Origin of the sequence: Lysobacter sp. CFH 32150 (genome assembly GCF_022758295.1) — a bacterium.
Lineage (GTDB): Bacteria > Pseudomonadota > Gammaproteobacteria > Xanthomonadales > Xanthomonadaceae > CFH-32150.
The window spans coordinates 516852-572438 of the sequence record NZ_JALDWJ010000002.1 but is presented as its reverse complement, the minus strand read 5'-3'; the positions used below and the strand labels follow the sequence as shown (position 1 = coordinate 572438).

At 64.7% G+C, this 55587-nt stretch carries 54 protein-coding genes, 9 tRNA genes, 1 other RNA gene and 1 pseudogene (2 of these 65 running past the window's edge); 44 read left to right on the top strand and 21 right to left on the bottom strand.

Annotation, left to right across the window (positions count from 1 at the left end):
- Nucleotides 1–25: the final stretch of a MarR family transcriptional regulator gene (locus MO486_RS06175; RefSeq protein ID WP_242905319.1), read on the top strand. Its footprint begins 425 nt before the window's first position; the window shows 25 of its 450 coding nt (coding positions 426–450); the start codon falls outside the window, past its left edge; its stop codon occupies nt 23–25.
- 87 nt (nt 26–112) lie between these two features.
- Nucleotides 113–538, top strand: coding sequence for an organic hydroperoxide resistance protein (locus tag MO486_RS06170; RefSeq protein ID WP_242905318.1), 426 nt, complete (start codon nt 113–115; stop codon nt 536–538).
- 77 nt (nt 539–615) lie between these two features.
- Here the strand turns inward: MO486_RS06170 and MO486_RS06165 are convergent, their stop codons facing one another.
- Together MO486_RS06165 and MO486_RS06160 are read right to left on the bottom strand one after the other, a co-directional pair.
- A complete protein-coding gene (locus MO486_RS06165) occupies nt 616–888 on the bottom strand; it encodes a DUF4242 domain-containing protein (protein ID WP_242905317.1) in 273 nt (90 codons plus the stop codon).
- An 86-nt stretch (nt 889–974) separates the two neighbouring features.
- The gene (locus MO486_RS06160; RefSeq protein WP_242905315.1) at nt 975–1541 is read right to left on the bottom strand and encodes a GNAT family protein; all 567 of its coding nucleotides are present in this window, start codon (nt 1539–1541) and stop codon (nt 975–977) included.
- A gap of 42 nt (nt 1542–1583) precedes the next feature.
- On the opposite strand from MO486_RS06160, the gene MO486_RS06155 reads away from it, so the two are divergent.
- Both MO486_RS06155 and MO486_RS06150 read left to right on the top strand, forming a co-directional pair.
- Nucleotides 1584–1934, top strand: coding sequence for an MmcQ/YjbR family DNA-binding protein (locus tag MO486_RS06155; RefSeq protein WP_242905313.1), 351 nt, complete (start codon nt 1584–1586; stop codon nt 1932–1934).
- 93 nt (nt 1935–2027) lie between these two features.
- Nucleotides 2028–2987, top strand: a complete 960-nt coding sequence (locus tag MO486_RS06150) for a cation diffusion facilitator family transporter (protein WP_242905312.1) — start codon at nt 2028–2030, stop codon at nt 2985–2987.
- A 71-nt stretch (nt 2988–3058) separates the two neighbouring features.
- Here MO486_RS06150 and rlmJ read toward each other — a convergent pair whose 3' ends face one another.
- A complete protein-coding gene (gene rlmJ / locus MO486_RS06145) occupies nt 3059–3916 on the bottom strand; it encodes a 23S rRNA (adenine(2030)-N(6))-methyltransferase RlmJ (RefSeq protein ID WP_242905311.1) in 858 nt (285 codons plus the stop codon).
- Nucleotides 3917–3959: 43 nt separating this feature from the next.
- Between rlmJ and creB the strand changes: the two genes are divergently transcribed.
- From creB to MO486_RS06125, 4 genes are all read left to right on the top strand, one after another.
- Entirely contained in the window at nt 3960–4658 is a 699-nt protein-coding gene (gene creB / locus MO486_RS06140; RefSeq protein WP_242905362.1) for a two-component system response regulator CreB, read from the top strand.
- Nucleotide 4659: 1 nt separating this feature from the next.
- Complete coding sequence (creC, locus tag MO486_RS06135) at nt 4660–6090, top strand: two-component system sensor histidine kinase CreC (RefSeq protein WP_242905310.1); 1431 nt, start codon at nt 4660–4662, stop codon at nt 6088–6090.
- Nucleotides 6091–6174: 84 nt separating this feature from the next.
- Complete coding sequence (gene creD, locus MO486_RS06130; RefSeq protein ID WP_242905309.1) at nt 6175–7560, top strand: cell envelope integrity protein CreD; 1386 nt, start codon at nt 6175–6177, stop codon at nt 7558–7560.
- Nucleotides 7561–7697: 137 nt separating this feature from the next.
- Nucleotides 7698–9287, top strand: a complete 1590-nt coding sequence (locus MO486_RS06125) for a M20/M25/M40 family metallo-hydrolase (RefSeq protein WP_242905308.1) — start codon at nt 7698–7700, stop codon at nt 9285–9287.
- A gap of 42 nt (nt 9288–9329) precedes the next feature.
- On the opposite strand, the gene MO486_RS06120 is transcribed toward MO486_RS06125, so the two are convergent.
- Together MO486_RS06120 and MO486_RS06115 are read right to left on the bottom strand one after the other, a co-directional pair.
- Nucleotides 9330–9863, bottom strand: a complete 534-nt coding sequence (locus MO486_RS06120) for a phosphatase PAP2 family protein (protein WP_242905360.1) — start codon at nt 9861–9863, stop codon at nt 9330–9332.
- 7 nt (nt 9864–9870) lie between these two features.
- A complete protein-coding gene (locus tag MO486_RS06115) occupies nt 9871–11019 on the bottom strand; it encodes a glycosyltransferase family 1 protein (RefSeq protein WP_242905307.1) in 1149 nt (382 codons plus the stop codon).
- Nucleotides 11020–11327: 308 nt separating this feature from the next.
- Between MO486_RS06115 and MO486_RS06110 the strand changes: the two genes are divergently transcribed.
- The 5 genes from MO486_RS06110 to MO486_RS06090 all read left to right on the top strand — a co-directional run bounded on the left by MO486_RS06110 (nt 11328) and on the right by MO486_RS06090 (nt 18450).
- On the top strand, nt 11328–12932 hold the full coding sequence (locus MO486_RS06110) for a PKD domain-containing protein (RefSeq protein ID WP_242905306.1): 1605 nt from the start codon (nt 11328–11330) through the stop codon (nt 12930–12932).
- 123 nt (nt 12933–13055) lie between these two features.
- Nucleotides 13056–13466 (top strand): GntR family transcriptional regulator, encoded by a 411-nt coding sequence (locus MO486_RS06105; protein WP_242905302.1) that lies wholly within the window; start codon nt 13056–13058, stop codon nt 13464–13466.
- Between the two features lie 33 nt (nt 13467–13499).
- Complete coding sequence (locus MO486_RS06100) at nt 13500–14444, top strand: ATP-binding cassette domain-containing protein (protein WP_242905300.1); 945 nt, start codon at nt 13500–13502, stop codon at nt 14442–14444.
- A gap of 30 nt (nt 14445–14474) precedes the next feature.
- Nucleotides 14475–16292, top strand: coding sequence for a hypothetical protein (locus MO486_RS06095; RefSeq protein ID WP_242905299.1), 1818 nt, complete (start codon nt 14475–14477; stop codon nt 16290–16292).
- Nucleotides 16293–16353: 61 nt separating this feature from the next.
- Complete coding sequence (locus tag MO486_RS06090; RefSeq protein WP_242905298.1) at nt 16354–18450, top strand: prolyl oligopeptidase family serine peptidase; 2097 nt, start codon at nt 16354–16356, stop codon at nt 18448–18450.
- Nucleotides 18451–18457: 7 nt separating this feature from the next.
- On the opposite strand, the gene MO486_RS06085 is transcribed toward MO486_RS06090, so the two are convergent.
- The 7 genes from MO486_RS06085 to MO486_RS06055 form a co-directional block, all read right to left on the bottom strand.
- Nucleotides 18458–18919 (bottom strand): MaoC family dehydratase, encoded by a 462-nt coding sequence (locus MO486_RS06085; protein WP_242905297.1) that lies wholly within the window; start codon nt 18917–18919, stop codon nt 18458–18460.
- On the bottom strand, nt 18916–20589 hold the full coding sequence (locus tag MO486_RS06080) for a fatty acid--CoA ligase (RefSeq protein WP_242905296.1): 1674 nt from the start codon (nt 20587–20589) through the stop codon (nt 18916–18918). The genes MO486_RS06085 and MO486_RS06080 overlap by 4 nt, the downstream gene beginning before the upstream one ends.
- Nucleotides 20590–20650: 61 nt before the next feature.
- Entirely contained in the window at nt 20651–22189 is a 1539-nt protein-coding gene (ppx, locus tag MO486_RS06075; protein WP_242905295.1) for an exopolyphosphatase, read from the bottom strand.
- Between the two features lie 26 nt (nt 22190–22215).
- Nucleotides 22216–24300, bottom strand: a complete 2085-nt coding sequence (gene ppk1 / locus MO486_RS06070; RefSeq protein ID WP_242905294.1) for a polyphosphate kinase 1 — start codon at nt 24298–24300, stop codon at nt 22216–22218.
- Nucleotides 24297–25631: a phosphate regulon sensor histidine kinase PhoR gene (gene phoR, locus MO486_RS06065; RefSeq protein WP_242905293.1), complete on the bottom strand. Its 1335-nt coding sequence runs from the start codon at nt 25629–25631 to the stop codon at nt 24297–24299. The genes ppk1 and phoR overlap by 4 nt, the downstream gene beginning before the upstream one ends.
- Before the next feature lie 116 nt (nt 25632–25747).
- Entirely contained in the window at nt 25748–26437 is a 690-nt protein-coding gene (gene phoB, locus MO486_RS06060) for a phosphate regulon transcriptional regulator PhoB (protein ID WP_242905292.1), read from the bottom strand.
- 94 nt (nt 26438–26531) lie between these two features.
- Nucleotides 26532–28109 carry a M48 family metalloprotease gene (locus MO486_RS06055; RefSeq protein ID WP_242905290.1) on the bottom strand — a complete coding sequence of 526 codons (1578 nt, stop codon included), beginning with the start codon at nt 28107–28109 and terminating at the stop codon, nt 26532–26534.
- Between the two features lie 198 nt (nt 28110–28307).
- On the opposite strand from MO486_RS06055, the gene grxC reads away from it, so the two are divergent.
- The 16 genes and pseudogenes from grxC (at nt 28308) to MO486_RS05975 (ending at nt 39915) form a co-directional block, all read left to right on the top strand.
- Nucleotides 28308–28583, top strand: a complete 276-nt coding sequence (grxC, locus tag MO486_RS06050) for a glutaredoxin 3 (RefSeq protein ID WP_242905289.1) — start codon at nt 28308–28310, stop codon at nt 28581–28583.
- Nucleotides 28580–28993 carry a carboxymuconolactone decarboxylase family protein gene (locus MO486_RS06045; RefSeq protein ID WP_242905288.1) on the top strand — a complete coding sequence of 138 codons (414 nt, stop codon included), beginning with the start codon at nt 28580–28582 and terminating at the stop codon, nt 28991–28993. The genes grxC and MO486_RS06045 overlap by 4 nt, the downstream gene beginning before the upstream one ends.
- 116 nt (nt 28994–29109) lie before the next feature.
- Nucleotides 29110–30117 (top strand): isocitrate dehydrogenase, encoded by a 1008-nt coding sequence (locus tag MO486_RS06040; protein WP_242905287.1) that lies wholly within the window; start codon nt 29110–29112, stop codon nt 30115–30117.
- 96 nt (nt 30118–30213) lie between these two features.
- Nucleotides 30214–30290, top strand: a tRNA-Pro gene (locus MO486_RS06035).
- A 47-nt stretch (nt 30291–30337) separates the two neighbouring features.
- Nucleotides 30338–30414, top strand: a tRNA-Arg gene (locus MO486_RS06030).
- A gap of 25 nt (nt 30415–30439) precedes the next feature.
- A tRNA-His gene (locus MO486_RS06025) sits at nt 30440–30516 on the top strand.
- 33 nt (nt 30517–30549) lie between these two features.
- Nucleotides 30550–30625: transfer RNA gene (locus tag MO486_RS06020), tRNA-Lys, on the top strand.
- 82 nt (nt 30626–30707) lie between these two features.
- Nucleotides 30708–30792 (top strand) — tRNA-Leu (locus MO486_RS06015).
- A 217-nt stretch (nt 30793–31009) separates the two neighbouring features.
- Nucleotides 31010–32305, top strand: coding sequence for a trigger factor (gene tig / locus MO486_RS06010; RefSeq protein ID WP_242905278.1), 1296 nt, complete (start codon nt 31010–31012; stop codon nt 32303–32305).
- A 32-nt stretch (nt 32306–32337) separates the two neighbouring features.
- Nucleotides 32338–32964: an ATP-dependent Clp endopeptidase proteolytic subunit ClpP gene (gene clpP, locus MO486_RS06005; RefSeq protein WP_242905277.1), complete on the top strand. Its 627-nt coding sequence runs from the start codon at nt 32338–32340 to the stop codon at nt 32962–32964.
- A gap of 105 nt (nt 32965–33069) precedes the next feature.
- Complete coding sequence (clpX, locus tag MO486_RS06000) at nt 33070–34356, top strand: ATP-dependent Clp protease ATP-binding subunit ClpX (protein WP_242905276.1); 1287 nt, start codon at nt 33070–33072, stop codon at nt 34354–34356.
- Between the two features lie 212 nt (nt 34357–34568).
- Nucleotides 34569–36992, top strand: coding sequence for an endopeptidase La (gene lon, locus MO486_RS05995; RefSeq protein ID WP_242905275.1), 2424 nt, complete (start codon nt 34569–34571; stop codon nt 36990–36992).
- Nucleotides 36993–37286: 294 nt separating this feature from the next.
- Nucleotides 37287–37565 (top strand): annotated as a pseudogene (locus MO486_RS05990) (HU family DNA-binding protein); the annotation flags it as partial.
- Nucleotides 37566–37625: 60 nt separating this feature from the next.
- Nucleotides 37626–37700 (top strand) — tRNA-Val (locus tag MO486_RS05985).
- A 35-nt stretch (nt 37701–37735) separates the two neighbouring features.
- Nucleotides 37736–37812: transfer RNA gene (locus tag MO486_RS05980), tRNA-Asp, on the top strand.
- A gap of 126 nt (nt 37813–37938) precedes the next feature.
- Nucleotides 37939–39915: a SurA N-terminal domain-containing protein gene (locus tag MO486_RS05975; RefSeq protein ID WP_242905272.1), complete on the top strand. Its 1977-nt coding sequence runs from the start codon at nt 37939–37941 to the stop codon at nt 39913–39915.
- Nucleotides 39916–39991: 76 nt separating this feature from the next.
- On the opposite strand, the gene MO486_RS05970 is transcribed toward MO486_RS05975, so the two are convergent.
- The 3 genes from MO486_RS05970 to gloB all read right to left on the bottom strand — a co-directional run bounded on the left by MO486_RS05970 (nt 39992) and on the right by gloB (nt 42661).
- Nucleotides 39992–40786 carry an enoyl-ACP reductase gene (locus tag MO486_RS05970; RefSeq protein ID WP_242905270.1) on the bottom strand — a complete coding sequence of 265 codons (795 nt, stop codon included), beginning with the start codon at nt 40784–40786 and terminating at the stop codon, nt 39992–39994.
- A 118-nt stretch (nt 40787–40904) separates the two neighbouring features.
- On the bottom strand, nt 40905–41900 hold the full coding sequence (locus tag MO486_RS05965; protein WP_242905268.1) for a lytic transglycosylase domain-containing protein: 996 nt from the start codon (nt 41898–41900) through the stop codon (nt 40905–40907).
- Nucleotides 41897–42661, bottom strand: a complete 765-nt coding sequence (gene gloB, locus MO486_RS05960) for a hydroxyacylglutathione hydrolase (protein ID WP_242905266.1) — start codon at nt 42659–42661, stop codon at nt 41897–41899. The genes MO486_RS05965 and gloB overlap by 4 nt, the downstream gene beginning before the upstream one ends.
- A gap of 38 nt (nt 42662–42699) precedes the next feature.
- Here gloB and MO486_RS05955 point away from each other — a divergent pair, with 38 nt between their 5' ends.
- The 3 genes from MO486_RS05955 to dnaQ are packed head-to-tail and all read left to right on the top strand — an operon-like array spanning nt 42700 to nt 44545.
- Nucleotides 42700–43365: a methyltransferase domain-containing protein gene (locus MO486_RS05955; RefSeq protein WP_242905264.1), complete on the top strand. Its 666-nt coding sequence runs from the start codon at nt 42700–42702 to the stop codon at nt 43363–43365.
- A 14-nt stretch (nt 43366–43379) separates the two neighbouring features.
- Nucleotides 43380–43829 (top strand): ribonuclease HI, encoded by a 450-nt coding sequence (gene rnhA / locus MO486_RS05950; protein WP_242905359.1) that lies wholly within the window; start codon nt 43380–43382, stop codon nt 43827–43829.
- Nucleotides 43829–44545 carry a DNA polymerase III subunit epsilon gene (gene dnaQ, locus MO486_RS05945; protein WP_242905263.1) on the top strand — a complete coding sequence of 239 codons (717 nt, stop codon included), beginning with the start codon at nt 43829–43831 and terminating at the stop codon, nt 44543–44545. Before rnhA ends, dnaQ begins: the two co-directional genes overlap by 1 nt.
- 14 nt (nt 44546–44559) lie before the next feature.
- Here the strand turns inward: dnaQ and MO486_RS05940 are convergent, their stop codons facing one another.
- Nucleotides 44560–45264: a Stp1/IreP family PP2C-type Ser/Thr phosphatase gene (locus MO486_RS05940; RefSeq protein ID WP_242905262.1), complete on the bottom strand. Its 705-nt coding sequence runs from the start codon at nt 45262–45264 to the stop codon at nt 44560–44562.
- Between the two features lie 156 nt (nt 45265–45420).
- Here MO486_RS05940 and MO486_RS05935 point away from each other — a divergent pair.
- Both MO486_RS05935 and MO486_RS05930 read left to right on the top strand, forming a co-directional pair.
- Nucleotides 45421–45511: transfer RNA gene (locus tag MO486_RS05935), tRNA-Ser, on the top strand.
- 237 nt (nt 45512–45748) lie between these two features.
- Nucleotides 45749–46156, top strand: coding sequence for a DUF6165 family protein (locus tag MO486_RS05930; RefSeq protein WP_242905261.1), 408 nt, complete (start codon nt 45749–45751; stop codon nt 46154–46156).
- A 24-nt stretch (nt 46157–46180) separates the two neighbouring features.
- On the opposite strand, the gene MO486_RS05925 is transcribed toward MO486_RS05930, so the two are convergent.
- On the bottom strand, nt 46181–46819 hold the full coding sequence (locus MO486_RS05925) for a CmcI family methyltransferase (protein WP_242905260.1): 639 nt from the start codon (nt 46817–46819) through the stop codon (nt 46181–46183).
- A gap of 78 nt (nt 46820–46897) precedes the next feature.
- Nucleotides 46898–47968 (bottom strand): glycosyltransferase family 9 protein, encoded by a 1071-nt coding sequence (locus MO486_RS05920; protein ID WP_242905259.1) that lies wholly within the window; start codon nt 47966–47968, stop codon nt 46898–46900.
- 22 nt (nt 47969–47990) lie between these two features.
- Here MO486_RS05920 and MO486_RS05915 point away from each other — a divergent pair, with 22 nt between their 5' ends.
- Genes MO486_RS05915 through MO486_RS05890 form a run of 6 tightly spaced genes read left to right on the top strand, consistent with a single transcriptional unit; the run spans nt 47991 to nt 51672 of the window.
- The gene (locus MO486_RS05915; protein ID WP_242905258.1) at nt 47991–48740 is read left to right on the top strand and encodes a 3-deoxy-D-manno-octulosonic acid kinase; all 750 of its coding nucleotides are present in this window, start codon (nt 47991–47993) and stop codon (nt 48738–48740) included.
- Nucleotides 48740–49498, top strand: coding sequence for an MBL fold metallo-hydrolase (locus MO486_RS05910; RefSeq protein WP_242905257.1), 759 nt, complete (start codon nt 48740–48742; stop codon nt 49496–49498). Before MO486_RS05915 ends, MO486_RS05910 begins: the two co-directional genes overlap by 1 nt.
- On the top strand, nt 49495–50520 hold the full coding sequence (gene moaA / locus MO486_RS05905; protein ID WP_242905255.1) for a GTP 3',8-cyclase MoaA: 1026 nt from the start codon (nt 49495–49497) through the stop codon (nt 50518–50520). Before MO486_RS05910 ends, moaA begins: the two co-directional genes overlap by 4 nt.
- Nucleotides 50521–51012: a cyclic pyranopterin monophosphate synthase MoaC gene (moaC, locus tag MO486_RS05900; RefSeq protein ID WP_345779198.1), complete on the top strand. Its 492-nt coding sequence runs from the start codon at nt 50521–50523 to the stop codon at nt 51010–51012. It begins immediately after the preceding gene.
- Complete coding sequence (locus tag MO486_RS05895; protein ID WP_242905253.1) at nt 51009–51254, top strand: MoaD/ThiS family protein; 246 nt, start codon at nt 51009–51011, stop codon at nt 51252–51254. Before moaC ends, MO486_RS05895 begins: the two co-directional genes overlap by 4 nt.
- Nucleotides 51247–51672, top strand: coding sequence for a molybdenum cofactor biosynthesis protein MoaE (locus MO486_RS05890; RefSeq protein WP_242905251.1), 426 nt, complete (start codon nt 51247–51249; stop codon nt 51670–51672). The genes MO486_RS05895 and MO486_RS05890 overlap by 8 nt, the downstream gene beginning before the upstream one ends.
- A 152-nt stretch (nt 51673–51824) precedes the next feature.
- Here the strand turns inward: MO486_RS05890 and ffs are convergent.
- Nucleotides 51825–51921, bottom strand: an RNA gene (ffs, locus tag MO486_RS05885) — signal recognition particle sRNA small type.
- Between the two features lie 60 nt (nt 51922–51981).
- Nucleotides 51982–52074 (bottom strand) — tRNA-Ser (locus tag MO486_RS05880).
- A gap of 123 nt (nt 52075–52197) precedes the next feature.
- Between MO486_RS05880 and dnaX the strand changes: the two genes are divergently transcribed.
- From dnaX to MO486_RS05860, 4 genes are read left to right on the top strand one after another with little or no spacing between them, the layout of a single operon-like run.
- Nucleotides 52198–53850: a DNA polymerase III subunit gamma/tau gene (gene dnaX / locus MO486_RS05875; protein ID WP_242905249.1), complete on the top strand. Its 1653-nt coding sequence runs from the start codon at nt 52198–52200 to the stop codon at nt 53848–53850.
- Between the two features lie 6 nt (nt 53851–53856).
- Nucleotides 53857–54186: a YbaB/EbfC family nucleoid-associated protein gene (locus tag MO486_RS05870; protein WP_242905247.1), complete on the top strand. Its 330-nt coding sequence runs from the start codon at nt 53857–53859 to the stop codon at nt 54184–54186.
- Nucleotides 54187–54205: 19 nt separating this feature from the next.
- On the top strand, nt 54206–54808 hold the full coding sequence (gene recR / locus MO486_RS05865) for a recombination mediator RecR (RefSeq protein ID WP_242905246.1): 603 nt from the start codon (nt 54206–54208) through the stop codon (nt 54806–54808).
- Nucleotides 54809–54827: 19 nt separating this feature from the next.
- Nucleotides 54828–55178, top strand: coding sequence for a histidine triad nucleotide-binding protein (locus tag MO486_RS05860; protein ID WP_242905245.1), 351 nt, complete (start codon nt 54828–54830; stop codon nt 55176–55178).
- A 49-nt stretch (nt 55179–55227) separates the two neighbouring features.
- On the opposite strand, the gene MO486_RS05855 is transcribed toward MO486_RS05860, so the two are convergent.
- On the bottom strand, nt 55228–55587 hold the 3' portion of the coding sequence (locus tag MO486_RS05855; protein ID WP_242905244.1) for a Slp family lipoprotein. It continues 126 nt past the right edge of the window; only the last 360 of its 486 coding nucleotides appear in the window; the start codon falls outside the window, past its right edge; the stop codon is at nt 55228–55230.

Here is a 55587-nt window from a genome sequence, read left to right as displayed (position 1 = left end):
TACAAGTCTGTTGAAGCACGCGTGAGCTACGAAACCCACTAATGCGTACTGGAACGCCGATCGCGGCACTCGGTCGTTCTCCCCCCTTAGCCGCATAAAATTCGGAATATCCATGTCCATCGAAAAAGTTCTTTATCGTGCCCAAGCCACCGCAACCGGGGGTCGCGAAGGTCGTGCCGTCTCAGCCGATGGTGCCCTCGATCTCACGCTGAACACGCCGCGTGAACTCGGCGGTTCAGGCGGCGCAGGTACCAATCCGGAGCAGCTGTTCGCCGCGGGCTATTCGGCTTGTTTTATCGGCGCACTGAAAGTCGTCGCCGCCCGCGAGAAGATCGCGCTGCCGGCCGATACGTCGATCGAAGGCAATGTCGGCATTGGTCCGAGCGCCACCGGTTTTGGCATTGAAGTCGAACTGAAAATCTCGTTGCCGGGCGTGCCGCGCGAGCAGGCCGAGGCGCTGGTGCAGAAGGCGCACGTCGTCTGTCCGTACTCCAACGCCACGCGCAACAACATCGATGTCACGCTGACGGTGGTGTGATCCCGCTGAGGCGATCAAGATATTGTTCCAGACGAAGGCCCAGCTCGTTACGTGCTGGGCTTTCGCTTTTATCCGCGCTACTCGGCGGTTACCGGATCGATGAGGGTTGCGACTTCGGAGACCCGGTTGGCCGGGAAACCACCCTGTTTGGCATGCTCACGGACCATGTCCTCGTTGGGTGCGATATAGACGCAATAGATCTTGTCGCCGGTGACGTAGCTGTGGTCCCACTGGATTTGCGGCCCGAGGCCTTCGAGCACGCTGCAGGACTTCTGCGAGATCGCCTTCAGTTCCTGCGGCGACAGTTTGCCGGCACCGGGGATGTCACGTTCGATCACATATCTGGGCATGACGGGCTCCTCTTGGGCTCAGGGCCGCGCCCCAAGTAACGTACTGAACGGCGTTTCCACGGCACGACGGCCGACGCCACGACCTGTTACGGAGTGGAGGATGGACGCAGGTCCAGCACCACGCGCACCAGACCCGGTGCATCCGAAGCTTCACGGCGGAACCCCAGCGACGTGGCCAGGGCCAGCATCGCCTGGTTGTGTTCGAGCACATCGCCATACAGGCGATCGAGTTTCTTGCCCCGCGCCCAGCGCACCAGCCGTCGCATCAGGTGCCTGCCCAGGCCCATGCCGTTGATATAGCGGCTGACCAGGATCGCGAACTCGGCATCGCGACTGCCGTCGCCAGACGCACTGTCGGCGATGACCACCCGCGCGACCGCACCGACCAGCGCTTCGCCCGGAGGGAGCGGCTCGGCCGCAACCAGCGCGAATTCACGCTTGCTGTCCGGCCGGGTCAGGCGCTCGGCCATCTCCGGCGTCAATTCCTTCAATGCATAGAGGAAACGCTGACGGATCTCGTCCGGCTGCAGCAGGGCGAAACCGGCGCGCAGGGTTTCGGCGTCGTCCGGCCGGATCGGGCGGATCAGCACCTCGCGGCCATTGGTCAGGCGCAGATGCTCGTGCCATGGGGGAAGGCGGTTACGGGCAGCCATTCAGGAAGCTTGCCACGGGGAAGGTGAAGCTATGCTCTACAAATGAATGAGGCGGCGCTTCGGGATATCGTCGATCGCTGGCCCGGCGTCGGCAGCGACATCAAATGGGACGACGACTTGGTGTTCTCCGTCGTTGGCAAGATGTTCTGCGTGCTCTGCGTCCGTGGGCCGCTGGCGGGCAGGTTGAGCTTCAAGGTCGAGGACGAACGCTTCCTCGAATTGACCGAGCGCCCGGGTTTCATCCCGGCGCCGTACCTGGCCCGCGCGCATTGGGTCCTCGTCGCCGAGCCCAAACGCCTGCCGGATGTGGAGCTGGCCGGATTGCTGCGACGCAGTTACGAGCTGGTGCGCGCGAAGCTGCCGAAGAAGACCCAGCGCGAACTTGCCGATTAAGGGCTTGCTACTGATTCAAGAGCTTGCCGATGTTAATAGCCGGAGGTGGGCGCTTGTTAAACTTCGCCTTCCCCCGATTCAGACGAGCACCCCATGGCAGGCAGCGGCGACTCCACCCGCGCGATCCTCTTCGCACTCGGCGCCAATTTCGCCATCGCCGTCAGCAAGGGCGTGGCTGCCTTCTTCACCGGTTCCAGCGCGATGCTGGCCGAGACCGTGCACTCGTTGGCCGACTGCGGCAACCAGCTGTTGCTATTGCTGGGCATGAAGCAGGCGAAGCGGCCGCCGTCTCCGGACTATCCGCTCGGTTACGGCAAGGCGATCTATTTCTGGTCGTTCCTGGTCGCGCTGATGCTGTTCTCGGTGGGCGGCATGTTCTCGGTCTACGAGGGCTTCCACAAGCTGCATGACCCGGAACCGTTGAAGCAGTGGTGGTGGGCAGTTGGCGTCCTGGTGTTCGGCATCGTCGCCGAGGCCGCATCGATGCGCGCCTGCATGCAGGAAGTGAACAAGGCGCGCGGCGGCCGTTCACTGTGGCGATGGTTCCGCGAGAGCCGCCAGGCGGAACTGGTGGTGATCTTCGGCGAGGACCTGGCCGCGCTGCTGGGCCTGGTGTTCGCGCTGTTCGCGGTGGTGCTGTCGGTGGTCACCGGCAATCCGGTCTGGGATGCGATCGGCACACTGGCGATCGGCGTATTGCTGATCGTGGTTGCGGTGTTCGTGGCGATCGAGGTCAAGGCGTTGCTGATCGGACAGAGCGTGGATGGCGACCTGCAGGCTGAAATCCGCAGCTTCATCGAAGGCCAGCCGCAGGTGGAGAAGGTGCTCAGCCTGATCACCCTGCAGCTCGGCAACGACGTGATGGTGTCGGTGCAGGCGGTCATGCAGGAACGGCCGTCGATGCGTGCGCTGGTCGAGGACATCAACCGGATCGAGACGGCGATGAAGGCAAAGTTTTCGAATGTGCGCTGGAGCTTCTTCGAGCCGGAGATCGAAGATCGCCACCGGCCCGATCAGGACTACATTTCAGCGGAAGCCCCGAGCGTCGGATAGGCGTAGGGTGGGCTTCAGCCCACCGGTTCAATCATGCAAGCGATGGTGGGCTGAAGCCCACCCTACGAGAGTCATGCGGGCGCCCGGAGCCATTCCACGCGTGAACTGGCTCCCGCTTCGCCCATCGCATCGCGCAGCATCGCCAGGGCCGGCGCCAGCGTCCCGTCGAATTGCCAGGGCGCATTGAGGATCAACAGGCCGCTGCCGTTCATGCGCAGCGGGGAATCGTCGGGGCGTACCAGCAGTTCCGCGACCAGCGTGGATTTGGCCGGCAACTTCGTCGCCTCGCGATAGAACGAGTGCAGCACGCGACGTAGCTTGATCGGATACCACAGCGCGTACATGGCCTCCGGCCAGCGCGACAGGCCTTCGCGCAATGCTGTAAGCGCGGTATCGAATTCGTCGAGTTGCGCTTCGTACGGCGGATCGATCAGCACCAGGCCGCGGCCGAATTTGGTCGTGCCGAGCTTCGGCGGCAGCAGCGCCTTCAATGCGGCGTACCCGTCGCGCTGGTGCACCGCGATCCGCGCGTCCCTGGCGAAGTTGGTCTTCAGCGCCGCCGCTTCTTCCGGCTGCAATTCGCAGGCGGCGATGCGGTCTTCAGGGCGCAGTGCGTGCGCCAGCAACCACGGCGAGCCGGGGTAGGTGGCGGCACCATGAGCCGCACGACAGGCCTTGATCGCAGCCAGATAGCGGGCAATCACCGGGTGCTTCGGCGCCTCGGCCAGCAGCCGCCCGATGCCATCCCTGGCCTCGCTGGTACGTTGGGCGGAGTTGCCGTCGAGGGCGTACAGCCCGCGCCCGGCGTGGGTGTCGAGGGCGAAACAGGGCGACGACTTGACGGTGAGCGCCTCGCACAATGCGAGCAGGGCGACGTGTTTGAGCACGTCGGCGTGGTTGCCGGCATGGAAGGCGTGGCGGTAGTTCATGCGGGCATTGTGGGTGCGCTCGGCAGGTTCGCGCCAGCCCGCTATGCTGCGGCGCATGCCGAAGGTGCTGATCGCCGAAGACGAAGCCGCCATCGCCGACGCAGTGTTGTACGCGCTGCGCAGCGAGGGCCTGGAAGCCGAGCACTGCCTGCTCGGGCGCGAGGTGCTGCCGCGGGTGCGCGCCGGCGGCATCGACGTGGTGGTGCTCGACGTCGGCCTGCCCGATACGAATGGCTTCGATGTATGCCGCGAGTTGCGCGGCTTCAGCGACGTGCCGGTGATCTTCCTGACCGCGCGCAATGACGAGATCGACCGCGTGCTTGGCCTCGAGCTGGGTGCCGACGACTACATGGCCAAGCCATTCTCGCCACGCGAGCTGGTCGCGCGCGTGCGCGCGCGGCTGCGGCGACCGCGCAGTGCCGAACCTGCATGGAGCGAGCGCGGCGCCTTCGCGATCGATCGTGATGGCCACCGCATCCGTTACCACGGCCATGCACTGGATCTCACGCGCTACGAATACGCCTTGCTGGCCGCCCTGCTGCAACGGCCCGGCGCGATCCTGACCCGCGCGCAGCTGATGGACCGTGGCTGGGACGATGCCGCCGACAGCGGCGATCGCACCATCGACACGCACATCAAGACCCTGCGCGCCAAGTTGCGCGCGGCGGGCATGGCGGTTGGGAAGGATAACGCCGACCCGATCCGCACCCATCGCGGGCTCGGTTACTCGCTGGAGGCGTGAAGTGCGACTGGGTCTGCGACTGTTCCTCGGCGTATTCCTGATCATCGGCCTCGCCGCGTTCTTCGTCATGCGGGTGTTCGTCAATGAAGTGAAGCCGGGCGTGCGCCAGGCGATGGAAGCCACGCTTGCCGACACCGCCACCGTGTTGGCCGCACTCGCCGCCGAGGACATGCGCAGCGGCCATATCGCCGATGGCGCTTTCGCGCGCGAAGTCGAAACCGCCGAGCGGCGCCGGCTCGACGCCGCGATCTGGAAATTCCACAAGGATCGTTTCGACTACCGCATCTACGTGACCGACGCGCAAGGCATCGTCCGCTACGACTCACGCGGCGAGGCGGTCGGCAAGGATTACTCGCGCTGGAACGACGTCTACCTCACCTTGCGCGGGCAGTACGGCGCGCGGTCCAGCCCGGAAACGCCCGGCGATACAGGCAACACGGTGATGCACGTCGCCGCGCCGATCATGCGTGGCGACCAGATCATCGGTGTGCTCACGGTGGCCAAGGCCAACCGCACCATGGAGCCGTTCATTGAAGCCAGCCAGCAGGAAATCCTGCGCAAGGGCGGCTGGTTGCTGGCCTTGTCGGCGCTGATCGGCCTGGCGATGACGGCGTGGCTGGCGCGCGGCATTGGCCGCCTCAATCGTTATGCGCAGGCCGTCAGTGCTGGCGAACGCGTGCCGCCGCCGCCGAGGCGCCGAGACGAAATCGGCGACCTCGGTCGCGCCCTGGAGACGATGCGACGCAAGCTCGATGGCAAGGAATACGTCGAACGTTATGTGCAGGCGCTCACCCACGAAATGAAAAGCCCGCTGGCAGCCATTCGCGGTGCCGCCGAATTGCTGCAGGAACCACTGCCGGAAGCCGAGCGCCTGCGCTTCGCCCGCAACGTCGAAGGGCAGGGCGTGCGCCTGACCGAGATGATCGACAAACTGCTCGCCCTTGCGGCAGTGGAGCAGCAGAGTTGGCTGCAGCGGCGCGAACCGGTTGCCATCAAGGATCTTCTGGAGCAAGTCGCAGACAACATGCTGCCGACCCTGCGCACGAATGATCACTCACTCGACATTGCACCGGTCCCGGCGGAAACAACGGTTGTCGGCGATGCCTTCCTGCTGCGCCAGGCGCTGCTGAACCTGGTCGACAACGCCGCCGCGTTCTCACCGCCGGGCAGGCGCATCGAGTTGTCTGTCGAATGCCGCGATGGGCAGGTCCGCCTGATCGTTGCCGATCGCGGTCCCGGCATCCCGGACTACGCTGGCGAACGCGTGTTCGAGCGCTTCTATTCGCTGCCGCGCCCCGATAACGGGCAGCGCAGTTCCGGCCTGGGCCTGCCGTTCGTGCGCGAGGTGGCGACGCTGCACGGCGGGGAAGTGAGTTTGCGCAATCGCGAAGGTGGCGGCGCGATCGCCACGCTGACATTGCCGCTGGCCTGACTTCACCCTCGCTTCACCGTCGCGCCATCGCCTGCGCACCGTCGTCGTCCAGCCTGTCGTCATTGCCACGATGGGAGCTGGGTCATGCGACTTTTACTGAAGATGTTCCTGGTGCTGGGGATGACGATCGCGATCCTGGTGCCGTTGCTGATGATCCGCGGCACCATCGACGAACGGCAGGAGTATCGCAACCAGGCCGTCGCCAGCATCGCGGGCAGTTATGCCGGCGCACAGGCGTTCGCCGGCCCGGTGCTCGTGGTGCCGTACACGGAGACGGTGCAAGCGGAGGAGAAGGACGACAAAGGTGTTGTCCGACAGGTGTCGCGCAATGTCGATGGCCGCTGGACGTTCTTCCCCGCGACGCTGGTCGTCGAGGGACATCTGCGGCCGGAATTGCGCCGGCTTGGCTTGCACCAGGTGCGCGTCTACGAATGGCAAGGCCGAGCGCAGGCGGCGTTCCGCGCGCAGATCCCGGTCGATGTGGACCCCGCGCATCCGCGTCGCATTGGCCAACCATGGCTCAGCTATGGCATCGCCGACGTACGTGGCCTGGTCGGTGCGCCGAAGCTGCGCATCGACGGGCGCGAGCTTGCGCTCGTGGAAGGCTTCGGCAGCCGCGATGGTAGCGGCGTGCACGTGCGGCTGGAGGCGCCCGCGGCTGGACAGTCGTTGCAGCTAGGGACGCAGCTCGACTTCGTCCTTGGCGGCACCGAATCGCTCGCGATCGTTCCGCTCGCACGCGACAACCGTTTCAGCCTCGATTCGACGTGGTCGCATCCGCGCTTCGGCGGCAGCTTCCTGCCGCGCGAGCGCCGCATCGGCAGCGACGGCTTCCATGCCCGCTGGGAAGTGTCCTCGCTCGCCACAGGCGCGCAGGCGCAATTCCTCGCCGGCAAGGCGATGCCGTCGGTCGATGCGGGCAACGGCACGCTGGACGGCCACCGTGCGGCGGCGGGCGTGTCGGTCGATGGCATCGATGCTATCGCGCTGTCGCTGGTCGATCCGGTCAACGTCTACTCGCAGGCCGACCGCGCGACGAAGTACGGCCTGTTGTTCGTGCTGCTCACCTTCGTTGGCTTCTTCATGTTCGAGCTGATCAAGCAATTGCCGATCCACCCGATCCAGTACGGCCTCGTCGGCCTCGCACTGGCGATCTTCTTCCTGTTGCTGGTCAGCCTCAGCGAACACATCGAGTTCGGTCGGGCCTACCTCATCTCGAGCGTCGCCTGCATCGGGCTGCTCGGTTTCTACCTCAGCGCGGTGTTGCGCAGTTTGGGCCGCGGCCTGGGTTTCGCTGCGATGCTGGCGACGTTGTACGCCGCGTTGTATGGCCTGCTGGTGTCCGAGGACAACGCGCTGGTGCTCGGTTCGGGCCTGCTGTTCGTGATTCTGGCGGCGATCATGGTGGTGACGCGCAAGGTCGACTGGTACCAGCTGTCGGCGCGTACGCTGCCGCGGCCGACTGGCTGAACGCGACGGATTCGGCAAATCCGCCACGGCAGTCGCCGTGGCGGCGTCATTCATGAGCCCACCATGACTGATGGCCCGGCGCCGGGCGCGGGGTGGAATGGCAGACTCGGCGCTTTGTGGCCTTGCAGGGGAATGCCGTGAAGCGATATCTGTTGGCTGCATGCGTGGCGCTGGCTGGCGCCGTGCATGCCGAGGAGTCGGTCGACCTGGAGATGACCAGCCGCATCCGCCAGGAAGCGTTCAATCATTCGCAGGTGATGCCGCTGCTGACCCATCTCACCGACGAGATCGGCCCGCGCCTGACCAACTCGCCGGCGATGGCGAAAGCCAATGCGTGGACCCGCGCGAAGTTCGACGAATGGGGCCTTGCCCGCGTGCATGACGAGCCTGTGGCGGCGTTCGGTCGTGGCTGGGAGTTCCGTTCGGCCAGCGTGCAAATGCTCAGCCCGCGCGCGTTTCCGTTGCACGCGTTGCCGAAGGCGTGGACGCCGGGCACGGCTGGTCCGGTGGAAGGCGAGGTGGTCGCGGCGAAAATTGAAGCGAAGGAGGACTTCGAGAAGTTCAAGGGCAAGCTGAAAGGCAAAATCGTCTTCCTCAGCGAGGCGCGCGCCTACAAGCCGGGCGAGAAGTCCGACTTCACGCGCCACACCGAAGCCACGCTCGACGATCTGACTGGGTTCACGGTGCCGGCTGACGAAAAGCCGGGAACGCGCGCGGAAAACCGCGAACGCCGGCGCAAGCGCAATGAATTCGCGCCGCTGCTCAATCGTTTCCTGATGGAAGAAGGAGCGCTGGCGACGGTGAGCATCAGCGGCTGGGACAACGGTCTGGTGCTGGTGTCCGGTGGCGGCTCGCGCAAGGCCGGCGAACCGGTCGGTGTGCCCGCACTGGCGATGGCCGCCGAGCACTACAACCACGTGATGCGCGCGCTGGAGCGCAAGCAGTCGGTGCGCCTGCGAGTCAACGTCGATGCCGGCTTCACCGGCGATGCCGACGAGCCCGCATACAACACCATCGCCGAGATCCCCGGCACCGGCCCACACCGCAACGAAGTGGTGATGATCGGCGCGCACATGGATTCCTGGCATGGCGGCACGGGCGCAGCCGACAACGGCGCAGGCGTGGCGGTCATGATGGAGGCGATGCGTATCCTCAAGGCGGTGGGCGCCAGGCCCGATCGCACCATCCGCATCGCGTTGTGGACGGGCGAGGAACAGGGCTTGATCGGTTCCGCCGACTACGTGGCCAACCACTTCGGCAAGTATCCGGAGCCGGCGGATCCGAAGGACAAGGACATCCCGGTATCGCTGCGCGACAACAAGGGCAAGCTGATCCGCACGCGCGAGTACGACCAGCTTGCGGCGTACTTCAACCTCGACAACGGCGGCGGGAAAATCCGCGGCGTGTATGCGCAGGAGAACCTCGCCGCCACGCCGATCTTCGAGGCGTGGCTCAAGCCGTTCAACGATGTTGGCGCGAACACCGTGACCCAGCGCAATACCGGCAGCACCGACCATATCTCGTTCGACCGCATCGGTTTGCCCGGCTTCCAGTTCGTGCAGGACGACCTGGACTACTTCACCAACGTCCACCACAGCGACATGGACGTGCTCGACCACATCGTGCCGGAAGACCTGAAACAGGCCTCGGCGATCGTCGCGGCGTTCGCGTACAACGCGGCGATGCGGCCGGTGAAGCTGCCACGCAAGCCGCTGATCGAGGATTGATGCTAAGACGCCGCGCCGCTTTGTGCCTGCGCGGCGTCCCTTTCAGACGAACAGCGATACGCCTGGCACCAGCCACAACGACAGGCTGGCAAGCGCTACGCCGATGCCGGTCGCCGCGAGCACGTCGCTCGGATAGTGCAGGCCCAGCACCACGCGCGAAACGGCGACGCTGGCGGTGAATGGGATCAGCACCCACGCCAGCCCCGGGTAGTGCGCGAGTGCAACGAGCGTGAACGCGACGGCATGCAGCGTGTGGCCCGAGGGAAAGCTGAACTCGTCCAGCGGCGCCACCCAGGCGTGGATGCGCGCATCGGATGCAAATGGTCGCGGGCGCTTGGTCCAGCGTTTCAACAACTTGTACAGGGTCAGCGCGATCACGCCGGTGGCCGCCAGGTGGGCGGACGCGGCAAGCCCGTCGATGCCATCGAACACGATCAGCGCCGCCATCAGCGTGTACCAGGCGACACCATCACCGAGTCGACTGATCGCGGCGAAGAACACGCGGGCACCGCTGCGCGCGCAGATCCGGTTGGCACGCAGGCACCAGCTGGACTCTGCGTTGAGGCGCGCTTCCATCAATTTGTCACGCTGCGGCAACAGATGCATCCTGCCTCCTCGCTTCCGCCAGATTGCGCAACAACGCGTCGAAATCGGCTGCGACCTGCTCCGGTCGTAAACCGGAGACCGCTTCGCGCGCAGCCATGCGCATGGCACCGCGCAGGACGTCGTCGCCGCCGATGCGCGTCACCGCTGCGATGAAGCCGGCGTCGTCGCCATCCGCGATCGCCGCGCCGTGGATGTCATGGCGCAGGTACTCGCGCGCGGCGCCGTAGTCGAACGCCACCGTCGGCACGCCGCTGGCCATCGCCTCGAGGGTGACGTTGCCGAAGGTCTCGCTATGGCTGGAAAACACGAACATGTCGCCGCTGGCGAAATGCCGTGCCAATGTCTCGCCGCGCTGGATGCCGCAGAAGATGAAGTCCGGGTTGTCGCGCGCGAGCTGTTCTCGCGACGGGCCATCGCCGACCCAGACGAAGCGTGCGTTCGGCTTGTGCTTCTGCAGTTCGCGGAACGCACGCACGGACAGGTCGAGGTTCTTCTCCGGCGCGATGCGGCCGACGTAGATCGCGGCGACGTCGTGTTCGGACAGGCCCCAGCTCTCGCGAAGCTCGTGGTCGCGCTTGCGGGGATCGAACAGGGTCGCATCGACCGCACGCGGCAGCCGCACCGGGTTGGCGAAGCCTTGCGACTGCAGGAATTCGAGCAATTCCCGCGTCGGCACCAGCGTGGCCTGGCCGCTGTTGTGGAAGCGACGCATCCAGCGCAACGCCGTCTGCTGCAGGAAGGCAGCACCGTAGTTGCGCATGTACTCGTCGAAGCGGGTGTGGAATCCGGTTGCGGCAGGGATGCCGAGCTTGCGCGCCGCACGCAAGGCCGACCACCCGAGCGGGCCTTCGGTGGCGACATAGATCGCATCCGGCGGCGTTTCGCTCCAGCGTCGCATCAGCCTGCGGGTAGCGGGAAATCCGAACTTCAACCCCGGGTAACGCGGTAGGCCGGCACCGCGCACCAGCATGGTGTCGCCTGTCGCAGCGAGGTCGCTGTCCTGCCGGGGCCGGATGACGGAGACCTCATGGCCGCGTGTACGCAGGCCCTGTTCCAGCCCCTGCACGGTCAACGCAACGCCGTTGACCTCGGGCGGATAGGTTTCGGTGACGATGGCGTAGCGCATATGCGGCTTCCCGTTTTGGGAAGGTTGCAAGCAGCGCATGAATTGCTCATGTCAGCCAGGTGACGAAGGGATGACGACGGGAACGGAAGTGCCCGTGTTCGCTTTTGGTAGCAGATCGTGCCAACGGCACGTTGCGGCGCATTTGCGGCAGTAGCATCCGGCTGCAGCCGTTGTATGGGGCTATGGAAGGAAGGCTGCACCCGGCGTCCGTCGTCACGGTGCGCGTGCGTGGCAGGCGGGCATTGTAAGTCTCGACCTGGAGGGAACAGTCCATGCACCGTTCAAGCAGGATGCTAACCGCCTTGTTTTTGAGTCTCGCCGCAATCCCGGCCTTTGCCGACGATGCGCCCTTGTCGCAACCCGCACCGGAACCTGCAGCCTGGCTGCAAGCAGCGTTCTCCAACCCCGCAACCACGCCCGCAGCCATTCCAGCGAAGTGCACGAAGCCCAAACTCCTGACCGATGCGCAGGGGCGGGTGAAAGTCGGTACCGAAGTTGCCCTGACCGCACAAAACACCGAGTACGCTGCCGCGAAGGCTGGCATGAACCTGGCTTGGCGACAGGAGATCAGTCACCCCGGAGCGAGTTACATCGCACCGCACTTCAAGCGCTTCAACTTGCCGGCGGGTGCCGCTGTCGTCGTGCGTTCCCCCGACAGTTCGCGCATGCGGACCTACACGAGGCAGGGCAAGCAACGGTTCCCCGATCGAGAAGGTTTCTGGGGGATGCACATCCCCGGCGACAAAGCTGTAGTCGAGATATGGTCACGCAATCCGGTCGGTAAGGGCGCGGTGCAACTCGACGGCTATGCCCGTGGCTACAGCGCCGCCGAGATGGGTGGCCAGCCCAACCTGGGCCAGCCCGAATCGCTTTGCGGTCCGGATGATTCGCAGAATGCGCAGTGCTACACCGGCGACATCTACACCAAGGGCAAGGCGGTCGCGCGCCTGCTGATCGGCGGCACCAGTGCTTGCACCGGCTGGCTGGTCGGCAGTGAAGGGCATCTGATCACCAACAACCACTGCATCAGCACCAGCAGCAGCGCCGGCAATACCGACTACGAGTTCTTGGCCGAAGGCAGCTGCGCCGCCAACTGCAAGAGTTGGGGAGCATGTCCAGGCACTGTGGCTGCGGATGCCGGAACGCTGGTGCAAACCGATTCGGCGCTGGACTACACGCTGATCAAACTGCCGACCAATGTCAGCACGACCTATGGTTACCTGCAGATGCGCACTTCCGCGCCGGTCGTCAACGAGCGCATCTATATTCCGGGTCATCCGGCCGCGTGGGGTAAACAGATCGCAGTGGTATCCACCAACCCGGCGGATCCATCCGGTTTTTGCGAGGTCAACAGCCTCAACGAGAGCCCCTGCTTCGGCGGTCCCGGCGACATCGGCTATACGTGCGACACCCAGGGTGGTTCGTCGGGTTCGCCGGTCCTTGCCAATGCCGACCACGCGGTGGTTTCGCTCCACCATTGCGGTGGTTGCAACAACACCGGTGTTCCGGTTACGGCAGTGATCAGCGACCTCGGTAGCAATTTGCCGGCCAACGCCACGACAGGGGGCGGTGGCAACACGCCGCCCGCTGCGAACTTCACCTTCAGCACCTCGGGCCTGACGGCGACCTTCGCCGATAGTTCCACCGACAGCGACGGCACCATCGCCTCGCGCAGCTGGAACTTCGGCGACGGCGGCACATCCACCGCCGCCAATCCATCGCACACCTATGCGTCCTCGGGCACCTATAACGTGACCCTGACGGTCACCGACAACCTGGGTGCAACCGGCAGTGTCACCAAGCCGGTGACGGTCAGCGGTACTTGCGGCATTCCCGGCACGAGTTGCACTGCGAACAGCCAGTGCTGCTCCAACAGTTGCAAAGGCAAGCCGGGTCGCAAGACCTGTCGTTGAAACTTTGATCCAGTGAACGAGCCGGGCGGGAAACCGCCCGGTTTTTTTGTGCCAATCGGGGCTTGACAGCGCCACCCGTATGTACTGTACTAGTAGTCACAGTACAGATAGTACGGAGCACCGATGGCCCGCACCCAAGCCCTGATGATCCAGATCGCCACCGGCGATCCACGCCCGATCAGCAAGCAGATCGTTGACGCAGTGCGCATGAAGATCGCCACGGGCGACCTCGAGCCCGGCGATCAATTGCCCAGCGTGCGCGGCCTGGCCCAGCAGCTGACGATCAATCCCAATACCGTCGCCAAGGCCTATGCCGAGCTCGCGACCGAAGGCTGGCTGGAATCGCGCCAGGGCCTGGGCCTCTATGTGGCAACGCCACGCCAGCGCCTCAGCGATGCCGAGCGCGAGCGCCGCCTCGACGACGCCATCCAGCGCTTCCTCAACGACGTGATCGCGCTCGATTACCCGCCTGACGAGGTGCAGGCGCGCCTCGACTACGAGTTTCGTGCGCTGGCACCCAAGAAAACCGCCTGACTTTTCCTAGTCCGAACCACTTTCGAGACCACCATGGCCGACTCCACCGAGACATCCTCTTCCGAATATGTCATCGAAACCGTCGCGTTGAGCAAGCGCTACGGCCGCAAGCTCGCACTCGACCACCTCGACCTGCGCATTCCGCGCGGACGCATCCACGCGATCGTCGGCGCCAATGGCGCCGGCAAGTCGACGCTGTTCCGCATCCTGCTCGGCTTCCTGCCGCAGACGGCGGGCGAGGCGCGCATTCTCGGCCGCGACAGCCAGCGCCTCACGCCCGACGATCGGTGCCGCATTGGCTTCGTCAACGAAGAACACACCTTGCCCGGCTGGATGCGCGTGTCCGAAGTGGCATCGATGCAGCATCGCCACTACCCGCGCTGGAACCAGCGGGCGTACGACGAAGTCATCGGCCACTACCACGTGCTGCCGGAACAGAAGGTCGGCCAGCTCTCGCGCGGTGAACGCGCCGGTTTCAACCTCGCGCTGGCGCTGGCGCAGACGCCGGAGTTGCTGGTGCTGGATGAGCCCACGCTGGGCCTGGATGTCGTCGCCAAGCGGGCATTCCTCGAATCGCTGCTGTACAGCAACGCCGCCGAGCAGTGCACGGTGATCTATTGCTCGCACCAGATGGAGGAGATCGAGCGCGTCGCCGACAACCTGATCATCCTCGAGCGCGGCAGGTTGATGAACCAGTCCGCGCCGGAGGACTTCTGCGCGCGCGTGACGCACTGGGTCGCGGACATTCCGTTCAAGGGGCCTGAGCCCGCATCGGTGCCGGGACTGCTGCAGCTGCAGCGGCTCGATGGCCTGCACCACTACCTGGTGCTCGACCAGGACGAAGACTTCGCCGAGTTCCTGCGCGCCAGCGGCGCGCGCTCGGTGCAGAGCATGCCGGTGAGCCTGGATCGCGCAGTCAACGGGTTCCTTGCCAAAAACCACGCGGCGCCGCTGCCGTTATCGAAGACGGCGGTCTGAGCGACGCAACAACGAATCAAGGAGAGCACCATGTGGGATCTGTTCAAGGCCGAAGTCATCCGCTTCCGCGGCTGGGCCATCGCATACGCAGCCGTGCACCTGATGGTGCTGGGTTTCCTGACGCGGGTGGTCGACCTCGCCCAACAGCCGTTGATGATGGTCTACATGGTCATCGGCGGCGTCTATGCCCTCACAGGACTGCTGCTGGGGCTGTACCAGATGGGTGGATATCGCCGCCCCAATGCGTGGCTGAACCTGCTGCACCGGCCTCTGCCGCACTGGCAGGTGGCGACGGCGCTGTTCGGCGCGGGCACGTTGTTGCTCGCGGTCGCGGTCCTGCTGCCGCTGCTCGTCATTGCAGGGTGGCAGGAAACGATGACCGCGCGCGTGCTCGATCTGCGCCACCTGCTGCTGGTGACGTCCGCATGGCTGGTGTCGGTGTGCGGATACCTGGCCGGCGGCAGCACGATGCTCGGCAACAAGCGTTACAGCGTCAGCGCGCTCGTGCCGCTGCTGCTGCTGTTCTTCAGCAATGCCACCGGCATCGGCGCGATCGCGATGCAGTTGCTCGTGATCGCCTGGCTGGCCGCGATGATCGTGTTCGGCTTCAAGCCCGACCTCGCCGCCACGCCGCGCAATCCGATCGGTGTCGTCGTGAATGCCGTGCCGCTGCAGGTGGGCCTGTGGTTCGCTTTCCTGATGGTTGGTTTCGGTCTCGAAATGGTGTGGATCATGCAGGGCTCGCATCCCAACAACCTCGCCATGCCTGTCCCCGGCAGCGCGAAGGAAGCAGACAACGCCGAAGGCAAGGACGTGATGGTCGCGGGTCTGAAGACGAGCACCGCGGCGGAAGCGCCGCTGTGGCGCGAGCAGGCCGCCATCTCGGACGTGTTCACCATCGGTCCGAACGTCTCGCAACTACCGGCGCACAACGAGCTGACCAACATCGCACCAATGGAATTCGACGACGAAACCCGCCGCGTGCGCTGGGTGTTCAGCCACGACAGCATGCGCTTCGAGGGCTACAACCTGGCTTCTTCGCGGGCTGCCGGTCGATTGGGTGTCGAGGGCGATGGCGCGTTCCAGGAGCCGCCGCTGCCCGGTCCGCAGGGTGCGCTGATCACCAGGAGCTCGGTATACCAGTACGACAGCGACGCGAAGCTGGTGCTGCCACGCGCGCACGTGCCCAGGGGCGAAACCATCGTGGGATTGGAAATCATCGGCGAACGTGTCGCACTGCTCAGCGATCGCGCGCTTTACATCTACGACGGACGCGAGCTGCAGCAGGGCGACGGCGTGCTCACCCCACGCTGGCGCGTGCCGGTGCCGGGCATCACCGGCACCCTGCAACGCATCGATCTGATGGAGTTGCTCGACGGTTATCTGGTGTCGTTCGCCTACACGCGGTGGCGGCACAACGGCGACGGTCCTTCGTACCAGCAGATCCTGCGGGTCGATGGTCCGGGGCAGGTGACGTCCGTCGCGCGACGCGAACTCACGACGGGATATGGCGTGCTGTTCCGCTACCAGAACTGGTATCCGTCGCCGGCTGTGTTCGCGTTGCAGCGTTACGTGGTGAATCTGTTTTCCAGCTATACGCCCGGCAACCAAGTGGATCGCCAGCCCATTCCGCGCAGCGCAATGGCGATCGCAGGCGCGCTGATGCTGGTGTCGTGGCTGGGCGCGATCTGGTACGTGCGGCGGACGACGCTGTCGCTGCCCGCACGCATCGCCTGGGTCGTGGCCTGCGGCGTGATCAGCATTCCCGCGCTGCTGAGCCTGTGGCTGTTGTATCCGGAGCGCGAGCGCCTGGACGAACTGCCGCTCGCGCACGCCGCGACCGCATGACGCGCTGACCCATCACATCGGCCCGTTGCCGATCCGACGGCGGGCGGGCAAGGAGAAGAACATGTTGACGTTCCCGAAGCGGTTCGGGGCGCGGCTGACCGTCGCCCTCGCACTATCGATATTGGCTTTCCCGAAACCGGCACTGGCCAACGACGATGTCGCTGAATTGCGGGCTGCCGTCGCCGCGGAACGCGAGCGGCCTCGCGCCCCAAGGATCGATCGCGCCGCCTTCCTTGCGCGTCCGGTCATGCGCGATGTCGTGCTCTCGCCCGATGGTCGCAACGTGGCCTACCTGCGTGAGCAGGGGAAGAATCGCAGCGTGTGGCTGTTACCGACTGCCGACGGCGCGCCGAAGCGCGTGCTCGCGAACACCGAAGCGGATCAACTGTCCTGGTCGCGCGATGGTCGCTGGGTGCTCCTGGAAACGCCGCGCCAAGTATTCGCACTGGCCGTTGCGGGACAGGGCGGTTCCGGGGTCGTCGCCATGCTCGGTGGACGCATGCGGCGGGAGTTCGCCGCGGTCGATCCCTCGTCGCCCGCAGCGATCGTGATCCTCGAGCGCCCTCCGATCGTCTCCCGCGAAGCGAAGCGCTGGCGCCTGTACCGCGTCGACATGCGCGGCAGGCAAACGTTGCTGCGCGAGGATGCGAAGGAGATCGTCGACTTCGCTTTCGATTCGCGCAGACGCCTAGCCTTCCTGCTTCGCGCCGAGGGCGAGGGCCATGTGGTGCATCGCGTCGATGCCGCCGGTCGCCTGCATGCAGCCATGCGCTGCGAGCGCATGGAGCGTTGCATGCTGCTCGCGACTTCGAACAACGGCGACGATGTGCTGCTGCGTACGAACGCGGGCGGGAATTTCGAACGGATCCAGCGCCTGGACGCCAGCGGGACGCTGCACCCCTTGCACGTCGATCCCCGCAACGAAGCCGATTTGAACGAAGTCGTGCTGGATCCGGTCACCCAACAACCGTTGATCGCCAACTACCGCAGCACTATCGCGGCGAGCTACGGCCTGACTTCGGAAGCGAAATCCCACGTCGACGCGATCAACCAGCACTTCCCGCAACGCAACCTGCGGATCGAAGTCGGCAGCGGACCCGCTGCGCGCTGGCTGGTGCACGAGCGTTCTGGATCGCTGCGTGGCGAACGCCTGCATCTCTACGATCCGCGAAGCGGCAGGTTCCGTGGGATCCTCGATGACGCGACATTCGCGATCGACGGCAAGCCCGTGCCGCGACCACCGGAACCGGCGATGGCCCGCAAGATCGCCTTCGCGTACCGCGCCTCGGACGGCATGCGCCTGCATGGCTTCCTGATGGTGCCGCCCGGCATCGATCCTGCGAAGGCGCCGCTGGTCGCCAGTGTGCATGGCGGCCCGTTCAACCTGTTCCGCCCGGATTTCAGCAATGACGGGCAATTCCTCGCCAATCGCGGCTATGTCGTGTTCCAGCCCAATTTCCGCGGTTCCACCGGGCACGGCCGCGATTATCTCTTTGCCGCAAAGGGCGATTTCGGCAACGGTCGCGTGCAGCAGGACATCGTCGAGGGCGTGCGCTATCTGCTGGCGCAAGGCATCGGCGATGCGGAACGCGTCGGCATCACCGGCGCATCGTTCGGCGGCTATTCGGCGTTGCTTGGCGTGACCTTCCAGCCGGAACTATTCAAGGTCGGCATCGCGGGAGTACCACCGGCGGATTTCGGCTGGACGCTGCGCGAGTACCTTGGCGCCGGACAGGAGATGGTGCCCGGCGTTCCGATGGCCACCAGCATGCGGCATCTGTCACTCGATCCTGCGGACCAGGCGATAGCAAAGCGATTGACCGAACAGTCGCCGATCGCCAACGCAAGCAAGCTGCGTCGCCCGCTGCTGATGCTGGCAGGTGGCGAAGACGAACGCGTGCCGATCCGTGGCGTGACCCACTACGCCGCCAAGCTCAAGTCGCTGGGCAAGGATGTCAGCCTGTTCGTCGACGCGGATGCCGGCCACAGCGTCGACGACACACTGACGCGCGAGGCCTACTACTTCCTGATGGAGACCTTGCTGCATCGCCATCTCGGCGGTGCAGCGCCGGAGGCGGCGGACAGCGAGCTGCGTACCCACGTGCGTCGCAACCTGCGCCTGGCCGGACGCGATTTGCAGCCATTGCTGCAGCGTTGACCATCGATCAGCGATAGACCATCGCGACCAGGTCGGCGGTCAACGCCGGCCTGTCCTTGCCTTCCACTTCCATCACGTTGCCGGTGACGAGCAACAGGCGGTCGCTGCCCTTGGCAGCCACCGACTTCAGCGTCACCCGCGCGCGCACGCGTTCGCCGGCGAGTACCGGCGACTGAAACTTGACTTGATCCACGCCGCAGTTCATCGCCCGCGAGGCGCCTTTCGGGATCGTGCCCAGCTTCATCTGCAGCGAGACCAGCATCGACAGCGTCAGGAAACCGTGCGCGATGGGTGCGCCGAACGGGCTTTCGCGCTTGCAGCGTTCCGCATCGACGTGAATCCACTGGTTGTCGCCAGTACTTTCGGCGAACTGGTTGATCATGTTCTGGTCGACGACGACCCAGTCGGAGACGCCCAGTTCCTTGCCGACGAAATCGCCGAGCGTGTCGAGATTGTAGTTCGGGATCAAGGGATTTCTCCTTTCGGAATGTGATCCTGCACATCGGCGTACTTCGCCCGCAGCCGCTTCTTGTCCAGCTTGCCGACACTGGTCTTGTCGATGGCGTCGACCAGCAGCACCCGCACCGGCACGGCATAGCGCGAGATCATGCCCTGCTCGCTGAAGTGGGCCAGGTGCGCCTTGAAGTCGTCCTCGCTGGCGGTTTGCCCGGCCTTGAGGACGACCAGTGCCAGCGGTCGTTCGCCCCAGCGCTCGTCCTTGACCGCGAACACCGCGGTTTCCGCCACCGCCGGGTGTTGCGAGAGCAGGTCCTCGATCTGCACCGACGATACCCATTCGCCGCCGCTCTTGATCACATCCTTGATGCGATCGGTGACCTTCAGGTAGCCCTGCTCGAAGTAGCCGATGTCCTGCGTGTGCAGGTAGCCGCCTGCCCATAGCTGCTCGGACGCGGCGGGATTGCCGAGGTAACCCTGCGTCAGCCAAGGCGCGCGCACGACTACTTCGCCCGCGGTCTCACCATCGAGCGGAACGTCGCGCATGTGTTCATCGACCGTGCGCAAATCCACCAGCGGCACCGGCGCACCGGCCTTGCAGCGGAAATGCAGGTCGTCCTCGGGCGAGGCCACATCGAGCTTGGGGTCGAGTTGTGCGAGCGTCAGCAGCGGGCCGGTTTCGGACATGCCATAGCCGCCGAACAGATCGATGCCGCGATCGCGTGCTTCGCTTGCCAAACCGTGCGACAGCGCCGAGCCACCGATGATGACCTTCCAGCCGTGCAGGTCGACTTCCTGCGCTTTCGGCGTCGACAGCAGCATCTGCAGGATGGTTGGCACGCAGTGCGAGAACGTCACGCCCTCGCGGTGGATCAACTCCAGCAAACCATCGGGCTGGTAGCGGCCGGGATACACCTGCTTCACGCCCAGTTGCAGCGCGACGTAAGGGATGCCCCAGGCGTGTACGTGGAACATCGGCGTGATCGGCATGTAGACATCACCGCGATGAAAACGCTGGCTGGACGCCGGCGCTGCCAGTGCGGCCATGGTCACGATGGTGTGCAACACCAGTTGCCGATGGCTGAAGAACACACCCTTGGGATCTCCAGTGGTGCCCGTGGTGTAGAACGTGGTGGCGCGTGTGTTTTCGTCGAAATCGGGAAAGTCGTAGTCGGCCGATGCCTGCGCGAGCAATGCCTCGTACTCGCCGGCGAAACCCAGCTGCGCCGGCGCGGTTTGGCCCTCGTCGCTCATGAAGACGAGCTTTTCGACGGTCGTCAGGCGAGGCGCGATCTCGGCCAGCACGGGTAGGAAATCGGCGTGCACCAGCAGCACTTTCGCGCCGGCGTGGTTGAGCGTGTAGAGGATCTGTTCGGGCGACAGCCGCACGTTCACCGTCTGCAGTACCGATCCCATCATCGGCACGGCGTAGAACGCTTCGAGGTAGCGGTTGCTGTCCCAGTCCATCACTGCCACGGTGTCGCCAAAGGCGGTGCCGAGCGCTGTCAGCGCGTTCGCCAGGCGGCCAACGCGTTCGTGCAGGTCCCGATAGCGGTAACGCTTGAGTTCGCGGTAGACGATTTCCTGATCCGGCCAGCGCGCCAAGGGTGCGTGCCAAAGTTGCTTGATCAGGAGCGGGTAGGGATAAGCCGTAGAGGCTGCCTGGGCTGTCGAGGTCGTCATGGCACGGACTCTCAGGATGTCCGCCCGATTCTATGCGCCCGGATCGTTCCGGGTGTCCCCGTCAGTCCGCTTCGATCTCCAGCGCGATTCCCAACCCGGCGATGTCTTCCGGCTCACCGGTAAGGTCCTCGCGCAACAGCGGACGCGTATCCAGCCAGCGTTTGGGCAAGGTCAGTGCGAGCTTGTTTCCGGCCGCGGTGAGTTTGAGCGCCGGAATCGCGTCGGCTTCATGCGAGCGATGCATCAGCACGGCCAGGCGCAACAACGCGACGCTGCGCCGCGCGGCGGCAAGCAAGCGGTCGGGGATGTTCTCGAACGCCGATTTCGGGATGTTGCGGCGATGCGTGCGGACCAGTGCGGCGAGGAAACGCTGGTTCTGCTGCGAGAAGCCGGCGATGTCGGAATTCTCCAGCACGTAGGCACCGTGCACGTGGTACTGGCTGTGGGCGATGGCGAGGCCGAGTTCATGCAGGCGCGCGGCCCAGCCGAGCATCTGACGGTTGTCTGCGTCCAGCGCCCAGGCATCTGCCACCTGGTCGAACAACTGCAGCGCAGTGTCCTCGACGCGCTTGGCCTGGGCAGAATCGATGCCGTAACGCTGCATGAGCGCGGCGACGGAAGCATCGCGCGTGTCGTCGGCACCGCCGCGGCCGAGCATGTCGTACAACGCGCCTTCACGCAGCGCGGCCTTGCTCACCGCCATACGCTGCATGCCGAGTGCATTGAAGGCGGCCTCGAGCACGAGGATGCCGCCCGCGATGATCGGCTTGCGGTCCGCGGACAGGCTGGGCAGGTCGATGTCCTCGATGCGTTCGGCCTGCAGCAGGCGGTCGCGCACGATCGGCAGTGCTTCCGCAGTGACGGCGCCCTTGGTGAGCTTCATCGCCGCGCAGATGTCGCCGATGGCCTTGTTGGTGCCGGACGAGCCGAGGACTTCGTGCCAGCCGAGGGCGCGATACACACCGGCGAACTGCTGGAACTCGGCGGTGACTTCGGTCAACGCCTCCTTCCAGCGCTTCTTCGACAGCTTGCCGTTGCCGAAGAAGCGGCGGGTGCTGGCGACGCAGCCGGCCTGCAGGCTTTCGCGTTCGATCGCCTCGAAACCGCTGCCGATGATGCATTCGGTGGAACCGCCGCCGATGTCGATCACCAGGCGCAGTTGCCCGGAATTGGGCGGCTGTGCATGCGCGACGCCGAGATAGACCAGACGCGCTTCCTCACGGCCAGATACCACTTCGATCGCATGCCCGAGCGCGGTTTCTGCGGGTAGCAGGAACGTCTGCGGCGCAGACAGCTGACGCACCGTATTGGTGGCGATCGCACGCACGCGTTGTGGCGGGACGTCGCGGATGCGCTGGCCAAAACGTTCCAGGCACTCCAGTGCACGCTGGCGCACTGGAGCGGTCAGTCCGCCTTTGCCATCGAGGCCTTCGGCCAGGCGCACCGTTTCGCGCAGGCGATCGACGATGCGCAACTGGCCGAGCACGTAACGCGCCACGACCATGTGGAAACTGTTGGACCCCAGGTCGACCGCAGCGAGCAGTTCGCCATCCTGTAGCGGCAGGGCGGAAGCGCGGGCACGGGCGAGGACTTCATTCATGGGCAGGCATGTCAGGTGCAGGGCACTCAGGTACAGAGCTTGGCAAGCAACGTGCCCTGAGCGGAATGGGGCATCGTGTCATCGCTCGGTGCGAGCTTGCGGTAATGGCCGTCGGCTTCCAGTTCCCAGGCGTTGAGGTTGTCCGCGAGGTAGTTCGCCAGTGCCTCGTCGTACACGCGGGCGGCCAGCGTCGGATCGACGATCGGGAATGCGGTTTCAACGCGGCGCAGCAGGTTGCGTTCCAGCCAGTCGGCGCTCGAGCAATACAGGTCGGGTTCGCCGTCGTTGGCGAACCAGTAGACGCGGTGGTGTTCGAGGAAGCGGCCGACGATGGATCGCACGCGGATATTGTCCGAGACGCCGGGCACGCCGGGACGCAACGTGCAGGCGCCACGCACGATCAGGTCGATCTGCACGCCCGCCTGCGAGGCCTGGTACAGCGCGCGGATCACCTGCGGCTCGTTCAAGGCATTCATCTTGGCAACGATGCGCGCCGGCTTGCCGGCCTTCGCGAGCTTGGCTTCGCGATCGATGCGCTTGAGCACGCCGGCGTGCAGCGTGAACGGCGATTGCAACAGGCGCTTGAGCTTGATCGCCGGGGCCAGGCCGGAGATCTGCTGGAAGATCTGATGCACGTCGCTGCCGAGATCCGGATCGGCGGTGAGCAAGCCGAAGTCGGTGTACACCCGCGCCGTACCGGAATGGTAGTTGCCGGTGCCGAGGTGCACGTAACGGCGCAGCTTGCGGCCTTCCCGACGCACGATCAGCAGCATCTTGGCGTGGGTCTTGTAGCCGACGACGCCGTACACCACCTGCACGCCGGCATCCTGCAGGCGATCGGCGAGGCCGAGGTTGGCTTCCTCGTCGAAACGCGCGCGCAACTCGACGACGACGGTGACGTCCTTGCCGTTCCGCGCGGCTTGCACCAGCTGTTCGACGATGGGCGAATCCTTGCCGGCGCGGTACAGCGTCTGCTTGATCGCCAGCACGTTCTGGTCTTCGGCGGCCTGCTTGATCAGGTCGAGTACTGGCGCGAACGAATCGAACGGGTGGTGCATCAGCACGTCGCCCTCGGCGACGCGCTCGAACATGGTTTCGCTGTCGCGCAGCACGCGGGGCTGGAACGGTGGGAACTTTAGTTCCGGACGCTGCACCAGGTCGTAGACCTGGATCACGCGATTGAGGTTGACCGGGCCGTTGATGCGGTAGACCGCGTTTTCCGGCAGGTCGAAATTCTCCAGCAGCGTGCGCACGATCGCCTTCGGGCATTGCTCGGCGATCTCCAGCCGCATCGCGCGCAGGTAGCCGCGGCCGATCAGTTCGTCGCGCAGCGCCAACGCCAGGTTCTCGACTTCTTCCTCGTCGACCATCAACTCGGAATTGCGGGTAACGCGGAACTGGTACGCACCCTGGACTTCCATGCCGGGGAACAATTCATCGACGAACACCGACAGCACCGACGACAGGAACACGAAATCATGCGGCCCGCCCGAGACTTCCTCCGGTAACTGGATGATGCGCGGCAGCGAGCGCGGCGCACGGACGATGGCGAGGTGTCCGGCGCGGCCGAATGCGTCCTTGCCTTTCAGGACGACGACGATGTTGAGCGACTTGTTGAGGATCTTGGGGAATGGGTGCGCGGGATCGAGCCCGAGCGGCGACAGCACCGGCATGATCTCGTCGCGGAAGTAGGCGCGCAACCATTTGGTCTGCTTCGCATTCCATGAATCGCGGCCGAGCACGCGCACTCCGGCGTCGAACATCGACGGTCGCAGCACGTCGTTCCAGCATTTGTACTGCGCGTCGACCAGTTGTGCCGCGCGGTCGTGGATGCGCTTGAGCACCGTTGCCGGCGCCATGCCATCGGGCGAGGGCGGTACGCCGAAGTCCTGCGCATGCCTGACGGTAGCGGCGCGGATCTCGAAGAATTCGTCCAGGTTGGTGCAGGAAATGCAGAGATAGCGCAGGCGCTCGAGCAGAGGCACCTGCGGGTCCATCGCCTGTGCCAGTACGCGGAAGTTGAAATCCAGTTGCGATAGTTCGCGATTGAAATAAAGCGTCGGATCGCGCAGTGGATCGAGTTCGGTGGAGACGTCAAGCACGGCGTTCATCGGGAGGCCTGCAAGGGAAGGGCGTCATCGTCGCGCGGGTGCACGCGTTCGGCGCCAAAGTGACAAGAGAAGGTACTGCCGCGGCCGACTTCGCTGACGATGCCGAGGCGTGCCTGGTGCAGGTTCAGCACATGTTTGACGATCGACAGGCCGAGGCCAGTCCCACCGCTTTCGCGTGAGCGACTGGTGGAGACGCGATAGAAACGTTCGGTGATGCGCGGCAGGTGCGCGGCTGGGATGCCGTAACCGCTGTCGCGCACCGACAACACCGCACCGCCATCGCCTTCGCGTGCAAAACGTATCGTGATGGTGCCACCAGCCGGGGTGTAGCGCACCGCGTTACTGACCAGGTTGGAGAATGCGCTGTGCAGTTCCTTGGTCGATCCCCAGAGATCGAGATCGGTCGTATCTTCGAGCACGACATGGTGACGCTGCTGGCTCAATGCCTCGGCTTCGCGCTTGAGTGTGGACAGCATGGGCGCCATCGCCACCGATTCGTCAGGCAATCGATCCTGCGCTTCCAGCCGCGACAGCGTCAGCAGGTCTTCCACCAACTGCGTCATGCGCTGCGACTGCCGCTGCATCTCCGCCAGCATCGGCGCCCATTCGGGGTTGTCGGCCGGGTCGAGCATGTCGAGATAGCCGTGCACCACGGTGAGCGGCGTGCGCAGTTCATGCGAGACGTTGGCGACGAAATCGCGGCGCACCTGTTCCAGCCGCATCAGTTTGCTGACATCGCGCGCGACCAGCAGCCACAGCTCATCCGAGTACGGGATCAGGCGCAGGTTCAGGCGCAGATCCGGATCGACGGGGGAGGCCGCATCCATCAACGGTTCGGCATTGCGCCCGGCGGTCAGCCAGTGCGAGATCGACAGCGGCTGCAGGCGTTGGCCCAGCGCCGCGCCGATGTCGCGCGGATAGTGCAGGCCCAGCAGGGTGTGTGCGGCTTCGTTGAACCAGATCACGCGCTGGCTGTTGCGCTCGACCACCACGATCGCATCCGGCAACGCGGTCGCCGCGGCGCGATAGGCGCGCAACATGTCGAGCAGGCGGCGTTTGCGCGCCCGCATGTCGGCCTGGCTGCGGTAGAGCAGGCGGTCGAGTTCGTTCCACACCCCGTTGCCCTGCGGCGGCGCCAGGCGCTGGCGCGCGGTCAGGCGCAGCAGCACACCGCGCAGCTTCCAGTAATGCCAGGCGACTACGCCCAGCGCGCTTGCCGTCACCACCGGCCAGGCGTAGCCGATCGCCAGCCCGAACGCGGCTGCGACAGCCAGCACCAGGGCGAGCTGGCCGAGTGTCTTGAACCAAGCGGAGCGGGCGCGGGGAGGCATGGCGTCAAGTCTAGGTGGTCGGCATGCCGTTGGGATAAACGGGCTGGCGTTGGCGGGGCGTGTCTGCTTGGTGCTTCCGATCCACGAACCTATCAACTACCAACAATTTCTTACATTCATACCGCCGCGGAAAACCGATACCCCGCGCCGCGCACGGTCTGCACCATTTCGTCGAGCTGGTGCGGCTCCAGGGTCTTGCGCAGGCGGCGGATATGCACGTCGACCGTACGCTCTTCGACGTACACGCTGCCGCCCCAGACGTGGTCGAGCAGCTGCGAACGGGTGTAGACGCGCTCGGGGTGGGTCATGAAGAAATGCAGCAGGCGGTATTCGGTCGGTCCGATATGGACCGGCGTGTCGCCGGCGAAGACCCGGTGCGCGGCGCCGTCGATGCGCAGCGTACCGACCTGCACGCTGCCGTCCTCGTCGTCCTCGCGCGAACGGCGCATGACGGCCCGGATGCGGGCCAGCAGTTCACGCGCCGAAAAAGGCTTGACTACGTAGTCGTCGACACCCGCCTCGAGCCCGCCGACGCGATCGTTCTCCTCGCCGCGCGCGGTGAGCATGATGATCGGGATCTCCCGGGTCATCGCGTCCTTGCGCCAGCGACGGGCCAGTTCGAGGCCGCTGGTGCCGGGCAGCATCCAGTCGAGCAGGATCAGGTCGGGGACGCGGTCGGCGATCGCGCTCTGCGCCTCGCGGGCATCGCCGGCGTGTACCGGCTCGTATTCGCCCTTGCGCAGCGCGAAAGCGACCATGTCGCGGATCGCGGGCTCGTCATCGACGATCAGAATGCGCTTTTGCACTTGGCTTCCGTGTCCTTGCGGCGGATGCCGGCATTAGACGACGGTTTTGTGACCGGTATGTGACGGGTGCGCCCTGCGTATGGAATCCCTACAACTATCGGTCATCGAGCACTTCATCCTTGATGCCCTGGCGGCGCAGTTCGAGCACGGTCGGAGTGATCGCGGCGATGCGGGCGTCGATCCGGGCCCGCGCGTAGTAGTCAAGATCGCTGCGTTTTTTCAGATTTTCCAGCTGGACCAGCGCGCGTTCGGGACGGCCATTGAGATACTCGGCCTCGGCATAGGCTTCGCCGGCACGAACTGGATCGCCGGCGATTTCGCTCGCCCGGGCATAGGTTTCCTGGAAGACCGGGTCGTCGCCGGCCGAAGCCGCCAACGGCCGCAGTACCGCCTGGGCCCGCTTGCCGGCCGCGGCGCCGCCGCGTTCGCCCAGCACCTTGGCGTAAGTCAGTGCCACCGGAGCGCTCCGCGGCATCCGCGCCAGCAGCGCTTCGAAGCGACGATCGGCGGCTTCGGCTTTGCCGGAGCGCGCTTCAGCTTGGGCCAAGGCCAGGCTCAACCAGAGATCACCGGGGTGGCGTTCGAGCAATGGGGCCAGCTCGGCCGCCGCTGCGCCGGCCTGGTTGGCCTGCAGTCGGGCGAGGGCGAGGCCGTATTGTTGGGCGTCGTCCAACGGGCCCTTGCTGCGCATGCGTTCGTATTCGCGGATCGCCACCGCCGGGGTGTCGGCGCTGAGCACGCGCAGGCGTTCGCGTGCCCAGCCGAACTGACCACTGCCGGCGCTGGCGAGGGCCGCACCCGGCAGGCGCAGGCGGCTGGGAATCAAGGGGTTGTCGCTGGCGCCGGCGCTGGCAAAGCTGCTGCGGCCGGCCAGTTGCGTCGCCCGTTCCTTGGCTTCGCCGATGCGGGTGGTGGTGATCGGGTGGGTCTGCAGGTAATCGGGCGTGCGCTCGCGTTCGCCACCCCGGTTGACACGAACGACCGCCTGCAAGGTGGTGAAGAATTCCGCCATCGCCTTCGGGTCATAGCCACTGCGGGCGAGGGCCTGGATACCGACGCGGTCGGCCTCGGCTTCATTGGCGCGGGTGTAGTCGATCTGCCGCTGCACCAGCAGCCCCTGCGCGCCGGCCACCGCCGCCATCGTCGCGTCGCCGCTGGAATTGCCGCCAGCTTTCTGCGCGACCACGATCGCGCCGAGCATCGCCAGCAGGATCGGGATGCTGTCGCGCTCTGCGCGCTCGACCGCGCGCAGCACGTGGTCCTGGGTGACATGGGCGATTTCGTGCGAGAGCACGCTGGCGACCTGGTCCTCGCGATCGGCCGCCAGCACCAGCCCGGCATTGGTGCCGATGTAGCCACCGAGCGTGGCGAAGGCGTTGATCTGGCGATCCTTCAGCATGAAGAAGGTGAAGTCCTGGCGCGGTTTGTCGCTGCTGGCGGCGAGCCGGTGGCCGATCCCTTGCAGCCAGTCCTCCAGCAGCGGGTCGTCGAGGACGTAGCCGTAATTGCGCAACTGGCTCAACGTCATCGCGCCGTATTCGGCCTGCTGCGCCGGGCCGAGCACTTCGCCTGCGGACGAACCGATGTCGGGCAGCCGAGTGTTCTGCGCGGGTGCGTTGAGCACGGCAAGAAAGAGGGCCAGGGCGGCGGTTAGCAGGGCGGGACGGCGCACGCAGTTCTCCAGCAGTCAGGCGGCGAGCATGCCGGGCGACGCGCATCGGCGCGTGAACCGGCAGTTAAGGAGCTTCTTCAATAGCCATTTCAAGCCGCAGTGTTGCGCAAGCGGACTGGAAAAGCGGCCCCACGCGACCCATGATTTGACCAGCAGGCTTTCGACCAGCCTACCGCCGACAAGTTTCCGGAGACCGCCTTGAGCGACGCCAGCCCCCTCGTCACCATTTACAGCACCGCGATCTGCCCCTACTGCGTCGCCGCCAAGAACTTCCTGAAAAGCAAGGGGCTGGGCTGGACTGAGGTCCGTATCGACACCGACCCGGCGGCCCGAGACACCATGCTCGCCCGCACCAGGCGCACCAGCGTGCCGCAGATCTTCATCGGCGAAACCCACGTCGGCGGCTATGACGACATGATGGCGCTGCACCGCGCCGGCAAGCTGGAACCACTGCTGGCCGGGAGCGCCGCATGAGTGCCGGCAAGGAAGGCGGCAACGGCAATCGAGGGGACAGCCGGGTCCAGCAGTTCACCGAATTCCGCCAGCGCATGAACGAACGGATCCTGGGCGAACCGAATCAGGTCGTGCGCCGCTTCTTCGCGCTCGACACCCAGGCCTACCAGGCTGGCGCGCTGGACGTGAAGACCAAGGAGCTGCTGGGTCTGGTCGCATCGCTGGTACTGCGCTGCGACGACTGCATCAGCTACCACGTTGCGCAATGCAAGGAAGCCGGCGTCAATCGCGACGAGATGTTCGAGACGTTCTCGATTGGCTTGATTGTCGGTGGTTCGATCGTGATTCCGCATTTGCGGCGTGCAGTGGATTTCCTCGACCAGCTCGAAGCGGGCCTCGGCGATGTGCCAACCGCACATGATCACGGCTGAAAGCGCGCAAATCGAAGGTTTCCGCTGCAACCGACTCCCGCTTCCGGCATAATTCGCGCCCTTAATTCACGGCGCCGCGCGCCCAGCGCCGCGCCCATCAGCTGGAAGCTCCCCCAATGACGCAGACCATTACGGTCATCCGCGGCGACGGCATCGGCCCGGAAATCATGGATGCCACCCTGCACGTGCTCGACGCGATGCAGCTGGGCCTGAAATACGAATACGCCGACGCCGGCCTGGTCGCGCTGGAAAGGCACGGCGAGCTGCTGCCCGCCGCGACGATGGACTCGATCCGCCACAACCGCATCGCGCTGAAGAGCCCGCTGACCACGCCGGTGGGCGAGGGCTTCTCCTCGATCAACGTCGAACTGCGCAAGCGTTTCGACCTGTACGCCAACGTGCGCCCGGCCAAGTCGTTCCCGAATACCAAGTCGCGTTTCCCGTCGGGTGTCGACCTGATCACGGTGCGCGAGAACACCGAGGGCGCCTACATCGGTGAAGGCCAGTCGCTGTCGGAAGACGGCGAAACCGCCATGCTGACGCAGAAGATCACCCGTCGCGGCTCCGAGCGCATCGTCCGTTACGCCTTCGAGCTGGCACGGCGTACCGGCCGCAAGAAAGTCACGGTGGTGCACAAGGCCAACATCCTCAAGTCGACCTCGGGCCTGTTCCTCAAGACCGCGCGCGCGGTCGCGGCGGAATACCCCGACATCCAGTGCAACGAGATGATCGTCGACAACTGCTGCATGCAGCTGGTGATGAAGCCCGAGCAGTTCGACATCATCGTGACTACCAATCTGTTCGGCGACATCATTTCCGACCTGTGCGCCGGTCTCGTTGGTGGTCTGGGCCTCGCCCCGGGCGCGAATATCGGCACCGACGCGGCGATTTTCGAAGCCGTGCACGGCTCGGCCCCGGACATCGCCGGCAAGGGCGTCGCCAATCCCTGCGCGCTGCTGCTGGGTGCGGCGCAGATGCTCGATCACCTCGGCTTGCCGGAGAAGGCGACCAAGCTGCGCGTGGCGATCATCGCCACGCTCGAAGCCAAGGATTCGCTGACCCCGGACCTGGGCGGCGAGGGCAACACGATGGGCTTCGCGAAGGCGATCGCCAGCCGCGTCTGAACGCTGTGCGTTTGACACATAGCAGCGCGCTCTAGACAATAACCGGCCTTTCGTCACGTTGGCGCGTTACGAAAGACCCGAACGAACCGATCGCATCGGGGTATAGCGCAGTCTGGTAGCGCGCCTGCTTTGGGAGCAGGATGTCGGGGGTTCGAATCCCTCTACCCCGACCACCCTCGGTTCACGTTGTGCCGGGAACGATGCGAGAATCCCTCGCGTTGCGCCCGTAGCTCAACCGGATAGAGCACCGGCCTTCTAAGCCGGCGGTTACAGGTTCGAGTCCTGTCGGGCGCGCCAATCAGCACGACAAGAAAGTTCTACGGTGGATGTAGCTCAGTTGGTTAGAGCACCGGATTGTGATTCCGGGGGTCGCGGGTTCAAATCCCGTCTTCCACCCCAGTTTCGTTTTTTGTTACAATTTTCAGCAGTTTCGGGCCGTTAGCTCAGTTGGTAGAGCAGTTGACTCTTAATCAATAGGTCCAAGGTTCGAATCCTTGACGGCCCACCAATCCCGAAGCGCCCGGCCTTACCGCCGGGCGTTTTTTATTGCCCGGTACGATCGGGTCGGCGTAGGTAGAATCGGCAACATTGCGAAAGTGGCGGAATTGGTAGACGCCCTGGATTTAGGTTCCAGTGCCGCAAGGCGTGGGGGTTCGAGTCCCCCCTTTCGCACCACGCCTGAGCCCTGCAGGAGCGGGTTCAGTCGCGACCGGGGGCCGATGCGCCAGCTAACTAAGGCTGGAACGCCCCCTGGCGCTGGTAGCCAGCCCCGTAATCAGGGAAACTATCGCGTTCCGCTGGGCGGGTGACGAGGTTTTTTGCGTCGCTGCGGCCAGCCAGCCACCAGACATCGTGCCGCGGCGTTAACCGCGGCAAGCAGGAGTCATCGCAAATGCAAGTTTCGGTCGAATCGCTCGGTAACCTCGAACGCCGCATGACCTTCCGCCTGCCGGCGGAAAGCGTCGACAACCAGGTCGGCGGCCGCCTGCGCGAGATCGCGCGCACCGCGCGGATCAAGGGCTTCCGTCCTGGCAAGGTGCCGACCAAGGTGATCGAGCAGCGCTATGGTCAGCAGGTCCGCGCTGAGGTCCTCGACGGCTTGCTGCGCGAGAGCTTCGACAGCGCCGTGCGTGAGAACGCGCTGCGCCCGGCCGGCAATCCACAGATCGAACCCAGCACCGAAGCCGCTGGCGAGGGCGAAATCGCCTACGTCGCCACCTTTGAAGTGGTGCCTGACTTCGGCGACATCGATGTCGCCAAGCTCAATGTGATCCGGCATGCGTCGGCGGTCGAAGACGCTGACATCGACCGCATGGTCGAGAACCTGCGCATGCAGCGCCAGACCTGGCACAAGGTCGACCGCGCGGCGAAGACCGGCGACATGGCGACGTTGGAAACCTGGTCCGACATCGACGGCGAACGACAGCCGGCCGAAGGCGTCGAGAAGGGCAGCACCGTGATCGGTTCCGGCGCGATGATGGCCGAGCTCGAGTCCGCCATTGTCGGCTTGGCCCCGGGGGAAGCGAAAATCGTTCCGGTGACCTTCCCGGCCGAGTGGCGCGCACCCCAACTCGCCGGCAAGACCGTCAACGTGCACCTGAAGGCGCTGGAAATCTCCGAGCCCCTGTTGCCGGAAGTCGATGCCGCTTTCATCCGCAGCTTCGGCGTCAAAAGCGGCGAGATGGACCAGTTCCGCAGCGATATCCGCAGCAACCTCGAGCGCGAGCTGAAGGGTGCGCTGATGGGTCGCCTGCGCCGTGAAGTCGGCGAACAGCTGATCGCGTCCTACGCGCACGTCGAAATGCCGCCGCGTCTCGTCGAAAACGAAGCGCGTGCGATGGCCGCTGGTGCCACAGAGCAGGCGCGCCGCCAGGGGCAACGCATCGATGCGGTCCCGGGCCCATTCATGGACGCTGCGCGCAAGCGTGTGCTGGTTGCATTGCTGGTGGGGGAAGTCGCTCGCCGCAACGAACTCAAGCTGGAGCCGAAGCGCCTGAACGAAACTCTGCGCCTGATCGCTTCGACTTACGAAGAACCCGAGCAGGTCATTGAGTTGTACCGCAACGATCCCCAACTCATGTCAGGTCTGCAGTCGCGGGTGATGGAAGAGCAGGTGATCGATTGGATCGCCGAGCGCGCCCAGCACACCGAGCAGGCGCTATCCTTCCAGGAAGCCATTCGCCAGTAAGCGGTGGCTTCCCTCCGAACAGAAGAGAGCCCATGAGCCACCAGACCAAAGCCCTGAACCTGGTACCGATGGTGGTCGAACAGACCAGCCGCGGCGAGCGCGCCTACGACATCTATTCGCGGCTGCTCAAGGAACGGGTGATTTTCCTGGTAGGTGGCATCGACGACCACGTCGCCAATGTGATCGTGGCGCAGATGCTGTTCCTCGAAGCTGAGAACCCTGAGAAGGACATCAGCCTGTACATCAACTCCCCGGGTGGCATCGTCACCGCGGGCATGGCGATCTACGACACCATGCAGTACATCAAGCCGGACGTGAGCACGATCTGCGTCGGCCAGGCCGCATCGATGGGCGCGTTGCTGCTGGCTTCGGGCGCCAAGGGCAAGCGTTACGCGCTGCCGAATTCACGGGTGATGATCCACCAGCCACTGGGCGGTTTCCAGGGGCAGGCCACGGACATCGATATCCACGCCCGGGAAATCCTGACCTTGCGCCAGCGGCTCAACGAGATCCTGTCCAAGCACACCGGGCAGGCGCTGGAGACCATCGCGCGTGACACCGAGCGCGACAACTTCAAGAGCGCCGAGGCGGCACGGGAGTACGGTCTGGTGGACTCGGTTCTCGAGCGGCGCCCTGAAGATTCGATCCAGGCTGCGTAAGCCACTGATCCCTATTGTTTTTCATCTGGCAGGGCGGGCCTCTGGTATTCCGGGCCCCGAATGCTATTCTCGGGCCGCAACGTGTGGCCGCAGCAGGTGTGGGGAATGAGCGAAGACCGTCAGGGCCGTTCCGGCGACAGCAACAAGATTCTGTATTGCTCGTTCTGCGGGAAGAGCCAGCACGAGGTCCGCAAGCTAATTGCGGGCCCGAGCGTGTTCATCTGCGATGAATGCGTCGAGCTCTGCAACGACATCATCCGCGAGGAGCTCGAGGAGAAGGCGCAGTCGGCGCGTAACCACCTGCCGAAGCCGCGCGAAATCCTCGACGTGCTCGACCAGTACGTGATCGGCCAGTCGCGCGCGAAGAAGACGCTCGCCGTCGCGGTCTACAACCACTACAAACGCATCGAAAGCCGGCAGAAGAACGACGACGTCGAGCTGGCGAAATCGAACATCCTGCTGGTCGGCCCGACCGGTTCGGGCAAGACGCTGCTGGCGGAAACGCTGGCACGCCTCCTCAATGTGCCGTTCACCATCGCCGACGCGACGACGCTGACCGAAGCCGGCTACGTCGGCGAGGACGTCGAGAACATCATCCAGAAGCTGCTGCAGAAGTGCGACTATGACGTCGACAAGGCGCAGCAGGGCATCGTCTATATCGACGAAATCGACAAGATCTCGCGCAAGAGCGAGAACCCGTCGATCACCCGTGACGTGTCAGGCGAAGGCGTGCAGCAGGCACTGCTGAAGCTGATCGAAGGCACCATCGCCAGCGTGCCGCCGCAAGGCGGTCGCAAGCATCCACAGCAGGAATTCCTGCAGGTCGACACGCGCAACATCCTGTTCGTCGTCGGCGGCGCGTTCGCTGGCCTGGACAAGATCATCCAGCAGCGCTCGACCGAAGCGGGCGGCATTGGCTTTGGCGCCAAGGTCAAGAGCACGACGCGCAAAGTCGAGGTCGGCAAGATCCTGTCAGAGGTCGAGCCGGAAGACCTGATCAAGTTCGGCCTGATCCCGGAGTTCGTCGGCCGTCTGCCGGTGGTCGCCACGCTCGAGGAACTCGATGAAGCCGCGCTGGTGAAGATCCTCACCGAGCCGAAGAACGCGATCAGCAAGCAGTTCAAGAAGCTGTTCGAGATGGAAGGCGTCGAGCTGGAAATCCGCGCCGACGCGCTGCAGGCGATCGCGCGCAAGGCGCTCAAGCGCAAGACCGGCGCACGTGGCCTGCGCACCATCGTCGAATCGGTGCTGCTCGATACCATGTACGAGCTTCCGTCGCTGGAAAACGTCAGCAAGGTGGTCGTGGATGAGTCGGTGATCGAGCACAAGACCGAGCCGTACCTGATCTACCAGACCCCGCCGGCCACGCCCAAGGTCGCCAGCGCCGAATAGGCACCCAAGCCCGCCGGAACCATCATATTCCGGCGGCAAGTGGCTGATTCACAATGCCCTTTCAAGATAACCGTGCTCTGGCCGCGGAAACCGCTTGCATCCTTTTCGCGCGGCCCCCATAACCGTGACTACGGCGCGTAGCGCTGTCTTTACTCCCGGACGGCTATCGTACGGATGCCGCTTTTACTGTTTCCGAACTCGCTGGAGCCGCCATGACCGACCATCCCGAATCCCTCGTCCTGCCGGTGCTGCCACTGCGCGACGTCGTGGTGTTCCCGCACATGGTGATCCCACTGTTCGTCGGTCGCGACAAGTCGATCCGCGCGCTCGACATCGCCATGGAATCCGACAAGCGCATCCTGCTGGTCGCCCAGAAATCCGCCGACACGGATGATCCGGCCGGTGCCGACCTGCACGAGATAGGCACGCTCGCGCAGGTGCTGCAATTGCTGAAACTGCCTGACGGCACGATCAAGGTGCTGGTCGAAGGCCTGTCGCGCGCGCGCGTCGACAAGGTGAGCGAGGGCGATGGCGCGCTGTCCGGGCACGGCGTCGTCGTGGAATCGGTAGACACGCGCGAGGCACGCGAGACCGAGGCCGTGGCGCGCTCGCTGATGTCGCTTTTCGAGCAGTACGTCAAGACCAATCGCAAGCTGCCGCCGGAGCTGCTGCAGACCTTGAGCGGCATCGACGAACCCAGTCGACTCGCGGACACCATCGCTGCGCACCTTGGCGTGCGCATGGCCGACAAGCAGCGACTGCTGGAAACGCTCGATACGGCGGCGCGGCTGGAATTGCTGGTCGGCTTCGTGGATGGCGAGATCGACGTCCAGCAGCTGGAAAAGCGCATCCGTGGTCGCGTGAAGTCGCAGATGGAGAAGAGCCAGCGCGAGTACTACCTCAACGAACAGATGAAGGCGATCCAGAAGGAACTCGGCGAAATCGACGAAGCGCCGAACGATCTGGACGAACTCGCACGCAAGATCGCCGACGCCGGCATGCCGAAACCGGTCGAGGCCAAGGCCAAGGCGGAACTGGGCAAGCTCAAGCAGATGTCGCCGATGTCGGCTGAAGCCGCGGTTGTGCGCAATTACCTCGATTGGCTCCTAGGCGTGCCTTGGAAGAAGCGCAGCAAAGTGCGCAAGGACCTCAAGGCCGCGCAGGACGTGCTCGATGCCGACCATTACGGCCTCGAGAAGGTCAAGGAGCGCATCCTCGAGTACCTCGCGGTGCAGACGCGCGTGAAGCAGATGAAGGGCGCGATCCTGTGCCTGGTGGGTCCGCCGGGCGTGGGCAAGACTTCGCTCGGGCAGTCCATCGCCAAGGCGACCAATCGCAAGTTCGTGCGCATGAGCCTCGGCGGCGTGCGCGATGAGGCCGAGATCCGCGGTCATCGTCGTACCTACGTCGGTTCGATGCCGGGTCGAATCGTGCAGAACCTCAACAAGGCCGGCAGCAAGAACCCGCTGTTCATGCTCGACGAAATCGACAAGATGTCGATGGATTTCCGCGGCGACCCCTCGTCCGCACTGCTGGAAGTGCTGGACCCGGAGCAGAACAACTCGTTCAACGATCACTACCTCGAGGTCGACCTCGATCTGAGCGAAGTGATGTTCGTCGCAACCTCCAATTCGTTGAATATCCCCGGTCCGCTGCTCGATCGCATGGAAGTGATCCGCATCCCCGGTTACACCGAGGAAGAGAAGCTCAACATTGCGATGCGCTATCTCGTGCCTAAGCAGCTCAAGGCAAATGGCGTGAAGCCAGAAGAATTGAAGATCGCCGAAAGCGCGATCCGCGATATCGTCCGCTATTACACACGCGAGTCCGGCGTGCGCAACCTCGAGCGCGAGATTGCCAAGATCTCGCGCAAGGTGGTGAAGGAGCTGGCGTTGGCCGGGGCGAAGAAGAAGGCCAAGGCCACGGCCGTCAACGTCACCTCCAAGAACCTCGACAAGTATCTCGGCGTGCAGCGTTTCGATTTCGGCCGTGCCGAAGCCGAGAACGAGATCGGCCTGGTCACCGGCCTGGCCTGGACCGAAGCCGGCGGCGATCTGCTGCAGATCGAGTCCACGCTGGTGCCGGGCAAGGGCCAATTGATCCTCACCGGCCAACTCGGTGACGTGATGAAGGAATCGGCATCGGCGGCGCTGTCGGTGGTGCGCGCGCGCACCGAGCGGCTCGGCATCGAGCTCGATTTCCTGCAGAAACAGGACGTCCATTTGCATGTGCCGGAGGGCGCGACACCGAAGGACGGGCCGAGCGCGGGCATCGCGATGGCGACTGCCCTCGTGTCGACACTGACCAAGGTGCCGGTGAAAGCCGACGTTGCAATGACCGGCGAGATCACTCTGCGCGGTCGCGTGCTGCCGATTGGCGGGCTGAAGGAAAAACTGCTGGCCGCGCTACGTGGTGGCATCCGCACCGTGATCATTCCGGAAGAGAATCGCAAGGACCTCACCGACATTCCGAAAACAGTGACACAGGGCATCAAGATCGTGCCGGTGCGCTGGATCGACGAGGTGCTCGATCTCGCGCTCGAACATCCGCTGAAGCCGGCACCGGCTGGCAGCGTGGGCGGGCTATCCGCGAGCGAACCAAGCGCGCCTGCTGCGAAAGTTGACCTCACGCACTGACGGACAACCTTTAGACGCCACGCGCAAGCGATGCATGCATCGCTTGCGTTTGTATGTGCAAGTCATTGATCACTGCTAGCGAATTCGCTTTGCAATGATGCGTCCTTTCGTCGGCCGATCGGCTGAAACCCGCATCAGCGCTAGCTTTCAGGTTGCGCATGAAAAATCGTACTGGTATAACGAACGCAACCGCGATGCGCTGAGGGCGCAACACGGCAAGGTCGATCGGGGAGCGCCTGCCGTAGATGCGGGGGACCCGGTTCCACATCCAGCGGTTCACATCCGCATAGGGAGACAAGAATGAACAAAGCCGAATTCATCGATCAGGTGGCTGAAGCCGCCGAGCTGACCAAAGCCGACGCAGGTCGCGCTGTTGATGCAGCGATCGCCGCAATCACCAAGGCGCTGAAGAAGGGCGACACCGTGACCCTCGTGGGCTTCGGCACCTTCTCGGTGCGCAAGCGCAGCGCCCGCGAAGGTCGCAATCCGCGTACCGGCGACACCATCAAGATCAAGGCTTCGAAGAATCCGGCGTTCAAGGCTGGCAAAGCGCTGAAGGATGCCGTAAACTAATCGGCTCACGCGGGGTCCTTCCGCAAAGCCTCGGCCAAGTTGGCGGGGTTGGCCAAGCCAGGGTGCTTAGCTCAGCGGTAGAGCGTCTCCTTTACACGGAGAGGGTCGGGGGTTCGAAACCCTCAGCACCCACCAAACGCGGTAGGTTTCAAATTAGGTTTTCAAAACGCGGAGTGGTAGTTCAGTCGGTTAGAATGCTGGCCTGTCACGCCGGAGGTCGCGGGTTCGAGTCCCGTCCACTCCGCCAGTTTTGCCAAGGGCGCCCGCAAGGGCGCCCTTATTTTTGCCTCCTGCGCCGGTCTTTCCCGCGTCTTCGCCCGGGAAGACCTTAGGGCGCTAAACTGCGCGGCTACGTCCATGAGCGCGCCGACCGATGCTGCAGAAACTCCGCGAAAAGACCTCCGGCTGGATTGCTACCGTCATCCTCGTCCTGCTGGCCATCCCGTTCGCCTTCTTCGGGGTCGACCAGTACATGTCGCAGTCGGTCGATGACTACGTCGCCACGATCGATGCGCCGCCGACCTGGTGGGAGGCCGCGCCGTCATGGTGGCCTGTGTCGATACTGTGGCAGCACGAGGAAATCGACGGCGCCGCTTTCCGCGAGCGCTACGAGCAGTCGCGCCAGGAACAGCAACAACGTCGGGGCGAAGGCTTCGACGTGCGCGCGTTCGAGAGCATCGAGAACAAGCGTGAGATCCTCGATGCGTTGATCGACGAACGCGTGCTGCGTATGACGTCGAACCGCGCCGGTGTTGCGATCAGCAAGGCGCAGATCCAGGAAACAATTGCTGGCATCCCGGCGTTCCAGGTCGATGGCAAGTTCGACCCGCAGCGCTACCAGCTCGCACTGGCCACGCAGGTCCCGGCGCGGACACCGTCGCAGTTCGAGAACCTGGTGCGGGAGAGCCTGCAGCAGTCGCTGCTGCCGACCAGCATCGGCGAATCCGCATTCGTCACCAATGGCGAACTTGATCGCCTGCTCAAGCTGTTAGGTGAAACCCGCGACGTCGGTTACGTGCGCTTGCCGCAGCCTACGCCGGACGCCGGTGCGATCAGCGGCGCGGAAATCGATGCCTGGTACAAGACGCATGTGCAGCAGTACCGTGCGCCGGAGACCGTGGCGATCGAGTATGTCGAAATCGATGCTGCAACCCTGCCGGTTCCCACTGCGGACGAGGCCGCGCTGCGCCAGCGCTACGAGCAAGAGAAAGCGCGTTTCGTCGAGCCGGAACAGCGCCTGACTGCGCACATCCTGGTACGCGTTGCCCCCGACGCCGACGCCGCCACGCAGAAGGCCGCCGAACAAAAAGCCGCGCAGCTTGCGATCCAGGCGAGGGCCGCAGGCGCGGATTTCGCCGCGTTGGCGCGTGCCAACTCCGACGACACCGGGTCGAAGGAGAGCGGCGGCGACCTCGGCTGGGTCGAGAAGAACGGCACGATGGTCAAACCGTTCGAAGATGCCTTGTTCGCGATGCAAACCGCTGGCGTCAGCGCTCCGGTCAAGACCGATTATGGTTGGCACGTGATCCAGCTGCGCGAGATCAAGACCGGCCAGCAATCCACGTTCGAACAGGCCCGCGAGCAGCTGGCGCTCGATCAGGCTGAAGCCGATCGCGAGCGTGCGTTCAATGATCTCACCGGCAAGCTGGTCGATCTGATCTACAAGAACCCGACTGCGCTGACCCCCGCGGCACGCCAGCTCAACCTGCCGGTGCAAACGCTGGGCCCGTTCGCGCGTGGCGCCGGCACCGGCATCGCCACGAACCCGGCTTTGCTGCGTGCTGCATTCTCCGAGACGTTGATCCAGGACGGGACGGTCAGCGACCCGATCGAACTGGCGCCGAATCACAGCGTGCTGATCCGCGTCACCCAGCACAATCCGGAGCGCGCGCAACCACTCTCCGTGGTGCGTGATCAAGTGATCGCCGAGATCCGTGTGGATCGGGCCGGTAAGGCGTTAGCCGCGACCGCTGACGCGATGCTGGCGCAGTTGCGGGCCGGCGCCACCCTGCAGCAAGCCGCTATCGGACAGCAGTTGGTACCGACCGAGCTGCCGGCGGTGCCGCGCGGCGCGCCGATGCCGGATCAAGCCGCTACCGAGGCCTACTTCTCTGTGCCGACCCCGGCGGCTGGCAAGGGTTCACCCGGCAAGGTGAAGCTCGCCGACGGCAGTATCGTGGTGTTCGTGGTCCACAAGGTCACCCCAGGCAATCCAGCAGCGGCTTCGGCGCAGGAGCGTGCGCTGCTGCAGCAGCAGCTCGCGCGATCGACCGGCATCGACGATGCACGTGCGTTCGTTGCGGCGATGCGGAAGCAGATGCGGATCGAGGTGGCGGAAGATCGCCTGTGACGGCGTGTCGCCTGGAATAACAAAAGCCCGGCGATGCCGGGCTTTTGTTTAATGGTGATCCAGCGTCGCGACCCGCTTACTCGACTTCGATTCCCGTCATGCCCAGGATGTTGTAGCCGGCATCGACGTAGGTGATTTCGCCCGTTACGCCTGCGGCGAGATCGGAGCAGAGGAACGCGGCGACGTTGCCGACGTCTTCGATCGTCACGGTACGGCGCAACGGTGCGTTCTCTTCGACATGGCCAAGGATCTTGCGGAAGCCGGCGATGCCGGCCGCCGCGAGCGTTTTGATGGGGCCCGCGGAAATTGCGTTGACGCGGGTGCCTTCCGGGCCGAGGTTGTAGGCGAGGTAGCGCACCGTGGCTTCGAGACTGGCCTTGGCCACGCCCATCACGTTGTAGCCGACAAGCGCACGCTCGGCGCCGAGGTAGCTCAGGGTGATGATCGAACCCTTGCGGCCCTGCATCTGGGGGCGTGCGGCCTTGGCAATGGCTGCGAGCGAGTAGGCGGAGATGTCGTGGGCGATGGCGAAGTTCTCGCGCGTGAGACCGTCGAGGAATTGGCCGGCAATGGCTTCGCGCGGGGCGAACGCGATCGCGTGGACGAGAATGTCGAAGCCGTCGCTCCAATGCTTGCCAAGTTCGGCGAAGCATTCGTCGATCTGCGCATCGCTGCTGACATCGAGCGGGATGACGATGTTGCTGCCGTATTCCGCGGCGGCTTTCTCGACCCGCGTCTTGAGTTTGTCGTTCTGGTAGGTGAAAGCGAGCTGCGCCCCTTCGCGGTGCATCGCCTCGGCGATACCGCTGGCGATCGACCGCTCGCTTGCGATGCCGGTGACCAGCGCGCGCTTGCCTTGCAGAAATCCCATGTTGCCTCCGTCGTGGCCGCGACGCGCGGCCGAGCTAAGACTCTAGTTTAGCCGGTCGCGACACCGCGCTTCGAACCGGCTGAGCTGCCTGGTGTCCTTCGTTTCGGCAACGCTGTTTTTACGGCGTGCCTGCAGAGGTGGCCGTATCCACCGTGCCGGTTCCGCTCGGGTCGCTTGCGACCGGCGACGGCATCGGTGCCAGGACCCGCAGCGTGCGATCGACACGGGCGATGCGGCCATCGACGAATGCGGGATTCAAGCGTCGCAACGCAACCGGGTCGAATCCCTGGGCGCGGGCCCAGCGATCAAGGTTGCCTGCCGTTGCCGGCAACGGTTGCGCGCTGAGCAAGGGCACCGTCCTGTCCAGCGCCTTGAGCCAGTCCTCGCGATCGTCGGCTTGTTCGAACAGGCAGGACAGTGCCCGCAACTTCTGGACATAGGCATGGGTGATGCCGGACAGGCCGGTCAACGTTTCCGGTTTGGCGTTGCGTGCATTCTGGCCGGTCCGGCGCAACGCGCCGAGGATGCGGTATTCGCCTGCGTTGTAAGCCATTACCGCCAGGCGCCAATCGCCGGCAAACATGCCGTGCAGGGTCTTGAGATAACGCACTGCAGCCTGGGTGGAATCGACGGGCGACAAGCGACCGTCGTATCCGGGGCGGATCGGCACGTTGTGGTTGCGGGCGGTGATGGCGATGAACTGCCACAGCCCGGCCGGGCCGCTGGGACTGCGCGCGCCGGGCTTGTAACCACTTTCGACGAATGGGATCAGCGCGTACTCGGTCGGCAGGTGCGCTTCGCGCAGGGCATCGACGACGTAGCCGAACAACGGCAGTACGTCGTCGCTGCCGGTCGCCAGCCGTTTGGGTGCGGTAGCGAAATGCTGGCGCCAACGCGGGCTGCTGTCCGCGCATTCCTTGTCGGCGAGGCCCTCGCGGAAGCGTTGGTAGATGTCGCGGCCATTGCGGGTGTTGATGGCGGGAGGAGGATCGATGGCGACCTCCGCCACGACGGCTTCGACTGCAGGTGGTGCCGTCGTGGCCATGTCCTGCGCGGACGCCGACATCGGCAAGGCCAGCGCTGCAAACAGGACATGGCTGCTGCGCAAGTTCATGCGCGGAAACCATCCTTCCAGCGTCGTAGCTCAGCGAAGGCTTCGACCCGGTCGACCGGCATGCGTCCCAGCCGCGTCGTGATCGCAGTGTGCACCGCCGGGGCATCGATGCGCAGGAACGGATTCGCGGTGAGCTCGGTGGCGAGCGTGGTCGGGAGTGTCGGCAATCCGGCAGTACGCATCGCGCTGGCTTCCTCGCTGCGGCGCTGGAGCGCCGGATTGTCGGGATCGACCGCCCGCGCGAACGCGGCATTGGCGACGGTGTACTCGTGGCCGCAGCAAATCTGCGTGACCCCGGGGAGCTCGGCCAGCTGATCGAGCGAGGCCAGCATCTGCGCCGGCGTGCCCTCGAACAGACGGCCACAGCCGAGACTGAAGAGGGTATCGCCGCAACACAAGACGCCATGGCCATGGAATGCGATGTGGCTCACGGTATGGCCGGGGATCGCCAGGACCTCGAAGCCCCATTCAGCAATGCGGACGGTGTCGCCGTCCCCCACCCGGGTGGTTGTAGTGGTGATGCGGTCGTCGACTGGCGCGATCACCGGCAGGTCCGGCCAGCGTGCCAACAAGGCTGGTACGCCACCGATATGGTCGTGGTGGTGATGGGTCAGCAGGATGCCGCGCGGTTGCAGGCCTTCGGCCGCCGCAGCGAGCACTGGTGCGGCTTCGCCGGGATCCACGATCAGCGCGCCACCGTCGTCGCCGGCCAGCGCCCAGATGTAGTTGTCCGCGAACGCGGGCAGGGCAAGCAATCGCATCGGTCGACGGTTCCGGTTGCATCCCGCAGAATTCGACCATGCCTGCGACGCTTCCCCCCAGTCAACCCGATCCCGTCGCCGCCATTGCCAGCTGGTTTGGCAGCGCTGAGGGATTGGCGGTCATCGATAGCGAGTTTGCCGCGGTGCAACAGGCCGCCGGCGAGCGTCCGGGACAGCCATGGCTCTGGTTGGCTGCCGCCGGTGCCGGTGCCGGTGTCGCTGGCGACCGCAGCGTCAGCCTGCGCCTCAATGGCAAGGGCTTCGACGGCCCGATCCGCTGTGCGCTGCCGCTGCCGATCGCCAGCGATGCGCTCGGCAGCGTGGTGCTGCAGCACGTGGCCGACGTCGACGAGGATCCGGCGGAGCTCCTGGCCGAATGCGTGCGCGTGCTGGTGCCGGGAGGGCGCTTGTGGCTGTTCGCGCTCAATCCACTGGCACCGTACCGATGGCGCTGGACCGGCGACGGCCCGGCCGCATACGAACCGATTACCTGGCGCCGTCGCCTGCGCGCTGCCGGACTGGTGCCGGAACCGATTTCGCAGGGACTTGGGCCACGCTGGAGGATCTCGCCGAATCCGGAGATGCAGGACGGTGCCGGCATTCGTGCTGCCTATCTGCTGCGTGCCGAAAAACGGGTGACGCCACTGACGCCAATGCGCGCACGTCCACGGCTGCGCTTGGCCAATGGCGTGCCTGCCGCATGACGACGGACGCGGGTTTGAAGCAGGTCGAGGTGCACACCGACGGTGCCTGTCTCGGCAATCCCGGTCCGGGCGGCTGGGCGGCATTGCTGCGTTATCGCGGGAAAGAACGCGAATTGGCAGGCGGTGAGACGCTGACCACCAACAATCGCATGGAGTTGATGGCGGCGATCGTTGCTCTGGAAACGCTGACCGAAGCCTGCATCGTCACCTTGCACACGGATTCGCAGTACGTGCGTCAGGGCATCAGCGAGTGGATGCCGAACTGGGTGCGCCGGCATTGGAAAACCGCCGGTGGCGACCCGGTCAAGAACCGCGACCTGTGGGAACGCCTGCATACTGCGGCGACGCGGCACCGGATCGACTGGCGCTGGGTCAAGGGGCACAGCGGTGATCCCGACAATGAACGCGTCGACCAACTGGCTCGCGCGGAAGCAGTGAAGTTCAAAGAGACGGCGAACACCTGATGCGGCAAGTCGTACTGGATACCGAAACCACTGGCCTGTCCTGGGACAAGGGCAATCGCGTCGTCGAAATCGGCTGCGTCGAACTCATCGAGCGCCGTCCGACTGGCCGCACTTTCCAGCGTTACCTCAATCCTGAATGCCAGTTTGAACCTGGCGCGCAGGAAGTCACCGGCCTGACGCTGGAATTCCTCGCCGACAAGCCGAAGTTCGCCGAGATCGTTGACGAGTTCCTCGAATTCGTCGATGGGGCGGAACTGGTGATCCACAACGCGGCGTTCGACATCGGTTTCCTCGACTCTGAGCTGACGCGGCTGGGTGCGCAGTTTGGCCGCATGCGCGATCGCTGCACGGTCCAGGACTCGCTGGAACTGGCGCGGGAGCGCTTTCCTGGTCAGCGCAATTCCTTGGATGCGTTGTGCAAGCGGCTCGGCGTCGACAACTCCCACCGACACCTGCATGGCGCGTTGCTCGACGCGCAGCTGCTGGTGGACGCCTACCTGGCACTGACTTCGGGGCAGCGGGAAATTGGTTTTGCTGTGACTGCGGAAACAGATCAGGTCATCAACATCGCGATCCTGGCCACCAGCGGCCCACGCCCATGCGTGCAAATCTCAGAGGTCGAACTGGCTGCGCACGAAGCCCGCCTCATGCAGGTGCGCAAGAAGGCCGGCAAGGCGGTATGGGATCAGGTCGAGGTCGAAGCCGAGGTCGCTTGAATGTCGGGCGAAACCTAGTGACTACGCACCAGCACCACGGTGACGTTATCCGAACCACCCCCATCCAGCGCTGCCGCGACCAGCGAATCGACGCATTCCTGCGCACTGCAGTCGTCGTGCGCCAGCACCTTGGCGATGTTGCGGTCGTCGACTTCCTCGGTCAGGCCGTCGCTGCATAGCAGCAGCTGCATGCCTGGACGCAACTCGCCGGTCATGGTCTCGACATTGAGATTGCGCGGATCGGTTACACCCAGCGCCTGTGTCACGACGTTGCGGTGCGGGTGGCTGCGTGCCTGTTCGGTGGTAATCGCGCCCTGGGCGATCAGCTCCTGCACGTAGCTGTGGTCCTGCGACAGCTGCGCCAGCTGACCCTCGCGCCATAGGTACACACGACTGTCGCCGACCCAGGCCACCTCGAAGCGGTTACCGGTGACACGGGCGGCCACCACGGTGGTACCCATCGGCAGCGCATCGTTGCGGCGCTTGGACTGGCGGATGATCTCTTCGTCGGCGATGCGGATCGCCTGCGCCAGCGGCGTGCCATCGCGCACCTCGCGCACGATGGTCTCGCGCGCCAATGCGCTGGCGACTTCGCCATATTCGTGGCCGCCCATGCCATCGGCCACCAGCCACAGGCCTAGCTCGCTGTCGCCGTAATAAGTGTCTTCATTCAGCTCGCGCCGCAGGCCGACATGGGTCAGGTGTCCAAATTCGATCATGCGTCGGGCATCGTTGGCGGCTCTCAACTGGAGAACGGAATGATCGGGGCCGGGCGGCCGCGGGGCAACCCAACTCATTGCGCCTTGTGACCCAAGGGCTGCCGACGTATCATTTGCGGCCCTGCGGAGCCGCCTCCGAAGCGGATTCCAGCCATCGGAGAGGTGGCAGAGTGGTTGAATGTACCTGACTCGAAATCAGGCGTACGTTTATAGCGTACCGAGGGTTCGAATCCCTCCCTCTCCGCCAGATATGCAAAGCGCCCCCTCGTGGGGCGTTTTGCATATCTGGGGTGAGGACTTGAGGAGAATCCTAGTGGGTTCGACAAATCGGCAGGACTGCCGATTTGGACAGCCGCAGGCTGCCCCGCAGGCGCGCAGCGCCGGAGGGGTGAGGCCCATGGATGGGCCGAATCAATCGCTCTCTCCACGAAGTGCCTCACTCGCTCGCGTTAGACTGCGCCCCCGATCCAGGCCGTTCATCCCCATGTCCGAAATCCTCGTCCCCGTCTCCTTCGGCGAACTGCTCGACAAGATCGCGATCCTGCAGATCAAGTCCGAGCGCATGTCCGACCCGGCCAAGCTGGCCAACGTCCGCAACGAATTGTCGGCGCTGGAGCAGACCTGGATGGCGCATCCCGCGGCGGTCAAGGACATCGCCAAGCTGCGTGCCGAGTTGAAGGCGGTCAACGAGCGCCTGTGGGTGATCGAGGACGACATCCGCATCAAGGAAAAAGCGCAGGAATTCGATGCCGAATTCATCCGCCTCGCGCGCAGCGTCTACTTCGAGAACGATGAGCGCGCCCGGATCAAGAAGGACATCAACCTTGCCCTGGGTTCGGCCTACGTCGAAGAGAAGTCGTACCAGGACTACAAGACCGGCGCGGCTCCCTAGTCCCTCGCCGGGGATATTGCGCGACTAGCGGACTCTCCGGAGGTAGCCCTTCGGATTCCAGGTGATCAGGAAGGATTCGCGACCGCGGTCGATCTCGAAGTCCGGATTAGCGGCGACGAAGGCATCGATCGCTTCGTACGGACCCGGATCCGGGCCAAGATCGAGGCCGTGGTGGCAGATCCCGTCCTCGACGATGAAATATCCGCCCGGCTTGACCAGCTTCGAATAAGTCTCGAGCACCTTCAGTGTGTTCTCGAAGGTGTGCGAGCTGTCTTCGATGACCATGATGTTTTCGGCGCCATCGATCAGGGCTTCGACCTGTCCGAACGACGCGCAGGCGTCCCCTTCGATCAATGCGATCCTCGGGTGTTGCCGGACGAGCGGCGGCACGCGGTTGTGCAGTATGTCGATGCCGATGACCCTGCCGTGGCCGACGCGATCGAAGAGATGGGCGAGGGCGAGCGTGCTGCCGCCGCAGAAATTGCCGATCTCGATGATCAGGTCAGGCTTCGTCTCGAAGATGATTTCCTGGTAGACCCAGAAATCGATCGGACTCTTGAGCGTCTTGATGCCGAAGTAGCTTGTCTTCTGGCGGATGCGATCCTGGATGATCGGCAGGACCTGCCTGAGTGGCATGTCCAGGTGTTCTTCCATGTGCTGCATCGGTCTTTATCCTGCATTGGCGAGTGCGGCCAGCTCAAACCATTCTGCCAAGATAATGGAACCGGTGGCGATACCTGCTCAATGCCGCCCGGCACGACGATCAGCCAGATAACGCTCGAACGCGCCGATCGCATCCTCGACGGTCACCAGATCCATCACCCCGTCAGGCTCGATCTTCGTTCCCCATTTCAGCTCCGAAGCCGGCTTGCCGAGGAACTTGCGCGCCGCATCGTCGTAGCGGTCGACGCAATAGCGCAGGTCCGAATACGGGCCGCTGCGTTTCGGATTGCTGGCCGCGTGCAGGCCAAGGACCTTGGCGCCCATCGCGTTGGCGATGTGCATCGGCCCGGAATCCGGCGTCATCACCAGGTTGGCGCGTTCGAGCAGGGCGGGGAGTTGCTTGAGCGTGTCCTTGCCGACCAGATCGAGCACATTTGAAGCCTGCGCCGGTGTGCGCATCGAAGCGAGGATCGCGTCGGTGGTGTCGCGTTCGAGCTGGCTGCGGCCACCGCACAGCACGATCCGCCAGCCGCGCGATGCAGCGTGGTCGGCTACCGCGGCGTAGCGTTCGGCACGCCAGTTGCGGCGGGCGTGGCTGGAACAGGGGGAGATCAGCAGCGTTGGCATCTCGTCGTCGGGCCATTGCGCACGTGCCCAGCCGCGCGCTGCATCAGGCACCGGCAGGTTCCAGGTGACCTCGGCCTGGCGCAGGCCGAGGGGTTCGCAGAAGCTGCCGATCGCGTCCAGCACATGGATGCCGGGGCGGTCGGGGATGCGTTCGTTGACGAACAGACCGTGGAGATCCTTGGACCTGGACTGGTCGTAGCCGATCCGGCGGTCCGCCGGAATGAACGCCGACAGCAGGTTGGCGCGTGCGGCGACTTGCATCTGCAGCAGCGCATCGAAGCGACGGCCGCGCAGTTCGCGGCGCAACGCGAGCATGCCGGCCAAGCCGCTGCTCTTGTCGTAGACCAGGAACTCGACCCCGGGCAGGCCTTCGAGCAACTTGAACTCGGCCTTGCCGATCACCCAGGTCAATGCGGCATCGGGCCACGCGCACTGCAACGTGCGCAGCAATGGCACGACATGGGTGGCGTCGCCGAGTGCCGACAGGCGCAACAGACAGATTGAGCGGGGCGCAGTGGGCACGTGGCTTGCTAGACTCGTTGGGATGGCCGCATTCGATGCCAATGAAAGCCTCACGCCGTTCCGCGAAGGCCTCGGATACGGGGCGATTCTGTTCGACCGCGTACGCCTGCGGCAAGCAGAATCGGGCTGGTTCGATCCCGACCACTGGGGCAGCCATGCTCGTTCGGTCGACAATGCCGGTCGCGGCGCGGCCTGGTTTGTCGACGCGCCCTTCGGCCCGTCGGTGTTGCGACACTACTTGCGCGGTGGGCTGGTGGCGCGTTTCAACCGCGATCGCCATCTCTGGCGCGGCCCCGACCGGACGCGCAGCTTCGCTGAATTCCGACTGTTGCGGGCCTTGCTCGAGCACAAGCTGCCGGTGCCTCGACCCATTGCGGCGTTTTACGTGCGCAATGGGCACAGCTATCGTGCGGCGATCCTGCTCGATCGCATCGAGCACGTCCATTCGCTCGCCCACCGTGCCAACACGCCGGGTGACACCGCACCCTGGGAAGAAACCGGGCGGCTGATCGCGCGTTTCCACCGCATCGGCCTCGATCACGCCGACCTCAACGCCCACAACCTGCTGTTCGACGATGCGGGCCACGGCTGGGTGATCGACCTCGATCGCAGCGTGATGCGCATTCCCGCGACCGGCTGGCGCGAGCGCAACCTCGCGCGGCTCAAGCGCTCGTTGCTGAAATTGCGCGGCGCGCGTAGCGTCGAACAGGTGGAAAGCGAATTCGCCCGCGTGCGCGCCGCCTACGATCGCGATTGGGAGCGCGGCTACTGATGGCCTGGTCGCTGCGATTGCATGGCGTGGGGAACGCCTCGGCGGTCGAACTCGGATCGGCGATGGCAACGATCGAGCGCGACGGGATGCCGTGGCTCACCATCGACTGCGGCAACGAAGGCCTGAGCCATTACCTTGCGCATTACGGCGAGCCGCCGCGTGCGCTCTTCATCACCCATACGCACCTCGACCACGTCGCCGGCTTCGAGCGCCTGTTCGTCGCCAACTATTTCGATCCCGAGCGGCGCGGACGCACATTGCTGTACGTGCCCGTGACCGTACTGCCGCTGCTGCACCAGCGCGTCGGTGCCTATCCGAGCGCATTGGCCGAAGGCGGCGCCAATTTCTGGGATGCGTTCCGAGTGGTGCCGGTCGGCGATCATTTCTGGCACGACGATGTGCGGATGGAAGTATTCCCAACACGACACCATTGGCCCGACACCAGCTTCGGTGTGCGCCTGCGCGGCAGCGTGGTCTGGACCGGCGACACCCGGCCGATCCCGGAAATGCTGGCGAAATTCGCCGATGCCGGCGAGACCGTGGCGCATGATTGCGCGCTGCACGGCAATCCTTCGCACAGCGGCATCGACGACATCGAGCGCGAATATCCGCGCGACCTGCTCGATCGCTGCCTGCTGTACCACTACGCCAGCGCTGCCGATGGCGACACGCTCAGCGGGCGCGGATACCGCGTCGCCCGGCCCGGCGACGTGATGGCCTTGAACGATCCGATCATGGGCATGGTCCAAGCACCATGAACGCCGTCCTGCATCCGGAATTCCCATTGCCGCACGACAAGCTGGGTCGGCCGTTGCACGACCTGCGCCTGTCGGTGATCGAGGCCTGCAACTTCCGCTGCCCGTACTGCATGCCGGCCGAGCGCGTGCCGGACGATTACGGTTTCGATGCCGCTACGCGGATGTCGTTCGACGAAATCGAAACGCTGGTGCGCGGCTTCGTGCGCCTGGGCGTGAGCAAACTGCGCCTGACCGGCGGCGAACCCTTGCTGCGCAAGCGCCTGCCGGAGCTGGTCGCGCGCCTTGCAGCCATTCCGGGCATCGACGATCTCGCGGTGACCACCAATGGCTCGCTGCTGGCGGCGCAGGCGCAGGCCTTGCGTGACGCCGGGTTGCGCCGGATCACGGTCAGCCTGGATGCGCTCGATCCCGCATTGTTCCGCGAACTGTCCGGCGGTCGTGGCAACGTCGACGGTGTCCTGGCCGGCATTGCCGCGGCCGAAGCGGCTGGCTTCACTGCGATCAAACTCAATTGCGTCGTACAGCGTGGTGTCAACGACGGCGAAGTGCGGCGGTTGCTCGAGCATTTCCGTGGCAGCGGCCATGTCGTACGTTTCATCGAGTATATGGACGTCGGCACCTGCAATGGCTGGCGCCGCGAGCGTGTCATGCCTTCGGCTGAATTGCGCGACGCGATCCACGCGCGCTGGCCGTTGCGTCCGCTCGATCCGCAATACCGGGGTGAAGTCGCGTCGCGCTACGCCTTCGTCGACGGCGGCGGCGAGATCGGATTCGTCAGTTCCGTCAGCGAGCCGTTCTGCGGCGATTGTCACCGCGCGCGCGTATCGGCCGACGGCAAGCTTTACACGTGCCTGTTCGCTGCAGACGGTCACGATCTGCGTGCCTCGCTTGCGCAGGGTGAAGGCGCGCTGGTCGATCGTGTCGCCGGCATCTGGTCGCGGCGCGCGGATCGCTATAGCGAGTTGCGCGGCAGCTCGGCTAGTTCCCGCAAGCACGTCGAGATGTACCTCATTGGTGGTTGAGTGAAAGCCAAACGCAGCAAGCTCACGCATATCGATCCCGCCGGCCGCCCGGCGATGGTCGATGTCTCGGCGAAAGCCGTCACCGCGCGCGAGGCTGTCGCCGAGTGCCGGGTCCGCTTTCCGGCGGACGTGGCGAAGCAATTGCGTGCTGCGGGGCTGAAGAGCGCCAAGGGCGGCATCGTCGAGACCGCGATCATCGCCGGCACGATGGCGGTCAAGCGCACGCACGAGCTGATCCCGTTCTGTCACCCGCTACCAATCGATGGTTGCCGGATCGCGGCCGACTGGCATGACGAGAAGTCCTTGCGGATCGAATGCGCGGTCAAGACCACCCACCGCACTGGCGTGGAGATGGAAGCCTTGACCGGTGCCACCGTCGCCGCATTGGCCGTGTACGACATGTGCAAGGCGTTGTCGCACGCGATCGTGATCGGCCCGGCGAAGCTGCTCGGCAAGCGCGGTGGGAAACGCGACTTTGGAGTTTCGCCATGACCGTGCGCGTCACCGTGCTGTATTTCGCCAGCCTGCGCGATACGGCTGGCATGGCATCGGAGTCGTTCGACACCGCTGCGCCCGACCTGCGCGTGCTGTATCTGGAATTGCGCGCGCGTTACGGCTTCGAACTGCCGGTTGATCGGTTGCGCGTCGCCGTCGATGGTGCATTCGCGCGCTGGGACGACGCGCCCCGCGATGGCAGCGAGATCGCGTTCATCCCGCCGGTGAGTGGTGGCTGAGATGCCGCGCTTCCAGCTGGCCGATACCCCGTTCGATACCGCTTCGCTGCGCGCGCAGCTGCTGGATGCCCGCGTCGGCGGTTACGCGAGCTTCGAGGGCTGGGTGCGCGACCACAACGACGGTCGTGTAGTGCACGGCCTGCGCTACGAGTCCTACACCGCGCTGGCCGAAGCCGAAGGCGAGAAGATCGTCGACGAGGCGCTGGCGAAGTTCGACGTCCTCGACGCACTGTGCGTGCACCGCGTCGGTGACCTGGCCATCGGCGAACTCGCCGTCTGGGTCGGCGTCTCCGCCGCGCACCGCGACGCCGCCTTCGCCGCCTGCCGTTACATCATCGACGAAGTGAAATCGCGCGTGCCGATCTGGAAGCACGAGCGCTACGCCGAAGGCGACGCCGGCTGGCTGCATCCGGAGTAAGTGCTGGCAAGAAACTATCTGGAGGGAAGCCCCCTATTAGTAAAAGGGGGCGCGGCGAGAGCCGCGGGGAAATTGGAAGCGATGGCCCGGGGCCCGAAGTTTGCAGCGCAAACTTTGGGGTCTGTTCCGCTTCGCGGAACAGACGGGCGATGGCCCCGCCGGCTGGCCTCGGCACCCGCGTCGATCGATACCGTTGCTGCCTTCCGGCCCTGGCGGGGTTTTCGATCTAGCGTCGCGAGGGGCCGACGGGGCCACCATAGAGACTTCGCGCATCACACCGCGCGATCAAAGTGCATTCATCTGAAAAGCTGGCGGAGAGAGGGGGATTCGAACCCCCGAAGCGCGGTTTAGACGCTTACACACTTTCCAGGCGTGCTCCTTCAACCGCTCGGACACCTCTCCGCTGGAACCTGAAAGCGGCTTCCGGCTGCATTCAGGGCCGCAAATTCTAGCCTTGACGCGGGTTTGGGACAAGCGATGCGTTGCCGTCGCAGTCGTTGCAAGCCGGCATGGCAGAATGCACCCATGTCCTACCTCGTCCTCGCCCGTAAGTGGCGCCCGAAGCGTTTCGCCGAACTGGTCGGGCAGGAACATGTGGTTCGTGCGCTGACCAATGCGCTGGATTCCGGCCGCGTCCACCACGCCTTCCTGTTCACCGGTACCCGGGGCGTCGGCAAGACCACGATCGCGCGCATTTTCGCCAAATCGCTGAACTGCGAGCGCGGCACGTCGGCCGAACCCTGCGGCGAGTGCAATTCCTGCCGCGACATCGACGCCGGCCGTTTCGTCGACCTGCTCGAGATCGACGCCGCGTCCAACACCGGCGTCGACGACGTGCGCGACGTGATCGAGAACGCCCAGTACATGCCCTCGCGCGGCCGGGTGAAGGTGTACCTGATCGACGAAGTGCACATGTTGTCGAAGTCGGCGTTCAATGCGCTGCTGAAGACGCTGGAAGAGCCACCAGGACACGTGAAGTTCCTGCTTGCCACCACCGATCCGCAGAAACTGCCGGTGACGGTGTTGTCGCGCTGCCTCCAGTTCAACCTCAAGCGCCTCGATGAGGCGCAGATCAGCGGCCAGATCACCAGGATCCTGGAAGCCGAAGGCATCGCCGCCGACCCTGGCGCGATCCGACAACTGTCCAAAGCCGCCGACGGTAGCCTGCGCGACGGTCTCTCGCTGCTCGACCAGGCCATTGCCTACACGGGCGGCAAGCTGGAAGACGCCGCGGTGGCGACGATGCTCGGCACTGTCGACCGCACCCAGGTCAGTGTGCTGCTGAATGCCCTGGCGGCGGGCGAGGGCGAACGCCTGCTCGCCACCGTGGGCACGCTGGCCGAATTCTCGCCGGACTGGGGCGCGGTACTGGATGCGCTGGCCGACGCACTACATCGCGTGCAGGTGCGGCAACTGGTGCCGAATGCGGCCATTGAAAGCGATCACGTCGATATCGACGCGCTCGCCGCGCAACTGCGGCCGGAGTTGGTGCAACTCTGGTACCAGATGGCATTGAGCGGTCGCCGCGAATTGCCGCTGGCGCCAAGCCCGCGCGCCGGTTTCGAGATGAGCGTGCTGCGGATGCTGGCGTTCCGCCCTGCGGAGGCAGGCGGTACGCGTGTCGATCCGGTCGCGCAACCGGCTGCACGCGGCGATGCCGCCAGTGCGGCGAAGGCGGCATTGGCAACCCCCGCAGCACCGGCACCTCTCGCTCCGAAGCCGGCGCCACCGGCGATTCCTCCGCAAGTGACAGCGCCGCCAGCACCTGCACCCACTGCGACGGCTGCGGTCGTCGATGCCGATCACTGGCTGCAGCTGGTTGCCAACAGCGGCCTGCGTGGCCCGGCACGACAACTTGCGGAACACGCAGGTTTCGTCGGTCACGACGATGGCGTGCTGCGCTTGTCGCTGTCACAAGCCGATGAACACCTCAAGGCGCCAGCCCTGGTCAAGATGCTCGGCGACGCGCTTGCGCCCGCACTCGGTGCTGCGCCGCAGATCCGTTTCGAGTCCGCGCAGGCCGCGGGCGAGACTTTGCACCAGCGGAGCGCGCGCGAACGCGATGCGCGCCAGGTCGCGGCAGAGAGCGCATTCATGAACGACCCCGACGTGCAACGCCTGATCACCCAGCACGGCGCCAAAGTGGTGCCGGATTCCATCCGACCTTTCGACGAGTAATAGAAGATGCGTGGAAATATCGCCCAACTGATGCAGCAAGCGCAGAAGATGCAGGAAAACATGCAGCGCGCGCAGGAAGATCTGGCCAAGCTCGAAGTCACCGGCAATGCCGGTGGCGGTATGGTCAGCGTGACCCTCACCGGTCGCATGGAATGCCGCAAGGTGCGGATCGATCCGAGCGTGTTGTCCGACCCGGAAATGGCCGAAGACCTGATCGCCGCGGCATTCAACGACGCGGTCAACAAGGCCAATACCGAATCGCAGGCGAAGATGTCGGCCGCGACGGCGGGCATGCCGATGCCGCCGGGCATGAAGTTGCCGGGACTGGGCTTCTGATTCGAAGCCTCGCATCGCGATGAGCAGTTCGTTGCTCGAACAACTGATCGAAGCCTTCCGCGTCCTGCCCGGCGTCGGGCAGAAGACCGCGCAGCGCATGGCCTATCACGTGCTCGAACGCGAGCGTGCCGGTGGCCAACGGCTGGCGGATGCCCTTGCGGCGGCGGTCGAGAAGATTGGCCATTGCGCGCGCTGCCGCGATTTCAGTGAGACCGAGATCTGTGCGACTTGCGCCAGCGCTTCGCGCGATGCGCATCTGCTGTGTGTAGTGGAATCGCCGGCCGATCGGTTGGCGATCGAGCAGGCCACCGGCTATCGCGGCCTGTATTTCGTACTGCAGGGACGGTTGTCGCCGCTGGATGGCATCGGCCCGCGCGAGCTTGGCTTGGACCAGCTTGCTTCACGTCTGGCCGAGGGCGAAGTGCAGGAGCTGATCATCGCCACGAACCCGACCGTGGAAGGCGAAGCGACTGCGCACTACCTCGCCCAGCTTGCGCGTCAACACAGCGTGCGCCCGAGCCGGCTTGCCCATGGTGTGCCGCTCGGTGGCGAACTCGAATACGTGGATCGTGGCACCCTGTCGCATGCGTTCGGCAGCCGCAGCGAAATGCCGTTGGGTTGATTCACAAGGAGACCTTGCGATGTCCGACACCATCTTCCACAAGATCATCCGTCGCGAAATCCCGGCCGATATCGTCTATGAGGACGAGCACCTGATCGCGTTCCGCGACATCGCGCCGCAGGCGCCGGTGCACGTGCTGTTCGTGCCCAAGACCCCGATCGCCACGCTCAACGACGTGCAGCCCTCGCAAGCGGAGGTCGTCGGTAAGCTCACGGTCGCGGCCGCCGATTACGCCAAGCGCGAAGGCTTTGCCGAAGACGGCTATCGGGTGGTGATCAATTGCAACGCCAATGCCGGGCAAACGGTGTTCCAACTGCACCTGCATCTGCTCGCAGGCGCCCCGCTGGGGCGTTTCGGCACGCCGAAATGACAACGCCCGGGATGGCCCGGGCGCTGCTCCGTACGAAGGTTGGGGTCATTTACCACCAGCCCCACCACGGCCACGGTGCTGGCCGCGTGACCACGTCGACGCGTTCGCGGATCGGCCACAGGTAGACCACGTCGGCGGCGACGCGCGGGAAGCGGTAGTCGTATTGACCAACCTGGCGGCTCTCGTAGCCGTCGATGCGCCCGGTGAAGGTGACTTCGCGGTTCACCTCGAACACAGCCGGATCGTAGAAGCCGGTGCGGCAGGCGATGAAGCGTCCGCCCGTGTCGTCGGCAGCCCAATACGGGCGGCCGAAGGTGCTGAGTTTGGTCGAGATCATCTCGAAACAGGTCCGGTTGGCCTGCGGCTCGGTGCGGACAATGCGGCCGCCCCAGCGCACTGCCGCGCCGGT

Excerpts from the sequence above, each read along its gene's own strand:
- MO486_RS06170 (WP_242905318.1), top strand. The coding sequence starts at position 113 with ATGTCCATCGAAAAAGTTCTTTATCGTGCCCAAGCCACCGCAACCGGG.
- MO486_RS06165 (WP_242905317.1), bottom strand. The coding sequence starts at position 888 with ATGCCCAGATATGTGATCGAACGTGACATCCCCGGTGCCGGCAAACTG.
- MO486_RS06160 (WP_242905315.1), bottom strand. The coding sequence starts at position 1,541 with ATGGCTGCCCGTAACCGCCTTCCCCCATGGCACGAGCATCTGCGCCTG.
- MO486_RS06155 (WP_242905313.1), top strand. The coding sequence starts at position 1,584 with ATGAATGAGGCGGCGCTTCGGGATATCGTCGATCGCTGGCCCGGCGTC.
- MO486_RS06150 (WP_242905312.1), top strand. The coding sequence starts at position 2,028 with ATGGCAGGCAGCGGCGACTCCACCCGCGCGATCCTCTTCGCACTCGGC.
- rlmJ (WP_242905311.1), bottom strand. The coding sequence starts at position 3,916 with ATGAACTACCGCCACGCCTTCCATGCCGGCAACCACGCCGACGTGCTC.
- creB (WP_242905362.1), top strand. The coding sequence starts at position 3,960 with ATGCTGCGGCGCATGCCGAAGGTGCTGATCGCCGAAGACGAAGCCGCC.
- creD (WP_242905309.1), top strand. The coding sequence starts at position 6,175 with ATGCGACTTTTACTGAAGATGTTCCTGGTGCTGGGGATGACGATCGCG.
- MO486_RS06120 (WP_242905360.1), bottom strand. The coding sequence starts at position 9,863 with ATGGAAGCGCGCCTCAACGCAGAGTCCAGCTGGTGCCTGCGTGCCAAC.
- MO486_RS06115 (WP_242905307.1), bottom strand. The coding sequence starts at position 11,019 with ATGCGCTACGCCATCGTCACCGAAACCTATCCGCCCGAGGTCAACGGC.
- MO486_RS06105 (WP_242905302.1), top strand. The coding sequence starts at position 13,056 with ATGGCCCGCACCCAAGCCCTGATGATCCAGATCGCCACCGGCGATCCA.
- MO486_RS06100 (WP_242905300.1), top strand. The coding sequence starts at position 13,500 with ATGGCCGACTCCACCGAGACATCCTCTTCCGAATATGTCATCGAAACC.
- MO486_RS06095 (WP_242905299.1), top strand. The coding sequence starts at position 14,475 with ATGTGGGATCTGTTCAAGGCCGAAGTCATCCGCTTCCGCGGCTGGGCC.
- MO486_RS06090 (WP_242905298.1), top strand. The coding sequence starts at position 16,354 with ATGTTGACGTTCCCGAAGCGGTTCGGGGCGCGGCTGACCGTCGCCCTC.
- MO486_RS06080 (WP_242905296.1), bottom strand. The coding sequence starts at position 20,589 with ATGACGACCTCGACAGCCCAGGCAGCCTCTACGGCTTATCCCTACCCG.
- ppx (WP_242905295.1), bottom strand. The coding sequence starts at position 22,189 with ATGAATGAAGTCCTCGCCCGTGCCCGCGCTTCCGCCCTGCCGCTACAG.
- ppk1 (WP_242905294.1), bottom strand. The coding sequence starts at position 24,300 with ATGAACGCCGTGCTTGACGTCTCCACCGAACTCGATCCACTGCGCGAT.
- phoR (WP_242905293.1), bottom strand. The coding sequence starts at position 25,631 with ATGCCTCCCCGCGCCCGCTCCGCTTGGTTCAAGACACTCGGCCAGCTC.
- MO486_RS06045 (WP_242905288.1), top strand. The coding sequence starts at position 28,580 with ATGAGTGCCGGCAAGGAAGGCGGCAACGGCAATCGAGGGGACAGCCGG.
- MO486_RS06040 (WP_242905287.1), top strand. The coding sequence starts at position 29,110 with ATGACGCAGACCATTACGGTCATCCGCGGCGACGGCATCGGCCCGGAA.
- tig (WP_242905278.1), top strand. The coding sequence starts at position 31,010 with ATGCAAGTTTCGGTCGAATCGCTCGGTAACCTCGAACGCCGCATGACC.
- clpP (WP_242905277.1), top strand. The coding sequence starts at position 32,338 with ATGAGCCACCAGACCAAAGCCCTGAACCTGGTACCGATGGTGGTCGAA.
- clpX (WP_242905276.1), top strand. The coding sequence starts at position 33,070 with ATGAGCGAAGACCGTCAGGGCCGTTCCGGCGACAGCAACAAGATTCTG.
- lon (WP_242905275.1), top strand. The coding sequence starts at position 34,569 with ATGACCGACCATCCCGAATCCCTCGTCCTGCCGGTGCTGCCACTGCGC.
- MO486_RS05975 (WP_242905272.1), top strand. The coding sequence starts at position 37,939 with ATGCTGCAGAAACTCCGCGAAAAGACCTCCGGCTGGATTGCTACCGTC.
- MO486_RS05970 (WP_242905270.1), bottom strand. The coding sequence starts at position 40,786 with ATGGGATTTCTGCAAGGCAAGCGCGCGCTGGTCACCGGCATCGCAAGC.
- MO486_RS05965 (WP_242905268.1), bottom strand. The coding sequence starts at position 41,900 with ATGAACTTGCGCAGCAGCCATGTCCTGTTTGCAGCGCTGGCCTTGCCG.
- gloB (WP_242905266.1), bottom strand. The coding sequence starts at position 42,661 with ATGCGATTGCTTGCCCTGCCCGCGTTCGCGGACAACTACATCTGGGCG.
- MO486_RS05955 (WP_242905264.1), top strand. The coding sequence starts at position 42,700 with ATGCCTGCGACGCTTCCCCCCAGTCAACCCGATCCCGTCGCCGCCATT.
- dnaQ (WP_242905263.1), top strand. The coding sequence starts at position 43,829 with ATGCGGCAAGTCGTACTGGATACCGAAACCACTGGCCTGTCCTGGGAC.
- MO486_RS05940 (WP_242905262.1), bottom strand. The coding sequence starts at position 45,264 with ATGATCGAATTTGGACACCTGACCCATGTCGGCCTGCGGCGCGAGCTG.
- MO486_RS05930 (WP_242905261.1), top strand. The coding sequence starts at position 45,749 with ATGTCCGAAATCCTCGTCCCCGTCTCCTTCGGCGAACTGCTCGACAAG.
- MO486_RS05925 (WP_242905260.1), bottom strand. The coding sequence starts at position 46,819 with ATGCAGCACATGGAAGAACACCTGGACATGCCACTCAGGCAGGTCCTG.
- MO486_RS05915 (WP_242905258.1), top strand. The coding sequence starts at position 47,991 with ATGGCCGCATTCGATGCCAATGAAAGCCTCACGCCGTTCCGCGAAGGC.
- MO486_RS05910 (WP_242905257.1), top strand. The coding sequence starts at position 48,740 with ATGGCCTGGTCGCTGCGATTGCATGGCGTGGGGAACGCCTCGGCGGTC.
- moaA (WP_242905255.1), top strand. The coding sequence starts at position 49,495 with ATGAACGCCGTCCTGCATCCGGAATTCCCATTGCCGCACGACAAGCTG.
- MO486_RS05895 (WP_242905253.1), top strand. The coding sequence starts at position 51,009 with ATGACCGTGCGCGTCACCGTGCTGTATTTCGCCAGCCTGCGCGATACG.
- dnaX (WP_242905249.1), top strand. The coding sequence starts at position 52,198 with ATGTCCTACCTCGTCCTCGCCCGTAAGTGGCGCCCGAAGCGTTTCGCC.
- MO486_RS05870 (WP_242905247.1), top strand. The coding sequence starts at position 53,857 with ATGCGTGGAAATATCGCCCAACTGATGCAGCAAGCGCAGAAGATGCAG.
- recR (WP_242905246.1), top strand. The coding sequence starts at position 54,206 with ATGAGCAGTTCGTTGCTCGAACAACTGATCGAAGCCTTCCGCGTCCTG.
- MO486_RS05860 (WP_242905245.1), top strand. The coding sequence starts at position 54,828 with ATGTCCGACACCATCTTCCACAAGATCATCCGTCGCGAAATCCCGGCC.